The 51933-nt window shown below is 63.9% G+C and carries 53 protein-coding genes and 1 tRNA gene; 36 read left to right on the top strand and 18 right to left on the bottom strand.

Going from position 1 to position 51933, the window contains the following annotated elements; all coding sequences use genetic code 11:
* The first annotated feature begins 128 nt into the window (after positions 1–128).
* The 3 genes from AX703_RS01000 (at position 129) to AX703_RS00990 (ending at position 3048) form a co-directional block, all read left to right on the top strand.
* A complete protein-coding gene (locus tag AX703_RS01000) occupies positions 129–545 on the top strand; it encodes a secondary thiamine-phosphate synthase enzyme YjbQ (RefSeq protein ID WP_062341968.1) in 417 nt (138 codons plus the stop codon).
* A 193-nt stretch (positions 546–738) separates the two neighbouring features.
* Positions 739–2658, top strand: a complete 1920-nt coding sequence (locus AX703_RS00995; protein ID WP_062341966.1) for a methyl-accepting chemotaxis protein — start codon at positions 739–741, stop codon at positions 2656–2658.
* A 39-nt stretch (positions 2659–2697) separates the two neighbouring features.
* Entirely contained in the window at positions 2698–3048 is a 351-nt protein-coding gene (locus tag AX703_RS00990; RefSeq protein WP_039336097.1) for an energy transducer TonB, read from the top strand.
* 112 nt (positions 3049–3160) lie between these two features.
* Here the strand turns inward: AX703_RS00990 and AX703_RS00985 are convergent, their stop codons facing one another.
* The 4 genes from AX703_RS00985 to ligK all read right to left on the bottom strand — a co-directional run bounded on the left by AX703_RS00985 (position 3161) and on the right by ligK (position 7229).
* Positions 3161–4429, bottom strand: a complete 1269-nt coding sequence (locus AX703_RS00985; protein ID WP_062341965.1) for an amidohydrolase family protein — start codon at positions 4427–4429, stop codon at positions 3161–3163.
* A gap of 53 nt (positions 4430–4482) precedes the next feature.
* A complete protein-coding gene (locus tag AX703_RS00980; protein WP_062341963.1) occupies positions 4483–5373 on the bottom strand; it encodes an amidohydrolase family protein in 891 nt (296 codons plus the stop codon).
* 118 nt (positions 5374–5491) lie between these two features.
* The gene (locus AX703_RS00975; RefSeq protein WP_062341961.1) at positions 5492–6562 is read right to left on the bottom strand and encodes a 4-oxalomesaconate tautomerase; all 1071 of its coding nucleotides are present in this window, start codon (positions 6560–6562) and stop codon (positions 5492–5494) included.
* Positions 6555–7229 (bottom strand): 4-carboxy-4-hydroxy-2-oxoadipate aldolase/oxaloacetate decarboxylase, encoded by a 675-nt coding sequence (ligK, locus tag AX703_RS00970; RefSeq protein WP_039336089.1) that lies wholly within the window; start codon positions 7227–7229, stop codon positions 6555–6557. Before ligK ends, AX703_RS00975 begins: the two co-directional genes overlap by 8 nt.
* A gap of 105 nt (positions 7230–7334) precedes the next feature.
* Between ligK and AX703_RS00965 the strand changes: the two genes are divergently transcribed.
* From AX703_RS00965 to AX703_RS00920, 10 genes are all read left to right on the top strand, one after another.
* Positions 7335–8486, top strand: a complete 1152-nt coding sequence (locus AX703_RS00965; protein WP_062341959.1) for a LysR family transcriptional regulator — start codon at positions 7335–7337, stop codon at positions 8484–8486.
* Positions 8487–8548: 62 nt separating this feature from the next.
* On the top strand, positions 8549–9370 hold the full coding sequence (locus AX703_RS00960) for an NAD(P)-dependent oxidoreductase (protein WP_062341957.1): 822 nt from the start codon (positions 8549–8551) through the stop codon (positions 9368–9370).
* Positions 9367–10392: an amidohydrolase family protein gene (locus tag AX703_RS00955; protein WP_062341956.1), complete on the top strand. Its 1026-nt coding sequence runs from the start codon at positions 9367–9369 to the stop codon at positions 10390–10392. The genes AX703_RS00960 and AX703_RS00955 overlap by 4 nt, the downstream gene beginning before the upstream one ends.
* Positions 10389–10811 carry a protocatechuate 4,5-dioxygenase subunit alpha gene (gene ligA, locus AX703_RS00950; protein ID WP_039336081.1) on the top strand — a complete coding sequence of 141 codons (423 nt, stop codon included), beginning with the start codon at positions 10389–10391 and terminating at the stop codon, positions 10809–10811. The genes AX703_RS00955 and ligA overlap by 4 nt, the downstream gene beginning before the upstream one ends.
* A 1-nt stretch (position 10812) precedes the next feature.
* Positions 10813–11655 (top strand): class III extradiol dioxygenase subunit beta, encoded by an 843-nt coding sequence (locus AX703_RS00945; RefSeq protein WP_039336079.1) that lies wholly within the window; start codon positions 10813–10815, stop codon positions 11653–11655.
* Between the two features lie 71 nt (positions 11656–11726).
* A complete protein-coding gene (locus AX703_RS00940; RefSeq protein WP_039336078.1) occupies positions 11727–12671 on the top strand; it encodes a Gfo/Idh/MocA family oxidoreductase in 945 nt (314 codons plus the stop codon).
* A gap of 216 nt (positions 12672–12887) precedes the next feature.
* Positions 12888–13676 carry a CmcJ/NvfI family oxidoreductase gene (locus AX703_RS00935; RefSeq protein ID WP_156451861.1) on the top strand — a complete coding sequence of 263 codons (789 nt, stop codon included), beginning with the start codon at positions 12888–12890 and terminating at the stop codon, positions 13674–13676.
* Between the two features lie 56 nt (positions 13677–13732).
* Positions 13733–15214 (top strand): carotenoid oxygenase family protein, encoded by a 1482-nt coding sequence (locus tag AX703_RS00930; RefSeq protein ID WP_062341953.1) that lies wholly within the window; start codon positions 13733–13735, stop codon positions 15212–15214.
* The gene (locus AX703_RS00925; protein ID WP_062341987.1) at positions 15211–16128 is read left to right on the top strand and encodes an SDR family oxidoreductase; all 918 of its coding nucleotides are present in this window, start codon (positions 15211–15213) and stop codon (positions 16126–16128) included. The genes AX703_RS00930 and AX703_RS00925 overlap by 4 nt, the downstream gene beginning before the upstream one ends.
* A gap of 144 nt (positions 16129–16272) precedes the next feature.
* Positions 16273–17778: an MFS transporter gene (locus tag AX703_RS00920; protein WP_062341951.1), complete on the top strand. Its 1506-nt coding sequence runs from the start codon at positions 16273–16275 to the stop codon at positions 17776–17778.
* Positions 17779–17784: 6 nt separating this feature from the next.
* Here the strand turns inward: AX703_RS00920 and AX703_RS00915 are convergent, their stop codons facing one another.
* Positions 17785–18525: an SDR family oxidoreductase gene (locus AX703_RS00915; RefSeq protein WP_062341949.1), complete on the bottom strand. Its 741-nt coding sequence runs from the start codon at positions 18523–18525 to the stop codon at positions 17785–17787.
* 170 nt (positions 18526–18695) lie between these two features.
* Between AX703_RS00915 and AX703_RS00910 the strand changes: the two genes are divergently transcribed.
* The 3 genes from AX703_RS00910 to AX703_RS00900 all read left to right on the top strand — a co-directional run bounded on the left by AX703_RS00910 (position 18696) and on the right by AX703_RS00900 (position 22916).
* Positions 18696–20912: a hypothetical protein gene (locus AX703_RS00910; protein ID WP_062341948.1), complete on the top strand. Its 2217-nt coding sequence runs from the start codon at positions 18696–18698 to the stop codon at positions 20910–20912.
* Entirely contained in the window at positions 20909–21964 is a 1056-nt protein-coding gene (locus AX703_RS00905; protein ID WP_231735291.1) for a zinc-binding dehydrogenase, read from the top strand. Before AX703_RS00910 ends, AX703_RS00905 begins: the two co-directional genes overlap by 4 nt.
* A 304-nt stretch (positions 21965–22268) precedes the next feature.
* Positions 22269–22916: a Crp/Fnr family transcriptional regulator gene (locus AX703_RS00900; RefSeq protein ID WP_082734333.1), complete on the top strand. Its 648-nt coding sequence runs from the start codon at positions 22269–22271 to the stop codon at positions 22914–22916.
* Between the two features lie 22 nt (positions 22917–22938).
* Here AX703_RS00900 and AX703_RS00895 read toward each other — a convergent pair whose 3' ends face one another.
* Together AX703_RS00895 and AX703_RS27710 are read right to left on the bottom strand one after the other, a co-directional pair.
* Positions 22939–23556: a DUF4142 domain-containing protein gene (locus AX703_RS00895; RefSeq protein ID WP_062341941.1), complete on the bottom strand. Its 618-nt coding sequence runs from the start codon at positions 23554–23556 to the stop codon at positions 22939–22941.
* 104 nt (positions 23557–23660) lie between these two features.
* Positions 23661–25244 carry a hemerythrin domain-containing protein gene (locus tag AX703_RS27710; RefSeq protein WP_082734332.1) on the bottom strand — a complete coding sequence of 528 codons (1584 nt, stop codon included), beginning with the start codon at positions 25242–25244 and terminating at the stop codon, positions 23661–23663.
* A gap of 258 nt (positions 25245–25502) precedes the next feature.
* Here AX703_RS27710 and AX703_RS00885 point away from each other — a divergent pair, with 258 nt between their 5' ends.
* From AX703_RS00885 to AX703_RS00875, 3 genes are read left to right on the top strand one after another with little or no spacing between them, the layout of a single operon-like run.
* Positions 25503–26132: a Crp/Fnr family transcriptional regulator gene (locus tag AX703_RS00885; protein ID WP_082734331.1), complete on the top strand. Its 630-nt coding sequence runs from the start codon at positions 25503–25505 to the stop codon at positions 26130–26132.
* Complete coding sequence (locus AX703_RS00880) at positions 26129–26827, top strand: SRPBCC family protein (RefSeq protein ID WP_062341937.1); 699 nt, start codon at positions 26129–26131, stop codon at positions 26825–26827. The genes AX703_RS00885 and AX703_RS00880 overlap by 4 nt, the downstream gene beginning before the upstream one ends.
* A complete protein-coding gene (locus AX703_RS00875; RefSeq protein WP_062341985.1) occupies positions 26827–27996 on the top strand; it encodes a zinc-dependent alcohol dehydrogenase in 1170 nt (389 codons plus the stop codon). The genes AX703_RS00880 and AX703_RS00875 overlap by 1 nt, the downstream gene beginning before the upstream one ends.
* Before the next feature lie 3 nt (positions 27997–27999).
* Here AX703_RS00875 and AX703_RS00870 read toward each other — a convergent pair whose 3' ends face one another.
* The gene (locus AX703_RS00870; protein WP_052242722.1) at positions 28000–28455 is read right to left on the bottom strand and encodes a DUF6766 family protein; all 456 of its coding nucleotides are present in this window, start codon (positions 28453–28455) and stop codon (positions 28000–28002) included.
* A 233-nt stretch (positions 28456–28688) separates the two neighbouring features.
* Between AX703_RS00870 and AX703_RS00865 the strand changes: the two genes are divergently transcribed.
* Complete coding sequence (locus AX703_RS00865; RefSeq protein ID WP_082734330.1) at positions 28689–29222, top strand: CinA family protein; 534 nt, start codon at positions 28689–28691, stop codon at positions 29220–29222.
* A gap of 2 nt (positions 29223–29224) precedes the next feature.
* On the opposite strand, the gene AX703_RS00860 is transcribed toward AX703_RS00865, so the two are convergent.
* Positions 29225–29301, bottom strand: a tRNA-Pro gene (locus AX703_RS00860).
* A 109-nt stretch (positions 29302–29410) separates the two neighbouring features.
* Here AX703_RS00860 and AX703_RS00855 point away from each other — a divergent pair.
* Complete coding sequence (locus tag AX703_RS00855; RefSeq protein WP_062341934.1) at positions 29411–29677, top strand: hypothetical protein; 267 nt, start codon at positions 29411–29413, stop codon at positions 29675–29677.
* A gap of 13 nt (positions 29678–29690) precedes the next feature.
* Here the strand turns inward: AX703_RS00855 and AX703_RS00850 are convergent, their stop codons facing one another.
* Both AX703_RS00850 and AX703_RS00845 read right to left on the bottom strand, forming a co-directional pair.
* A complete protein-coding gene (locus AX703_RS00850) occupies positions 29691–30476 on the bottom strand; it encodes a sulfite exporter TauE/SafE family protein (protein ID WP_062341932.1) in 786 nt (261 codons plus the stop codon).
* The gene (locus AX703_RS00845) at positions 30473–31396 is read right to left on the bottom strand and encodes an MBL fold metallo-hydrolase (RefSeq protein WP_062341930.1); all 924 of its coding nucleotides are present in this window, start codon (positions 31394–31396) and stop codon (positions 30473–30475) included. Before AX703_RS00845 ends, AX703_RS00850 begins: the two co-directional genes overlap by 4 nt.
* A gap of 110 nt (positions 31397–31506) precedes the next feature.
* Here AX703_RS00845 and AX703_RS00840 point away from each other — a divergent pair, with 110 nt between their 5' ends.
* The 6 genes from AX703_RS00840 to AX703_RS00815 all read left to right on the top strand — a co-directional run bounded on the left by AX703_RS00840 (position 31507) and on the right by AX703_RS00815 (position 38046).
* Positions 31507–31812, top strand: coding sequence for a helix-turn-helix transcriptional regulator (locus tag AX703_RS00840; protein ID WP_062341928.1), 306 nt, complete (start codon positions 31507–31509; stop codon positions 31810–31812).
* Between the two features lie 124 nt (positions 31813–31936).
* Positions 31937–32563: a gluconate 2-dehydrogenase subunit 3 family protein gene (locus AX703_RS00835; RefSeq protein ID WP_062341926.1), complete on the top strand. Its 627-nt coding sequence runs from the start codon at positions 31937–31939 to the stop codon at positions 32561–32563.
* Positions 32564–32575: 12 nt separating this feature from the next.
* On the top strand, positions 32576–34255 hold the full coding sequence (locus AX703_RS00830; protein ID WP_062341924.1) for a GMC oxidoreductase: 1680 nt from the start codon (positions 32576–32578) through the stop codon (positions 34253–34255).
* A gap of 4 nt (positions 34256–34259) precedes the next feature.
* Positions 34260–35711, top strand: a complete 1452-nt coding sequence (locus AX703_RS00825) for an MFS transporter (RefSeq protein ID WP_062341922.1) — start codon at positions 34260–34262, stop codon at positions 35709–35711.
* A gap of 62 nt (positions 35712–35773) precedes the next feature.
* A complete protein-coding gene (locus AX703_RS00820) occupies positions 35774–36421 on the top strand; it encodes an HD domain-containing protein (RefSeq protein WP_062341982.1) in 648 nt (215 codons plus the stop codon).
* Between the two features lie 41 nt (positions 36422–36462).
* Entirely contained in the window at positions 36463–38046 is a 1584-nt protein-coding gene (locus AX703_RS00815) for a fatty acid--CoA ligase (RefSeq protein WP_082734329.1), read from the top strand.
* Positions 38047–38107: 61 nt separating this feature from the next.
* Here AX703_RS00815 and AX703_RS00810 read toward each other — a convergent pair whose 3' ends face one another.
* Entirely contained in the window at positions 38108–38764 is a 657-nt protein-coding gene (locus tag AX703_RS00810) for an alpha/beta hydrolase (RefSeq protein ID WP_039337923.1), read from the bottom strand.
* Between the two features lie 126 nt (positions 38765–38890).
* Between AX703_RS00810 and AX703_RS00805 the strand changes: the two genes are divergently transcribed.
* From AX703_RS00805 to AX703_RS00780, 6 genes are all read left to right on the top strand, one after another.
* Entirely contained in the window at positions 38891–39946 is a 1056-nt protein-coding gene (locus tag AX703_RS00805) for a cysteine desulfurase family protein (protein ID WP_062341920.1), read from the top strand.
* The gene (locus AX703_RS00800) at positions 39943–41025 is read left to right on the top strand and encodes a cysteine desulfurase family protein (RefSeq protein WP_062341918.1); all 1083 of its coding nucleotides are present in this window, start codon (positions 39943–39945) and stop codon (positions 41023–41025) included. Before AX703_RS00805 ends, AX703_RS00800 begins: the two co-directional genes overlap by 4 nt.
* Before the next feature lie 2 nt (positions 41026–41027).
* A complete protein-coding gene (locus AX703_RS00795) occupies positions 41028–41360 on the top strand; it encodes a 2Fe-2S iron-sulfur cluster-binding protein (protein WP_039337925.1) in 333 nt (110 codons plus the stop codon).
* A 34-nt stretch (positions 41361–41394) separates the two neighbouring features.
* Positions 41395–42570: a mechanosensitive ion channel family protein gene (locus tag AX703_RS00790; protein WP_062341916.1), complete on the top strand. Its 1176-nt coding sequence runs from the start codon at positions 41395–41397 to the stop codon at positions 42568–42570.
* 88 nt (positions 42571–42658) lie between these two features.
* Entirely contained in the window at positions 42659–43816 is a 1158-nt protein-coding gene (locus tag AX703_RS00785) for an iron-containing alcohol dehydrogenase (RefSeq protein ID WP_062341914.1), read from the top strand.
* A 136-nt stretch (positions 43817–43952) separates the two neighbouring features.
* Complete coding sequence (locus tag AX703_RS00780) at positions 43953–46082, top strand: malate synthase G (protein WP_062341978.1); 2130 nt, start codon at positions 43953–43955, stop codon at positions 46080–46082.
* 31 nt (positions 46083–46113) lie between these two features.
* On the opposite strand, the gene rsmA is transcribed toward AX703_RS00780, so the two are convergent.
* The 3 genes from rsmA to AX703_RS00765 are packed head-to-tail and all read right to left on the bottom strand — an operon-like array spanning position 46114 to position 48633.
* Positions 46114–46935 carry a 16S rRNA (adenine(1518)-N(6)/adenine(1519)-N(6))-dimethyltransferase RsmA gene (rsmA, locus tag AX703_RS00775; protein ID WP_062341976.1) on the bottom strand — a complete coding sequence of 274 codons (822 nt, stop codon included), beginning with the start codon at positions 46933–46935 and terminating at the stop codon, positions 46114–46116.
* Entirely contained in the window at positions 46932–47933 is a 1002-nt protein-coding gene (gene pdxA / locus AX703_RS00770) for a 4-hydroxythreonine-4-phosphate dehydrogenase PdxA (RefSeq protein ID WP_062341912.1), read from the bottom strand. The genes rsmA and pdxA overlap by 4 nt, the downstream gene beginning before the upstream one ends.
* Before the next feature lie 10 nt (positions 47934–47943).
* Positions 47944–48633, bottom strand: coding sequence for an HAD-IA family hydrolase (locus AX703_RS00765; protein WP_062341910.1), 690 nt, complete (start codon positions 48631–48633; stop codon positions 47944–47946).
* A 61-nt stretch (positions 48634–48694) separates the two neighbouring features.
* Here AX703_RS00765 and glmU point away from each other — a divergent pair, with 61 nt between their 5' ends.
* Complete coding sequence (gene glmU, locus AX703_RS00760; protein WP_062341974.1) at positions 48695–50056, top strand: bifunctional UDP-N-acetylglucosamine diphosphorylase/glucosamine-1-phosphate N-acetyltransferase GlmU; 1362 nt, start codon at positions 48695–48697, stop codon at positions 50054–50056.
* A gap of 28 nt (positions 50057–50084) precedes the next feature.
* Here the strand turns inward: glmU and AX703_RS00755 are convergent, their stop codons facing one another.
* The 3 genes from AX703_RS00755 to AX703_RS00745 form a co-directional block, all read right to left on the bottom strand.
* On the bottom strand, positions 50085–50396 hold the full coding sequence (locus tag AX703_RS00755) for a type II toxin-antitoxin system RelE/ParE family toxin (RefSeq protein ID WP_156451860.1): 312 nt from the start codon (positions 50394–50396) through the stop codon (positions 50085–50087).
* The gene (locus tag AX703_RS00750) at positions 50393–50644 is read right to left on the bottom strand and encodes an antitoxin (protein ID WP_062341908.1); all 252 of its coding nucleotides are present in this window, start codon (positions 50642–50644) and stop codon (positions 50393–50395) included. The genes AX703_RS00755 and AX703_RS00750 overlap by 4 nt, the downstream gene beginning before the upstream one ends.
* A gap of 67 nt (positions 50645–50711) precedes the next feature.
* The gene (locus AX703_RS00745) at positions 50712–51128 is read right to left on the bottom strand and encodes a DUF3597 domain-containing protein (protein ID WP_062341906.1); all 417 of its coding nucleotides are present in this window, start codon (positions 51126–51128) and stop codon (positions 50712–50714) included.
* A gap of 98 nt (positions 51129–51226) precedes the next feature.
* Here AX703_RS00745 and AX703_RS00740 point away from each other — a divergent pair, with 98 nt between their 5' ends.
* Both AX703_RS00740 and AX703_RS00735 read left to right on the top strand, forming a co-directional pair.
* Positions 51227–51475 (top strand): ribbon-helix-helix domain-containing protein, encoded by a 249-nt coding sequence (locus AX703_RS00740; RefSeq protein WP_062341970.1) that lies wholly within the window; start codon positions 51227–51229, stop codon positions 51473–51475.
* A 2-nt stretch (positions 51476–51477) separates the two neighbouring features.
* Positions 51478–51843, top strand: a complete 366-nt coding sequence (locus AX703_RS00735; protein WP_062341904.1) for a type II toxin-antitoxin system VapC family toxin — start codon at positions 51478–51480, stop codon at positions 51841–51843.
* Positions 51844–51933 lie beyond the last annotated feature (90 nt).

The following is a 51933-nucleotide window of genomic DNA, read 5'->3' as shown; positions in this document are numbered from 1 at the left end:
GGTTCACAGGAAGCGCAGAAGAAAAGCGGGGCCCCGGGTCAAGCCCGGGGCGACGGTGGTGTGTGGGGTGTGGGTCGGACGGCTGCGAGGTCTGGCGCGGCGAGGGCATATGCTGCCATAAGGCCGTCATGCGCCAGTCTGCCACCGAGATCACCATCGCTACCCCGGGCCAAGGCCTGCATGAGATAACCCGCGATGTGGTGCGCTGGACTGGCGAACAGGGCATGGCCACCGGCTTGCTGACCGTGTTCTGCCGCCATACCTCGGCTTCACTGACCATCCAGGAGAACGCCGCGCCTGAAGTGCGGGGCGATATCGTTCGCTGGCTTTCGCGTCTTGCGCCGGAGAACGGCGGCTATGCCCATGACGATGAAGGTCCCGACGACATGCCAGCGCATTTGAAGTCGATACTCACGGGCGTGTCGCTATCGATTCCGCTGGTCGGGGGGCGACTGGCACTGGGCACGTGGCAGGGCATATATTTGTGCGAGCACCGCCGGGCAGGCCATCGTCGGCGCGTGACGCTGCATCTTCTGGGCGCTTGACCCCCCGGCAACATTAACCATGAAGGTGGCCCGTATCGGGCCGAAAGCTGCGCAAACAGTAGCGTTGTGGCAATCTGGCTGGAGAAAACCTTTCTACGCCAGTGCGCGACTCTACGGGGCCGTCGCGATACGGAAAGTTCCCCCCTCCCGGCATAAGTGGGTGACATGCCGCAAGGCCTGTCGGGGAACATTGATGTTCAGCTTCAACATAACCAAAAAATTCATCGCTGCTTTTGCACTGCTGCTTGCAGCGATGGCAGGCATGGGCCTGTTCGCGATTTCGAAGATCGGCGAGGTCAATGCCATTGCCGCCGAACAGCGCGACATCTGGATACCCAGCGCGGAAAAGCTCGGCGATATCCACGCCTTTACCTCGCAATATCGCCTCAAGCAGGACGAGATGTTCAGTGGGGAGACGCCCGAGGCCGTGGCGCGCGGCCAGAAACTGCTCAGGAATGCGCGCAGCGCGATCGATGCGGAAATCGTCGAGTTCGAGAAACTTGCCATCACGCCGGATCAGAAGACCGGCACGGCCGCGCTGAAGCAGGCCTGGGCGACTTTCCTTGCCCAGGATGAAAGCATGCAGGCGATGGCGATCGGCGGTGACACCCAGGGCGCCCAGGCTATGCACGATGGCGAGGGCATCGATACCTTCTATGCCCTGGAAGACACGATCCTCGCCGTGATCGAGGCCAACAAGAAGGACGGCGCTGCGGTCGCCGCCAATGCCGAGAAGATCTATGCCTCGGCGCGCAAGTTCACCCTTGCGGCGCTTGGCCTTGCTCTGCTCAGCGCGGTTGTCCTGCTGATCTATCTCATTCGCAACATCGCCAAGCCGGTGGTATCGATGTCGGACGCCGTGTCGCGCCTGATCGATGGGGATCATAACGTCGCCGTCCCGGGCCTTTCCCGGTCCGACGAACTTGGCCAGCTTGCCCGCGCGCTCGACCGCTTCCGCGATGTCTTCGCATCCGACCATGCCCGCGCCGAAGCCGAGAAGCAGCGCGCCCGCGAAGTGCAGCTGACCATCGATGAGATCGGCGAGGGACTGACCGCGCTGGCCGAAGGAAACCTGACCTTCCGCGTCAAGGAGAACGGATCGGGCGCGCTGGCAAAGCTGCACGTCGACTACAATGCTGCCGTGACCGCGCTTGAGCGGGTGCTCGGCAAGATCGTCGAGGGTTGCCACACGATCAAGCTTGGTACGGACGAGATTTCGAGCGCGGCATCGGACCTGGCGCTGCGCACCGAGCAGCAGGCGACATCGCTGGCTGAAACATCGCGCACGATCACCGAGTTCAGCTCCTCGGTCAGGACCACGGCCGAGAACGTGAAGCAGACGAGCACCCGCCTGTCTGTGGCCCGCAACACCGCCGACGGTGTTGGCGATACCGCCAATCGTGCCGTGGCCGCCATGCGCAGCATCGAGGCCAGTTCGCGCGAGATGGCCGAGATCGTGGGCGTCATCGACGGCATTGCCTTCCAGACCAACCTGCTGGCGCTCAATGCCGGGGTCGAGGCCGCACGTGCCGGTGATGCCGGCAAGGGCTTTGCGGTGGTCGCCACCGAAGTGCGTGCCCTGGCGCAGCGCTCTGCCGATGCCGCCAAATCGATCCGCGACCTGATCGGCAAGAGCACCGAAGAGGTCAGCGGCGGGGTTGCCCTGGTCGAATCGAGCGGTGAGGCCCTGCGGCAGATCGTCAACGAAGTCAGTGCGGTCTCGGAGCTGGTAGACCAGATCGCCGAGGCTGCCGGACAGCAGGCGGCCGGCATTGCCGACATCTCGGCGATGGTCGGTTCGATGGACAGCTTTACCCAGCGCAATGCCGCGATGGTCGAGGAAAGCTCGGCCGGAACGCGCAATCTCTCGAACGAGACCATTGCGCTGGTCGAGCAGGTCGGGCGCTTCCGCCTTGGTACGAGCGGCCAGGCCCGCTCATCGGCACTGCTCTCCGCCAAGCCGCAAGCTTCTGCGCCCGCAGCGTCGAAGCCCGCTCCGCTGCCCGTGGCTACTGCGACGGCAGAGCCCGCCGCGCAGCCTGCAGCGCGCCCCGCTCCGGTCCTCGGCAATACTGCCCTGAAGGTCGACGAGGACGATTGGTCCGAATTCTGAAAGCCGCAACGTCATTCAAGAAGATCGAAGGAACGACCCATGAAGATTATCGACAGGATCGCACTTGGCATTGCCTCGCTTGCCTTTGCCGCAACCGCCATGCCTGCCTTTGCGCAGTCTGCCGAGTGGCAGAAGCAGGTGACGCGCATCATCGCGTCCAAGCAGACCTATCCACGCACGGCGCAGATGCGCGGCGAGGAAGGCACGGCCAAAGTCAAGGTGTTCGTCGGCGCTGGCGGCAACATCGAGCGAACCGAACTTGTCGCGCCCTCGGGCTCGAGCACGCTCGACAAGGAGGCGCTGGCCATGCCGACGCGCGCCGGTTCTGTGCCGCCGCCGCCGGGCGGTGCCACGGCCATCGTCGTGCCAGTGACCTGGAAGCTGCTCTGACCAAGCAGTGATTGCCATCTGGCGGGCCGTCCCCCTCCGGCCCTGCCGGCTCTTGCCGGTCCTCCCTTGCCGGCAGATCGGGGCGGCTCGATCCGAGCCGCCCCTTTTTCGCTCATTTCACCAATTCGCCACCCTTCATGACATGGCGCACGTCTTCGAGGACGGCGATATCGGCCAGGGGGTCCCCGGTGACTGCGATCATGTCGGCCCAATGGCCGGGCGAGAGTGCGCCGACGTCCTTGCTCCAGCCGAGCAGGTCGGCGGCGACAGTGGTGGCAGACTGGATTGCCTGCATCGGCGTCATTCCGTAGCGGACCATGTACTTGAACTGCCGCGCATTGGCGCCGTGGGGGAAGACCCCGGCGTCGGTGCCATAGCTGAGCCTGACCCCGGCCTTGACCGCCTTGCGGAAGCCTGCGCGCTGGGCTTGGGTGGTCTCGTCGTTCTTGCGCAGCATGTCGGCAGGCCAGCCATCGCGCTTGCCGACCTCGGCGATGAAATCCCCGTTGTAGATATCCATGTCGAGCCAGACGCTGCGCGCCTTGGCAAGGGCAATGCCTTCATCGTCGATCAGGCTGGCATGCTCGATCGCCTTGACGCCCGACTGGATGGCAAGTTTGATTCCGGCGGCGCCATGGGCATGGGCGGTGACCCATGATCCGCGCTGGCGGGCAACGTCGACCGCTGCCTTCATCATCTCGCCCGAAAGTTCGATCTGGCCAGGTTCGGTGCCTTGCGCCAGCACTGCACCGGTGGCGATCAGCTTGATCGAATCCGCGCCGTTCTGGAACAGCGCGTTGACCTTGCGGGTAACGTCCGCCGCATCGGTGACGACGCCGGCGCGCATGTCGGCAGGGACGGTGACATCGGGCGAGAAGCCGGTGACCTCGCCGCCGCCGCCGGGGATGGTGACATAGGCCCCCACCGCGCTGACGCGAGGGCCGGGCACGTCGCCACGGTTGATGGCGTTGCGCAGTTCGACATCGGCATAGGCGCGGAAGGAGCCGACATCGTGCACCGAGGTAAAGCCTGCGAGCAGGGTCTTCCTGGCATTGCGCGCGCCGATGAAGCCGATCTCCATGGCCGAATGGAGCAGCGGCTCGGCGACGTTGCTGGACTGTTCGACGTCGGCGAGGTGCACGTGGCAGTCGATCAGGCCGGGCAGGACGGTGAAGGCCGACCAATCCACGACGTTTGCGCCTGCGGGCAGGGGGGCATCGGGCTGGACCGATACAACGCGCCCATCCTCGACCTTGACCACCTGTGCGGTGAGCACCCGCCCCGCTTCCGGATCGACCAGTCGCCCGGCGCGGACGTAGAGCGTTTCGGCGCTTGCCGTGGCGGGGATCAGGGCGAGGAAGGGGAGAACGCGACGCAGCATGGTGCGCAGATTATCGCACCACGCTGCAAGCGCAATTGGCGAAGCTCTGGACCTCAGTCGGCCCAGTAGAGCTTCATCGGATTGTCGATCAGCAGCTTGCGCTGAAGTTCGTCAGTCGGCGCGATGCGCGGGATCATGTCGACGAGATGGCCGTCGTCGGGGATCTCAGTGTCCATGTTGGGATGGGGCCAGTCGGTGCCCCACAGCACGCGGTCCTGGTAATCGGCCACCAAAGGCGCGACGGCATCGGCAAAGGCATTCCACGGATCGCCCGCGCCGCCTTCCTTGATGGCATCGAGGCGGTCGGGGCAGGTGGCCTTGAACCAGATGTCATCGCGACTGTCGAGGAAGGCGCGGAAGGCCTTCATGTCGGCACCGTCCGGTCCCTGGCGCACGTCGGGACGGCCCATATGGTCGATCACGAGGGGGACGGGGATCGCGTCCATGAACGGGCGGAGTTCCTCGAGGATGTCGGCCTCGAAATAGATTACCACGTGCCAGCCCTTGGGCAGGCGCTGCGCGACTTCGAGGAACTTGTCCTTGGGCGCGTCGTCGACAAGGCGCTTCAGGAAGTTGAAGCGGATGCCGCGGATGCCGCCTTCGTGCAGGGCGTGGAGGTCTGCTTCGGAGATCGCGGGATCGACCACGGCGACGCCGCGGGCCTTTCCGTTCGACTTGGCGATGGCGTCGAGCGTGGCGGCATTGTCGGTGCCGTGGCAGCTGGCCTGAACGATGACGTTGCGTTCAAAGCCCAGGTGATCGCGCAGGGCGAAGAGCATGTCCGGGCCGGCATCCTGCGGCAGGTACTTGGCCTTGGCGCTGAACGGGAACTGCGCCATCGGGCCGAAGACATGGCAATGCGCATCGACCGCGCCGGGTGGCGGGGTGTAGCGCGGCTTCGATGGATTGGCGTGCCAGCTGATGATGCGGTTCTGGTCGGTCATCTAACTCTTCCGTTGCGTTGAGGTCCTTCGACAGGCTCAGGACGAGCGGACCTTTTGCTTCAACCTTCTACTGCCCCAACACGCTCATGCTGAGCTTGCCGAAGCATGCTGCACGGCGTCAGCCAAACACCACGCCATCCATCAGCTTGCGCGCAGTGCGCAGGAGGGCGGCGGTGCGGACTTCGCCGGCGTCGTCCACTTCCAGAACGCAGCTCATTTCGCCGGTGGGATGTTCGACCGAGAGCAGCTTGCGGCTGCCTTCGGGGATCGAGGCTACCTCGGCGGCGGGCGAGCCGGGGATCAGGCAGGCGGTGGCGACGCTGACCGCACCGAGGACGCCGATGGTGGCGTGGGCGCGGTGGGGGATAAAGCTGCGCACGGTTACCGCGCCGCCATTCTTCGGCGGGGCGACGAGCATCATCTTGGGGACGGACTTTTCCTTCACGTCACCCAGATTCATGCGTTCGCCGACGGCGAGGCGGATGGCTTCGATCTTCGCCTTGAGATCGCTCGCATTGTCTAGCCAGTCGCGGTCTTCGTAGCCGGTGATGCCGAGATCCTCGGCCTTCATCACCACGCAGGGCATGCCGTTGTCGATCAGGGTGACAGCCACGCCATTCACTTCGTCGACGGCGTTGCCGGTGGGCAGGAGCGCGCCGCACGAGGAACCGGCGGTATCGCGAAATTCGAGTGGCACCGGCGCGTGGGAGCCGGGGACCCCGTCGATCTTCGCGTCGCCCTTGTAGATGACCTTGCCATCGGGCGTGCTGACCGTGGCGACGGCGACCTGGCCGGTGTTCTCCATGAAGATGGCGACGCGGGTTTCATCGCCGGTGGCCGCCACCAGTCCGCGCTCGATCGCGAAGGGACCCACGCCGGCAAGGATATTGCCGCAGTTCTGCGCATCGGTGACGATCGCCTGATCGACGAAGACCTGCAGGAACAGGTAGTCGACGTCGATGCCCTCGCGGCTGGACTTGGAAACGACCGCGACCTTGCTGGTCAGGGGATCGGCGCCGCCCATTCCGTCGATCTGCACGGGATCGGGGCTGCCCATCATGGCCAGGAGGAAGGCATCGCGCTGGGCCGTGTCCTGCGGCAAGTCATCCTTGAGAAAGTAGCCGCCCTTGGACGTGCCGCCGCGCATCCACATGCAGCGAATGCCTTGGGGCATGCCTGCCTCAGACATACTTGAGGCCTTCCTTCTCCAGCCGTTCGCGCATCTTGTACATGTCGAGGCCGAGGACGCCGGCAGCGAGCTTCTCGCGCTTTTCGCCTTCGTTGGCTTCGCGCGCCTGCGCGGCCTTGAGCACTTCGGCGGCCTTTTCGCGGGGCACGACGCAGACGCCGTCATCGTCGGCCACGATCACGTCGCCGGGGTTCACCAGCGCGTTGGCGCAGACGACGGGGACGTTGACGCTGCCGAGCGTGTTCTTGACAGTGCCCTGTGCGTAGATCGCCTTGGACCAGACGGGGAAGTTCATTTCCGTGAGGTCGCGCACGTCGCGCACGCCAGCGTCGATCACCAGGCCACGGCAGCCGCGCGCCTGCGCGCTGGTGGCGAGAAGATCGCCGAAGTAGCCGTCTTCGCACGGTGAGGTGGGGGCGAGGAGCAGGATGTCTCCGGCCTGAAGCTGTTCGATGGCGACGTGGACCATCCAGTTATCACCCGGAGGCGCGCTGATGGTGACGGCGCTGCCGGCGATGCGCGCGCCGCGATAGATCGGGCGCATGTAGGAGGCGAGCAGGCCGGTGCGGCCTTGCGCTTCGTGGACGGTGGCGACGCCGCAGGCGGCAAGGCCATCGATCACGGCTGGATCGGCACGTTCGATGTTCTGGACGACGATTCCCGACATTTCCGGCTCCCATGAAAAATCTTCGCCGGTTCCATGCGACTGCGGGGCGCGAGGAACCAATGCAATGTTTGGCACTGCCCATAAGGAAATGCTAAGCGATGCACCATGCAACTCCATGCGATCAATGTCCGCCACATCGCGGCTTTTGCGGCGACCGTGCGCCACGGCAGCGTGACGCGGGCGGCGCGGGCGGTGAACCTGACGCAGCCTGCATTGACGCAGGCGATCGCCCGGCTGGAGGCGGACCTGGGATGTGCGCTGTTCGAACGTGGGCCGGCCGGCATGACGCCGACCGAACCGGCACTGCTGCTGGCCCCGCGAGCAGAGGCGGCGATTTCGCATGTCGGCTCTCCGCGCGTGACTGGCACGCAATTGCGGGCGTTCCTCGCGCTGGCAAGGGCCGGGTCCTATGCCGTGGCTGCAGAGGCGACGGGGCTTTCGTCGGCCTCGCTGCACCGGGCGGTGGCGGACCTTTCGGTGGCGCTGGGACAGCGGCTGGTGGACCGGCGCGGGCGTTCGGTGATGCTGACGCCTGCGGGCGAAAGGCGCGCACGCGGGTTCGGCCTGGCGATGGCGGAATTGCGTTCAGGCCTTGCCGAAGTGGCGGCCTGGCAGGGCAAGGCGGCGGGGCGGGTGGTGGTGGGCGCCATGCCGCTGAGCCGCGCGCGCTGGCTGCCCGAGACGATCCTGCGCTTTGCCGGAGCCCATCCGGGGGTGGATGTGGCAGTGGTGGAAGGAAGCCATGCCGAGCTTTCCGGACCTTTGCGCGACGGTGAAGTGGACCTGATGCTGGGCGCGCTTCGTGATGCGGCGTCTCTTGATGATCTGGCGCAGGAGGCGGTGTTCGAAGATCGTCCTGCACTGGTGATGCGCGCCGGGCATCCCTTGCTGGCAGGCACGGTGAATGGCGCGGCGTTGGCGGCGTTTCCGTGGATTCTGCCCGCCAGCGACACGCCGTTGCGCCACTACTGGGAAGGCATGATGCGCGGCGCCGGGGCGGAGCCGCCGCGGGTGGGGATCGAGTGCGGATCGGTGCTGACGGTGCGGCAATTGCTGCTGGGATCTGACGCGCTGACGCTGCTGTCCCCGGCGCAACTGGCGGTGGAACTGGACGCGGGCGTGCTGGCTACGCTGCCGCCGCCGGTGCCGGTGGCGCGGACCATTGGCATCACCACGCGAGAAGGCTGGCGGCCAACTGCTCCTCAGGCCGCCTTCGTCGCCCTGCTGCGCGAGGTTGCCGCAGAAGGGTTTGCATAAATTTATACCTGTGGCGATGTTTGCATTTGTTCCTTTGCGCCTTGCCGCGCAGGACCGGCGCCATGGAGAGCGTGATTGCCCTGATCGGCTTCGGTGAGGCCGGGTCCACTTTTGCCAAGGCGGCAGGCTGGGAGTCTGCGGCGCTGGCCTTCGACATCAACCCGGCACGACGGGCGGTGATGGAAGAGGCGGGCGTGGTGATCTGCGGCTCGGCCGAAGATGCGCTTGGCGATGCCGACGTGGTGCTGTCGCTGGTGACGGCGGATTCGGCGCTGCCTGCGGCTGAGGACTATGCCGGTCTGCTGAAGCCGGGCGCGCTCTGGTGCGACATGAATTCGGTGGCACCCGACACCAAGCGGGCCGCCGCCAAGGCGATCGAGGCATCAGGCGGGCGTTATGTCGACGTTGCGGTGCTGGCCCCGGTCAACCCCGCTCGGATGAATGTGCCGCTGCTGATTTCGGGTGCCCATGCTGCAGAGGCCGAGGCGCGGCTGCAGGCGGCAGGCTTTGCCAAGACGCGAGTGGTTGGGGACGAGATCGGCCGGGCCAGCGCAATCAAGATGATCCGCTCGATCATGGTAAAGGGCATCGAGGCGCTGACCGCCGAAATGATGCTGGCGGCGACGAAGGCCGGCGTGGTGGACGAGGTTTTGTCCTCCCTGGACGCCAGCGAGAAGACGCAGAGCTGGTTCGATCGCGCCGAGTACAATGTCGAGCGCATGACGACGCATGGGCTCCGTCGTGCGGCCGAGATGGAAGAGAGCTGCAAGACGCTGGAATCGCTGGGCATCGAGCCGGTGATGACCAGCGGGACCGTGAAGCGCCAGCGCGAGCAGGCGGGCAAGACAATCGCATTCAACGCTAAGAGGACTGAAGTCGCATGACCATGATCATCGACTGCCACGGCCACTACACCGTGCTGCCAAAGGCGCACGACGAATGGCGCGAGAAGCAGAAGGCCGCATTCAAGGCCGGGACCGAGTGCCCGCCCTATCCCGAAATCTCGGATGACGAGATCCGCGAGACGATCGAATCGAACCAGCTGCGCCTGCTGAAGGAGCGTGGCGCGGACATGACGATCTTCTCCCCCCGCGCTTCGGCCATGGCCCCGCACGTTGGCGATCAGTCGGTCGCGGTGAAGTGGGCGCAGGTCTGCAACGACCTGATCGCGCGCGTTGTCGGGCTTTACCCTGACACCTTCGCGGGCGTGTGCATGCTGCCGCAGTCTCCGGAAGCGGACATGTCGTCCTCGATCCGCGAGCTGGAGCGCTGCGTGAACGAGCTCGGCTTCATCGGCTGCAACCTCAACCCTGATCCGGGCGGTGGCCACTTCAAGCATCCGCCGCTGACCGATGAATACTGGTTCCCGTTCTACGAGAAGATGTGCGAGCTGGACGTTCCGGCGATGATCCACGTATCGGGATCGTGCAACCCGGCGATGCATGCGACGGGCGGGTACTACATCGCGGCTGACACCATCGCCTTCATGCAGCTGCTCGAAGGCGACCTCTTCAGCAAGTTCCCCACCCTGCGCTTCATCATTCCGCATGGCGGCGGCGCGGTGCCCTACCACTGGGGACGCTATCGCGGCCTTGCCGACATGCTCAAGAAGCCGTCGCTCGACACGCACCTGATGAACAACATCTTTTTCGACACCTGCGTCTATCACCAGCCGGGCATCGACCTGCTGGCCGACGTGATCGAGAACAAGAACATCCTGTTCGGGTCGGAAATGGTCGGCGCGGTGCGTGGGATCGACCCGACCACCGGGTTCTATTTCGACGATACCAAGCGCTATGTCGACGCACTCGACATCAGCGATGCCGAACGCCACGCGATCTTCGAGGGCAACGCGCGCCGCGTGTTCCCGCGCCTCGACGTCAAGCTGAAGGAGAGGGGCCTGTGACCGAAACAGCCAAGCCGACCCAGAACATCCACGAATACCTCGCCGAGTTCGAGGACATTCCGGGTACCCGCGTCTACACCGCTGCCCGCGCCCGCAAGGGCTACTGGATCAACCAGTTCGCGATGAGCCTGATGAAGCCGGAGAACCGCGAACGGTTCAAGGCCGACGAGCGCGCCTATCTCGACGAGTGGAAGATCAGCGAGGAAGCCAAGCAGGCGCTGCTTCGGCGCGACTACAACGCGTTGCTCGACCTTGGCGGGAACGTCTACTTCCTCTCGAAGCTTTTCTCTTCGGACGGGCTGCCGTTTGCCGAGGCGGTCAGCACGATGACCGACATGACCTGGCCTGAATATCGCCAGATGATGCTGGAGGGCGGCCGCAAGCCCGAAGGCAATCGCTCGATCAAGGGAGGCTACTGACATGGCCAAGATTACTGCTGGCGTCGGCTCCAGCCACGTTCCGCTGCTTGGCGTCGCTGTCGACCAGGGCAAGTGGCAGGACGACTACTTCGGCCCGATCTTCAAGGGCTACGAGTGGACCCGCGAATGGGAAGCCCGCGAAAAGCCCGACGTGGTGATCCTGGTCTACAACGACCACGCTTCGGCCTTCGACGCGAACATCATCCCCACTTTCGCGATCGGTTGCGGCGAGCACTACAAGTCGGCCGACGAAGGCTGGGGCCCGCGCCCGGTGCCGGACGTGGAGGGCCATGCCGACCTTGCCTGGCACATCGCGCAGAGCCTGATCCTCGAAGACTTCGACATGACCATCATCAACGAGATGGACGTCGACCACGGGTTGACCGTGCCGCTTTCGATGATGTTCGGCCAGCCGGAGAAATGGCCGGTCAAGGTCGTGCCATTGGCGGTGAACGTCGTCACCTACCCCGTCCCCTCGGGCAACCGGTGCTGGGCGCTGGGCGAGGCGATTGCCCGCGCCGTGGAAAGCTTCCCCGAGGACCTCAACGTGCAGATCTGGGGCACCGGCGGGATGAGCCACCAGCTTCAGGGCCCGCGCGCCGGGCTGCTGAACCGCGAATGGGACAACAAGTTCCTCGACATGCTGGAATCGGACAATGACGATGTCCGCCACATCCCGCACATCGAATATTTGCGCGAGACCGGTTCGGAAGGCATCGAGATGGTGATGTGGCTGATCATGCGCGGGGCGCTGGGGAAGAAGGTCAAGCGCCTCAACCGCCATTATCACATTCCGTGCAGCAACACCGCGATCGGGCACATCGTGCTCGAACCGGCGGACTGACAAACCCAATCCACCCTTGCCGGGCAACCTCACCGGTTGCCCGGTCCTTTTTTGCAAGAAAGGGAACAGACATGCGCATAGCCCTGGCCGGCGCCGGCGCGTTCGGCGAAAAGCACCTCGATGGCCTGAAGAACATCGACGGCGTCGAAATCACCTCGATCATCAGCCGCACCGGCGAACAGGCCGCTGCAGTTGCCGCCAAGTACGGCGCCAAGCACTCGTCGACCGAGCTGGAAGACGCACTGGCGCGCGACGATGTGGATGCGGTGATCCTGTGCACGCCGACGCAGATGCACGCCTCGCAGGCCATCGCCTGCATGAAGGCGGGCAAGCACGTGCAGGTGGAGATCCCGCTGGCCGACAGCTGGGCGGATTCGCAGGAAGTGCTGCGCGTTCAGGAAGAGACCGGCAAGGTCTGCATGGTCGGCCACACCCGTCGCTTCAACCCCAGCCACCAGTTCGTGCACAACCGGATCAAGGCAGGCGAGTTCAACGTCCAGCAGATGGACGTGCAGACCTACTTCTTCCGCCGCAAGAACATCAACGCCAAGGGCGAGCCGCGTTCGTGGACCGATCACCTGCTGTGGCACCACGCCGCGCACACGGTTGACCTGTTCGCTTATCAGGCGGGCAAGATCGTCAAGGCCAATGCCATCGAAGGGCCGATCCATCCCGAGCTGGGCATCGCGATGGACATGTCGATCCAGTTGAAGAGCGAAACCGGTGCGATCTGCACGCTGTCGCTTTCGTTCAACAACGACGGACCGCTCGGCACCTTCTTCCGCTACATTGGCGATACCGCGACCTACATCGCGCGTTACGACGATCTGGTGAATGGCAAGGAAGAGCCGATCGACGTTTCGAAGGTCGACGTCAGCATGAACGGCATCGAACTTCAGGACCGCGAGTTCATCGCCGCGATCCGCGAGGGGCGCGAGCCGAACAGCTCGGTGCAGAAGGTGTTCGACTGTTACCGCGTGCTGGGCGAGCTGGAACAGCAGCTGGCGGCCGGTTGATCTGGAAAGGCCCGCCCGAAACGGCGGGCCTTTTTCGTTGGGAGGTGGTGCAGGTGCCCACCCCGCTGCGACTAGGGCCTGCTGCGCAGACCCAAGTCTCGCGGCCCTCCCGCCTGCGGGAGGGCTGTATCAGCGCCCTCTTCCCCCCTCCCGCAGGCGGGAGGGGTGGGCATTGCGTGGACCCGCGCCAACAGCGGGCCGGCAGAGGAGAGCATGATGGAAGCGCTGATTGCCTACTCGGGCCGCAAGTTCGCGCGGCCGCGCTACTATGCCAACGCCCATGAGCGCGACGAGGTGGACATCGTCCCCGTGCCCATGACCATGACCGATGCGCGGGGGCTGGGCACCAGCATCGACCGCGAGGGCTTCGAGCTCGTCCCGCACAAGAGCGCCGTCACTGATTTCGCCGACCGCGACAAGGTGACGCGCGTGCATATGCGCGAAATCGAGGACCTGGTGCAGGCGCGCACCGGTGCGGACTTTGTCCACGTTGGCGCGCCGGGGCTGCTGCGCTTTTCCGAGAAGAGCGGCAAGGCGGGGAGCCTCGACAATTCGATGCCGGCACGTTTTGCCCATATCGATATCTCGGACCGCACGGCGCAGGCCTTCGGCGAACGAGGGGCGAACGGGCGGATCTTCGTGCGATGCGCGCACTACAACGTGTGGCGCGCCATCTCGCCGCCGCCGCAGGACGTGCCGCTGGCGTTCTGCGACGCGCGCACTATCTCTGCGCAGGACCTGATCGCAGCCGATGCCGTGTTCGATGCGCCGGGGCAGCCAGAGTGGTCGTTCGAGGGGGTGGTCGTCGCGCATAATCCGGCGCACCGCTGGCACTGGTTCTCGCAGATGACGATCGATGAAGCCGTCCTGTTCAAGACCAATGACAGCGATCCTGCGCTCGCACACCACGTTCCGCACGTGGCATTCGACCTGCCCGGCTGCCCTGCCGATGCGCCGCCGCGCGTGAGCATCGAAATGCGTGCGACCGCCTATTGGTGGGCTTGATTGACTTGCGCTTTGCGCTACACATACCGTAACAAATGATAGGGTGAGGTGTGGTGATGGGTGCGTATCCGCAGACGATCTACTTTACCGGCGCAAACGAGCCGGTGGGGCAGGAAGTGGACCTGCGCGGGCTGAAGGTGGAGGGCGACCTGCCAGCGGAAGTGCGTGGCAGCTTTTATCGCGCCGTGCCTGATCCCGCTTTTCCGCCCATGTTCGACAATGACCACACGCTTTCGGGCGATGGCATGGTCAGTCGCCTTTCGTTCAACGCTGATGGCACGGCGGACTTCCTGATGAAGTTCGTGGAAACCGCGCGCTACAAGGCCGAGCAGGCGGCGGGCAAGGCGCTGTTCGGCAAATACCGCAATCCGTTTACCGATGATCCTTCGGTGCAAGGCGTCGACCGCACCGTGGCCAACACCACTCCGGTGTGGCACGCTGGACGCCTGCTGATGGCCAAGGAGGACGGGCGGCCCTATGGCGTCGATCCCAGGACGCTGGCGACGCTTGGCTCCTACGATTTCGGCGGCGCGCTCAAATCTGAAACGATGACCGCGCACGTGCGGATCGATGCCGAGACAGGCGAACTGTTCTTCTATGGTTACGAGGCAGACGGGCAGGCCTCGACCAAGGTCGCCTATTGCATCGTTGCGCCCGATGGCACGCTGAAGTCGGAACAGTGGTTCGATGCGCCCTATTGCGCGATGATGCACGATTTCACGATCAGCAAGAACTACGCTCTGTTCCCGATCTACCCGACGACAGCGGACCTTGACCGGTTGAAGGCGGGCGGGGAGCACTGGCACCATCAGCCGGAGCTGGAATCCTGGCTGGGCGTGATGCCGCGTTATGGCGACGTGCGCGAGATCAAGTGGTTCAAGGGGCCGAAGGGTTGCCATTCGTACCACATGATGAACGCGTGGGAGGACGAGGGCGGCATGCTCCACTTCGACGCCTGCCTGAACAATACCAACGCCTTCGCCTTCATCCGTGAGCCTTCGGGTATCCAGATGGGTCCGCAGGACATGCAGGGCGCGCTGACCCGCTGGACGGTCGATCCGCGCAGCGAAGGCGGCGAGGTTACAGAGACGATCATCGGCCCTCCCGGGGATTTCCCGGTGATCCCGGCGAAGTTGCAGGGACGTCCCTACAAGACCGGCTGGATGCTCTCGATGAACCCCGAGTTGCAGGGGCCGCCGTTGTTTGCAGGGCCGGTGGGCGTGAGCTTCAACCTGCTGCTCCGTCTGGACGGGATGGATACAGCCAGCCCCCAGGTGACCAATGCACTCGCCCTGCCGCCGATGGCCGGATTCAACGAGCCGGTGCATGTGCCCGCTGCTGATCAGGCCAAGGATGGTTGGCTGGTGTTCATCATGGACCAGCAGACCGGTGACAACCAGTTCGTGCATGAAGCCTGGGTGGTCGATGCCGGGAACATCGGTGCAGGGCCGGTGGCGAAGGTCCACATTCCAACGCGGCTGCGTCCGCAAGTGCATGGCTGGTGGGTGCCGCAGGCGCAGTTGGACGCTCTGGCATGAGCCGTATCGTCATCACCGGAGCTTCGGGCAATTATGGCCGCGGCGTTACCGACCGGCTGATCGCGCTGGGGCGTGCAAGCGACCTCATCCTGATCACCCGCAAGCCTGAGAAGCTCAGCGACCGCGCCGCGCAAGGCTGCGTCGTGCGCTACGGCGATTTCGACAAGCCGGGAACGCTGGTCGAGGCGGTGCAGGGCGCTGACAGGATGCTGCTGATCTCGAGCACGCGGGTTGGGGCGCGCGTGGTGCAGCACAAGGCGGCGATCGACGCTGCGGCTGCGGCGGGCGTTGGGCATGTGGTCTATACCAGCTTCATCGGCATCGACGATCCCGCCAACCCCGCCGAAGTGCGGCACGATCATATCGAGACCGAACGCCTGATCCGCGCCTCGGGTTGCGGCTGGACGATGCTGCGCGATGCCCACTATGCCGATGCGATGATCCTGATGGCCGGCCCCGGCGTGATGCAGAGCGGCAAGTGGTTTTCCAACGCCGGAGAGGGCCGCGAGGCGATGGTCTGGCGCGACGACTGCATCGAGAGCGCGGTGGCGGTCCTGACCGGTGAAGGCCACGAGGGCCGAATCTACAACATTACCGGGCCGGAATTGCAGACCTTCGGCGAAGTTGCGGCGATCATGGCCGAAGTGACCGGGCGGCCTGTCGAATACGTCTCGCTGGATGACGAAGGCCAGTATGCGATGTTCGACGCCATGGGCATCCCGCGCCGCCCGGTCGATGATCTTGAAGTCGCCGGCATCCCGTGGAACAGCGACGACATGGTCAGCTTCGGCCGCGCCATCCGCGAGGGGTTCCTTGAGCTCTGCACCGACGACGTGGAGCGGCTGACCGGGCGCAAGGCGCGATCGGTGCGTCAGATGATCCAAGAGAACGTGGCATTGCTGCGCGGGGCCTGACGCCCAGGCATCCGAGCACCCGATGCGCATGACGTTCTAATTGCTGCCAAGCGCTCGCTCCCAGAGGGAGCGCGCTTCGGCGCACGGCGGGAAACTGCAAGTCCGCCCCGGTTTTCCTTCGTCAGTACTCGCGAAGGAAATGCAATGCTCGCTCCACAACCACTGATCAGTGAGGATGAGCGCGAGCGCGGATTGCAGACGATCGTCTATGAGGCGGCATTCTCCAACGCGACTGCTGCTCTGACGACTGGCGTCATTCTCACCACGTTTGCCCTGCATCTTGGTGCCGACAATTTCCTGATCGGCCTGCTGGCGTCGCTACCGTTTCTGACGCAGCTTGCCCAGCTACCTGCGATTGCGCTGGTGGAACGTCTGCGCGCGCGGAAGGCCATTGCAGTGTGGTCAAGCGTGTTCGGGCGAATGATGCTTGGGACCATGGCGCTGTTGCCCTTTGCCGGAGGCCCGGCTCCATTGCTGCTGGTGGCGATGACCCTTGTGCTCTGCCTGCTAGCGGCGGTCGGAGGATGCGCCTGGAATTCATGGATGCGCGATTTCGTGCCAGACGAGCGCATGGGACGCATCTTTGCGCGGCGGACGACCTGGGCGACGATCACCACTGTGGTCGCAGGAATTGGCGCCGCGCTTTGCCTTGAGTACACGCAGGAAGGATCACACCAGCGCGACCTTGCCTTCAGCGCGCTGTATCTGGCCGGATGCCTTGCCGGGATTGCAAGTGCCGCGATTGTCGCCCGGATTCCCGAACCGACCATGGCCCACGCCGGACCACGTACAACTCGGCTGTGGGAACTGATGCGCGAACCGGCATCGGATCCGAATTTCAGGAAGCTGCTCGGATTTCTGGCCAGTTGGCAATTTGCCGTCAATCTGGCGACGCCTTTCTTCACGGTCTATCTCGTTCGCCAGCTGGGATACAGCATGCCCGTCGTCATGGCGCTAGCGATCGCCAGCCAGTTGGCCAACGCGTTCGCCTTGCGGAGTTGGGGTGTCCTGTCGGACCGTTTCAGCAACAAGTCAGTCCTGCTCGTCGCTGCTCCAGCCTACATTGCCTGCATCGCCGCAATGGCGGTGGCCTCGCAGATCGACCATGACGGCGCGCAGCTTGTATTCCTGATCGGACTTCACTTGTTGATGGGCAGTTCCGTTGCCGGTGTCACGCTCGCCACCACGAATATCGGCCTGAAACTGTCCCCCCGCGGAATGGCATCATCCTACATTGCTTCGACGGCGGTGGTTACGGCGCTGGCCGCAGGTGCAGCGCCGGTCATTGGCGGTCTGTTCGCAGACTTCTTCGCCAATCGCCGTTTCGAGCTGGTGATACGCTGGACCAACCCGGAAGGCGTCTTCGCTTTCCTGCCCTTGAAGTTGGGCAACTGGGACTTCTATTTCCTGATTTCGGGCGTGCTGGGGCTCTATGCCTTGCACCGGCTCGGCCCGATCAGCGAAGCTGGCGAGATTGCGCAGCGCGACATGGTGCGCCACGTTCTGGTCCAGGCCCGCTCGTCGGTCCACGCCTTCTCGACCGTTACGGGCTTTCGGGCCCTTACGGAAATGCCGGGGAGCATTGTCAGGGAATTCAGGGTGAGGCGCAGATTTGCGCGGCGCCATGCCCTCCGCATGTTTGACGAATGAGCATCCTTACGCTGTTTTCTGCCTGATCGGCTCCATGCGCAGCAGCGAAACATCGCAGCGTGGCGAGCGCGTCAGCGCAAAGATGATGCCTTCGGCGATTTCCTCTGCGAAGAGCATCTCACCCTGCGCAATCGCCTCACGTTGTTCATCGAGGGAACACTCCTGCATGTCTGTGCCGACAGAGCCCGGCTCGACGACTGTCACGCGAATGCTCTTCTCGCCAATCTCCTTGCGCAAGGTCATCGCAAAGGCATTGATGCCGGCCTTGGTGGCAGCATAGACACTTTCGCCTCTCGCCTTGATATCCGGGCTGATCGAGCTGATCAGTACCAGATGGCCCTCCTGCCGGGGAAGCATGCGATCGAGCGCGCCCCGTGCATAGGCCAGAGTGCCGACGAGGTTGGTCTCCACGACATAGCGCCAGTCGTCATTCTCCATCTCGTGCAGGGGCTGCGCGCCGAGCGCGGCACAGCATATCAGCGCATCGATCTCTCCGAGGCGCGCATCGGCTGCTGCGAACACCTTTTCGACATCGGCATGACAGGCGACGTCGGCATTCATGCCGGCGCCCGCATCCAAGTTCGCCAACCGCAAGGTCTCCGCAAGCGGTTCGGCTTCGCGCCCGATGGTGAAGAGTCTTGCACCCTGGCGGGCGAGTGCAAGAAAGGTGGCCCGACCGATTCCGGTCGTTCCGCCGGTGATGAGAATGCGGCGTCCTGCCAGCGATCGCGTGAGCTCTCTGTCCATCCGGATCGAATGGCTTCGCGCGCCACTCGTTTCCGCGCCTTAACGCAGGATCAGCTTTGCGCTCGGTTCGTCGTTTTTCAAAATCGTTCCAGTAACTTGACCTGCCCAAAAGGGAAACATCGCAGTCTTTGCAACGTTCACTCTGCACAACCAGCAAGGGGACGAGCAGCATGGCAAGAGATGACGGCACCTCCCTTTCGACGCCGGAATTGATCGTGGCCGAAAAGGTCATTGCGCAGGATGGCGCACGATCGCTGGCCAAGGCCGAGCACGGTGGACTTTCTGTAGAGGTCAAGTTCACGTCCGACGCGCTTTGGGTGATCTTTTGCCGTGACGGGATTGTCGGCCTGGCACTGCGCTTTCCGGTATTCGGGAGCGACGCCGTGGCGCGCGTTCGTCCGGCCGATGGGGCGATAGCGTCGGTGGAATGGCATGGTCCTGCCGGGCATGCCACGTTGCGTGTGACAGCCGATGCCTTTGGGCTCGAACAATTCCGCGCACAGTACTGCTTCACGCCGACCGCCTCGTTGCGGATCAGCAAGTTGCCTCGAGACATCGTGGCATTTGGCGCCGAAGGTCGGGCCGATCCTTGCGGCGTGACCGTCGAGGCGCAACAGCGCAAGCTCAACACAGCCCTGCTGTATTTCACGCTTGGCGAGGAGCAGTTCGGCAAGGTCCTTTACCTTCAGAACCTCACCGCGTTGAACCCCTACTTCAACGCGACCGGATCGAAGCCCGAAAATGCGGTCCGGGCTGAAATGCCCGAGATGGGTTATTCTCCGCCGCTCAATGCAGACACCGGCCATGCCGACCTGCCGGCGGGCAAGCCCATCATGCTTTACGACACGATCCTTGCCATCCGCGCCTATCCGCAGGCTGAGGAGGCGGATTCCGCGTGGCAGTTCCTCGACATGATCGGCGGCATCTACCCGTTGCTGTCCCCGCCCAAGGCCGATTTCCGTCATTGGCCGTCCCGCGCAGAGGCGACCGTACAGGACCTGATGCACGCCCCCGAAGCGCGTATCGAACACTTCGGCCATGTCTATTTCCACCCATATACCGCCAGTGAATATCCCGACGTCATGGTCCAGCTGGCCATTGCTTCTGCACTTGACGACTGGGGCCGGTGGAAGGGCGTGAGCCACCCGCTGGTGCGCGAGATCATGGCGGGGATCGAGGGGTTCCACGACAAGGACCTGAAGACTTTGCGCCGCTACCTGCCCAATGTCGGCAAGGACAAGAACGCGAACGCCGTCGACAGCTGGTACCTCTACCACCCCATGCTCAATCTCGCCAACCTGGCCATCGCCGGCAACAAGCAGGCGCGCGAGCTTTTCCTCGACACCATCGACTACGGCATCAAGGCGGCGCGCCACTTCAGGTACAAGTGGCCGATTCTCTATGACATGCGCGACTTTTCGGTGATCCAGGATGTCGCCGAGGCCGACCAGCGCGGGCAGACCGATGTCGGCGGCATCTACGCCTGGGTCATGCTGCAGGCCTTCGAGCTGACGCTCGACCGTCGGTTCGTCGACGAGGCCATAGCCGCGATCGAGGCGGCCAGGGGCATGCGCTTCGACCTGAACTATCAGGCCAACCTCACCGCCTGGGGTGCGGCGGCCTGCGTGCGGCTGTGGCGCATCACTGACCGCAAGGACTTCCTCAAGCAGAGCTATGTCTATCTCGCCAGCTTCTTCCACACTGCGCAGATCTGGAACAGCGACATCGGCATGGCCCGGCACTGGCGAAACTTTCTCGGTGTCACGTGCCTGCAGGACGCGCCCTACATGGCCGCCTACGAGTGCTTCGACAGCTATTCGGCGTTCGAACGCTATCTCGATTATGGCGGGCCCGACCTGATACCGTCCGTGCGCCTGCTGCTTTCGGAATACTGCCGCCACGCGCTCGATCGGGCATGGTTCTACTACCCCGATGCACTGCCGGAAGAGAGTGTCGCCAAGGACGACATCCGCAACGGCTATATCCTGCGGCGCCTCAATTTTCCCTTGGAAGACCTTTATCCAGACAGCCAGCCTGCGGGTCAGGTTGGCCAGGAGATTTACGGCAGCGGCGCGGCGCTGATCTACACCACCCGCAGCTTCAGGCGGATCGAGGGCGTCCCTTTCCTGATCTGGTGCGACGTCTTTGTCCGCGCCGTCCACAAGATCGACGCGACCACCATCAGCATGCGCATCGATGGCCCGGCCGGAACCGAAGCGCGGCTCGCGCTGGTGATGGAAGATGGCAGCACGACTGACGGCATCGAACCGCGCCTGGCCACATCCGACGGCCGAGCCCTGCCCTTCGAACTGCAAGAAGGTCGCCTCGAAGCGCGCCTTCCCGCTGACGCTTCGCTCCTCTTCGCCTGGAAAGAGACCAAGAAATGATGAAGGCTGCGCTCAAGACCGACGAAGGCATTTTTACCATAGAGGAGGCGGAGCTTCCCGCGCTGCCGGGGCCGGACTGGGTCATGGTCCGCGTCCGCGTGGCCGGAATCTGCGGCACGGACCTGCGCCATTGGCAGAAGCACGAGCATGATCTGGCCGGCCACATCATGGGCCACGAACTTGCTGGCGACGTGGTCGAGATCGGCGGGGAAGTGACCAACGTTGCCGCCGGAGACCGCGTCGTCGTCGAGACGGTGCTTGGCTGTGGCCACTGCGAATGGTGCCGCGCCCGCCAGTACAATATCTGCCCGGACCTCTACGCCACCCGCAGCAAATACGTCTCGCGCGCCTATGGCCAGTTTCTCGTTGCCCCGGCGAGCCATGTCTATCGCTTGCCGGACCACGTGAGCTACGAACAGGCATCACTCATCGATACCTTCTCCGTCTGCCTGCATGCACAGCATCTTTCCGGGCTGACGATAAATGAGCGCGTGGCGATCGTCGGCGCGGGACCGATCGGTCTCGGCCAGCTCATGCTGGCCAAGGCATCCGGCGCCGACGTGCTGATCATCGACACGGTCGACCACTCGCTCGAGCTAACCCGCGAACTGGGAGCCGACGTCATCGTCAATTCCACGCGTGACGATCCGGTGGCAGCGATGAAGGCCATGACCCATGGCCGGGGCGCGGACATCGTGTTCGAATGTGCCGGAGGTGAATCCATGCCGCAGACCCTTCCTCTGGCCACGGAACTGGCGCGACGCGGAGGCAAGGTCGTCATCATCGGCGGCTTCGATCCGGGTGTGCAGGAAATGCCGCTCGAATGGCAGCGCATCCAGATGAGCGAGATCCAGCTTATCCCCAGCGCCAGCTTTGCCTGGTGGCACCTCGACAAGGAACAGGGGCAGGTGCTCGAACTGCTCGGCAAGGGCAAGCTCGACGCTGCGCGCCTGATTACCCACCGCTACCCGCTCGACCGCATCAACGAAGCCTTCCACTGCGCAAACGACAAGGCGAGGACCGGCGCAGTGTTCATCGCAGTCGAAATGTAGCGCCTCGGCCGATGGCTACTGCAAGGGGATGCCGGACGGCAGTGCGCCGCTGTCGGCCCAAACATGGATTAACTTGCGGGAACGCGTGCTTGGAGGACGATATCTAATGTTTCAGCCTGGAAGAAGACGAGGCGGGTTTGTGGCACATTTCCTGCTGGCCAGAATTCCATCGCCACCGCGAACTGCGGCAAGCAACAGGGCCAGCCTATGATCGCGGATGTACTGGCGCAATTGATGCCATTTTCTCTCGCAGGGACGGCGAAGGCCGACACCCTATTTCCGATCCCCGAGGAACTTGAAAAGCATGGCACAGGCACGGCAGTCCTCAGGACCCCGGATGTTCAACCGGTACTCACATCTCGCAAGGGCAGGCGATCATTGCGCAGACATCCATCGCATCAGGGAAGGTTGGGCTTGTCGGTATGACATTCTTGCAGACGGACGACGGCAGATAACGGACCTGTATCTTCCCGGCGACTACTGCGAGCCGCAATGGCTGATCACCCGAAAAGCCAGTGCGCCCATCATGGCCTTGACGCGCCTTTCCACCGATCCGGTCTCGATAGATTTTCTCTACCGACAGGATCAGGATGGAGTGAGACAGGTTCTCTCCGGGATCGTTCGCAACCTGGAGAGGCAAACCCAATGGCTCGTCCGCCTCGGGCGGAAGAATGCGACGGAACGCATTCTTGAGCTGCTTGCCGACCTACACGAAAGACTAGGCGCAAGCGATCAACCGACGTTGATCTCGTTGAGCCAGATCGAGATAGCCGATGTCGTCGGTCTGACCCCGGTTCACGTCAACCGGATCCTTCATCGCCTGGCCGAGAAAGGCCTTGTCGTTCAGCAGAGGCGGAGCCTGTTCGTCACGCCACTCATTGCGATAAGCGCAGAACAGGGCCCCGAAAAGTGCCCGGTCAGGAAGCCGGACGTGGTTCATGCCGGTAGCTGAAGCGCGCGTCCGTTAGCCGTCCTCAGGGCTGCATGTTGCGGACTTCGGCGAGGTGCTTCTGGACGACGGGCGCAGTCTTGGCGGCAAAGTCCATCAACGGCTTCGCGTCCCCGCTGCTCGCATATGTCGTCAGCATGGCATAGGCTTTCTCGTGCGCTTCCACCTGCTGCCGGATGTAAAGATCATGGGCGGATTTGCCATCGGCAGCCTGAAGCTGCTGGAGCTTGCCCTGCTGCGCATCGGTCAGGATGGGGGCTTGGCGCAACTGAACGCCCTCAACCTTGCTCGCCGCAGCCTGGAGCGCGTTCGCCGAAGTAGTGTGATCGCGGATCATCATCTGCGCAAAGTCTCGCAGATCGCCGGTGACTCCCTTTGACTGGACGATCCTGGCGCTTTCCAGTTCGAACTGGTCACTGCCGGAAGCCGCATCGACGAAGGCCTGACCGGTGAGGGGCAGGGCCTCTCCCGCAACAGCGCCGGTTCCGGGAGTTGCAGTGGCCGCAGCGCTATCGTCTGCAGCATCGGTGGCCGGGCCGGTTGCAGCGCCATCATCGCCCCGGGGAGCGTTGCACGCCCCAAGAGCGGCGGCCAGCGCCAAGATGACTGCGGTGCGGCTTGCGCCTTTCGGAAGTAGGGGCATGGAATGGTTCTCCTTTTCCTGCAGGTTCCGGGGTTGTGTCTCTCATGATGCAGAGTGAAGGGGCCGGACATTCACGCCCGACCCCGACACTTTCCGCTCAGAGTTCAGTTCCGATTGTCCCAACCCCTGCGGGCGGCTTCCGAATGCCCACGGGAATCCCCGAACCAGCCACCGTGGCCGCCGCTTCCACCGCGACCGCGACCGCGATCGTCGTCGTCATCGTCTCGCCCGCGATAGGAGCGGGAAGAACCACGATCATCGTCGTCGCGACCGCGCGACGAGCGCGTCGATCCGCGGTCTTCCCAGCCCCGGCGCGAAGCTTCGGAGTGTCCTTCGGAATCACCGAACCAGCCGCTGCGGCCATGATCGGGGTTGTCCCAGCCGCGACGCGCCGCTTCGGAATGGCCGCGCGAATCCCCGTACCAGCCGCTGTCGCCATGATCAGGGTTGTCCCAACCCCGGCGTGCGGCCTCGGAGTGCCCGCGGGAATCGCCATACCAGCCGCGCCCGTCGTTGCCGCCGCCATTTCCGCGGCCATTTCCACCCTGGCGGCGCCCGCCGCGATCGTCGTCGTCGTCGCGGCTGCTCCCGCGTGAGGAATAACCACGGTTGTCGTCGTCGTCATCGCGCGACGAGCGCGACGAGCCACGGTCCTCCCAGCCGCGACGGGCTGCTTCGGAATGGCCACGCGAATCTCCGTACCAGCCGCGTCCATCATCATCACCGCGGCCGCCCCCGCTACGCCCGTTACTGCGCCCGTAGTCGCGGTCGTCATCGTTGCGGCCCCGGTTCGATCCGCCGCCATTGCGAGAGCTGGTGAAGCGTCCATCCTCATCTCGTTCGCGCCCGGAGCCGCCGTCGCGGCGGGATCCGCGATCATCGTCCGAACCGTTGCGGCCTCCTGCACCGCCTCTGGCAAATCGACCCTGATCGTCGCGTTCCTGCCCGCGCTGTTGATAACTGGCCATTTCGTATTCCTCTCGTTGGTTGTTCGTGGATCGAATGTGGATCGCCACCGGCTCTCCGCCGGGGAGACGATCGCGCTGTTCAAGCTCGGCACGGCGCTGCTTCAGCCGTTGAGCCAGTTCCGGGGTGTCCACCCCATGCGCCTGGGCTTTGGCAAAGATGCCGTCCTTGCCGCTCTCTTCCTCCCCGACATGGTGCTTGACCTGTTCGGCCAGCACCTTGACCTTGGCATCCCGGAAGGGATCGTCATCGCGCAGGTTCATGAGATCGGCGATGAGCACCTTCGCGCTGTCATGTTCGACCTGCGCCTCGTTCAGCGGGTCGTCTTCCGGGATGCTGTCCCGACACGCCGGGTAGAAGATTTCCTCTTCCAGCATCGTGTGCAGGGTCAGCGCTTTGCAGACCTCCTCGATGAGCGTCTGCTTTTCCTCCTCGCCAGCCTTCTCGAAGCGGGCGAAAAGCTGTTCGGCCTTGCGATGATCGGCCTTCAGGCTCGCAATCGCGCTCCGATCCGGGTCAGTCGTTCTTGCTGCGCCCGTCTTTGCTGCACCTTGCTTGCCAGCGGTCTTGCGAGCCTGCTGCGCCTTGGCCCCGTTTGCGCCGCCGCTGCCGGATGAGCTCTGTGACTTGTTCTCGTCCCCGACAGCGGAACTGCCCGGTTTGGCGTTCGCCGTATTCTCGGCGGCCTCGTCGTTTGGCTTGGCGCCAGCCTGTGATGCCATGGGATTGCCTCCTCTCTCTGTGCCCGGCTGCAAGCGCCGGATCGCATCGGGAAAAGGCCGCACGCAGCGTGTTCGATCCTCTGCGCTAACCTGGTTGAAGCAATGTCCGCCGTGCGGGCCACACCTGCGGCGAACAGATCGGCGCGCTCTGTCCACGGCACGCCTCAAACGCGGAAAACCTTTCTACATTAATGGGTTAGTCCTGCATCAGTCGTTCATGACGCAGTGAGCGGGTGCAGCACGATTGGACGCCAGCCCATGCACAAGCGAATATCGGAAGTCCCCTGGAGACAATTCAGGCGGTACGAACATCTCGCCCGCGCAGGGGACCGCTCTGACTGCATATACTGCATCAAGGATGGCTGGGCGTGCCGCTACGAGTTGCTCCGCGACGGCCGCCGCCAGATCACGGCGCTTTATCTGCCCGGGGAGTACTGCGAACCGCACTGGCTCCTGTCCGGCCAGGCCCGTCTGCCAGTGATGGCCCTGACCCGCCTGACCGCGAGGCCGATTCCGCTTGGCCAGATCGATCACCCCGGCGAGGGCGGGGTCAGGAATGTCCTTCACGCCATGGTCCAAGCCATGGAGCGGCAGGCGCAATGGATTACCCGCCTTGGCCGCAAGAACGCCACCGAACGGATCGTGGAGCTTCTCGCCGATCTGCGCGCCAGGCTGGGCAGTGATGACGACAAGGTCGTGATACCGCTGACCCAGCGCGAGATTGCCGACATCGTGGGGCTGACGCCTGTCCACGTGAACCGCGTGCTGCACCGGCTGGCTGAACAGAACTGCGTTCACCTGTGCGGCAGAAGCCTGCTCGCATCCACGCAGATGGATCACAGCACCGAGCAGCACCCATGCGCTGAAAAGCAAGGAGAACAAGGATGAGCAGGCACGAACCACCCTCGGGCCGACAGGCATTGGCGGCTGTGGCCATGACGACGGCGATCGCTGCAGGCATCGGGCTGGTGCTCGGAGCAAGGCGTCGGCCCCGTGACGTGAGTGGGGACTCTGCTCCGGGCTATGCCGCGCGACGGTCATTCGGGAGCTATGCGGTAAGCGGCCGCAGCGTGACCATTGCCCGTCCGCGCGAGGAGTTGTTTGCGTTCTGGCGCGACTTTGCAAATCTCGCCCGGTTCATGGAGAACGTCGAGGACGTGCGGTCGGTCGGCGGGGACGGGCGCAATGTCTGGACGATCCGCGCGCCTGCGGGACGGACCGTCGCAATCGAAACGGTGATTGCGCGCGAGGAACCGGGCAAGCTGATTGCGTGGCGTTCAGTTGCCGGGTCGGACATCGATACCGAGGGGCGCGTGACGTTCGAGGATGCACCGGGCGAGCGGGGGACCCGGGTCAGCGTGCGCATCGCCTACAAGCCGCCAGCCGGTGAACTGGGGCGACTGTTTGCCAAGCTGCAGGGGCGGGAGCCTGAAATCCAGGCCCGCCGCGATCTGCGCCGGTTCAAGATGCTGATGGAGGCAGGGGAAATAGCGACATCGGCAAGACGCAAGGAGCAGACCCGCGCTGCAAGACAGGCGCGCGAGGAACAGGACCAGGCTTCCACTCCAGCGGAGAACGCATGATGCGCGCATTGACCTTTCACGGTACGCAGGACGTCCGTGTCGACACCGTCGACGATCCCGAGATCATCAACCCGCGCGACGCAATCATCCGCGTCACCTCGACGGCGATTTGTGGTTCCGATCTCCATCTTTATGATGGCGTGATCCCCGGGGTGATGCCCGGAGACATTCTTGGCCACGAGTTCATGGGCGAAGTGGTTGAAACCGGGCCGCTCAGCACGCTTGTCAGAGGACAGCGCGTGGTGGTGCCCTTTACCATCAGCTGCGGCCGCTGCTTCCATTGCAGTCGTGAGGAGTTTTCGGCCTGCGACAACTCGAACCCGGCCGAAAAGCAGGACCTGGCGGAAAAGGCCTATGGCCACGCGACGTCAGGGATCTTCGGCTATTCGCACATGACCGGGGGCTATTCGGGCGGCCAGGCGGAGTTTGTCCGGGTGCCATTCTCCGACGTCGGCCCCATCGTCGTGCCTGAGCGTCTGGATGACGAGCAGGTCCTGTTCCTGTCGGATATCCTGCCGACGGGGTGGATGGCAGCGGAGAACGCACAGATCGAACCCGACGATACCGTAGCCATCTGGGGATGTGGTCCCGTTGGCCTGTTTGCAGTTCAGTCCGCTCTCGCCATGGGGGCGGCCAAAGTCATTGCAATAGATCATTATCCCCACCGGCTCGAGCTGGCGCGTGGTCTCGGTGCAGATATCATCAACTTCCGCGAGACCAATGTTCTCGAGGCACTGATGGACATGTCAGGCGGCCTTGGTGTCGATGCGGTGATCGACGCGGTGGGCATGGAAGCGCACGGCTTTGCGATCGACAACATCTTCGATATCGCCAAGCAGAAGATCGGTATCGGCGCCGACCGGGCCGCTGCGCTGCGTCAGGCGCTGCTGGCTGTCCGCAAGGGCGGGCGCGTTTCGGTTCCCGGTGTCTATGGCGGACTGGCCGACAAGTTTCCGCTCGGCGCGCTCATGGAAAAGGGGCTGCAACTGCGCACCGGGCAGACTCACGTGCAGCGGTACGTGAAGGATCTGCTTGCGCGGATCGAGGACGGCACTCTCGACACCACGTTCCTCATCAGCCATCGCCTGCCGTTGGAAGAAGCGGCCACGGGATATCGGAACTTCAAGGAACAACAGGATACCTGGACCAAGGTCGTGCTCAAACCCTGACACTCATGATCCGTCGGCGCGCTCCTGCTCGTGTCCATGGGGGCGGGGGTGCCCATGGTGACGCAGGTATCTGTCGTCGATCCCCTGGAGCAGGGCATCCGCGCGTTCGCCGGCCTGCAACCGTATCAGGGCATCGATCTTCGCTTCCATGCGGTCATCGTTTTCCTTCGATGTGGGCGATCCGACATAAAGGAAGTAGGCGAGCCCGATCACCTGCCACATCAATTGCAGGAATTCCGACTGCCAGTTCTCGAAGGTATCGCGCAGCATCTCATCCAGATAGGCGCTCCATTCCGGCATCTGCCCGTGCGTCTGCGACTCATCCACGTAGGCTTTCCAGCCAAACCACCAGTGCAGGGCAAAGGAACCGAGGAAGAAGGCCAGCGTGATCCAGCCGTAGGCGTATTTGCCCCATATCCCGCGGCGGGATGCCTGATCCTCTGTGCGGCTTTCCGGCATCGCTTCGCTCCGTTGCAATCGCGTTGGTACTCACCCGGGCAAAACCGGTAGCCAGTCGGATAGGTTCCAAGCATATGAAAAGGCGTTGGAAACCGGAACCTAACGGCAAACCTCCGATTGACCTTCGTGAAAAGCAAACGCGTCGTGACAGACACGCCAAAGCCGGGGCGGCTGGCTGGGAGAGGCTGGTCGCTCTCAATGGCGCCAGTCCATGTTCGGCCAGGAGATGATGCATGCCAACGGACGACTTGCCTGACGGTATCGAGAGTGCCGAAAATCATGCCAGAAAGGTTCTGGCGCAGATCTCGGCAGCGGGCCTGACGGTGGCGACTGCTGAAAGCTGCACTGGCGGGCTGCTTGCATCGTTGCTGACCGACATCGAGGGTGGCAGCAGCGCATTTGATCGCGGCTTCGTCACCTATTCAGCCGCTTCAAAGACCGAAATGCTGGGAGTACAGGCCAACGTGATTGCCATGTTCGGTGTCGTCAGCCGCGAGGTGGCTCTGGCAATGTCGCAAGGTGCATTGGAAAACAGCAGCGCGGATATCGCCTTAGCCATCACCGGCTTTGCGGGCCCTGGCGGAGCGCGCGACGAGGCCGGACTGGTCCACCTTGCCGCCAGCGGCAAAGGCCATCTTGCGATCACGCGCGAATGCCATTTCGGCCTCGCGGACCGGGCGCTCGTCCGTCAGCGGTCCATCAACGCCGCGCTGGAAATGCTGGAGGAAGCCTGTGAGCGCCTGACCGACTGGCGCAAACGGACATGAAGTGGTCGGGGAGATAGGATTCGAACCTACGACCCTCTGGTCCCAAACCAGATGCGCTACCAGGCTGCGCTACTCCCCGACTGGTGACGGCCCCTAGTTTCTCCAGGCCCTGCGCGCAAGCGGAAACGTCCCGCCAGTTCGCTTTGGTGGATTGCTCCATGGACTGCAGCGCGGCACAGAGGGCGGCGATGAGCAAGCGCAAGCGCCGATACCTGACTGCGACGATGCCCGATGGTTACGTGAAGACCATCGGGCCGACGACCGACAGTTTCACGCACTACTGGCGGATCGTCGCCGAACTGGAGAACGGCAAGACCGAGGTGTTCTGGGGCCACGCCAGATCTTTGGCCGAAGCGCGCAAGAAGCGGGCTCCTGCGCAGGAGGCGGCGAAGATGCGGGGCTGGAAAAGCTTTGCCTTCGAGATTGCCGAACTGGTCGAGACGGCGGCGCCCTGATTGAGTTTGGACCTTAGCCAATCAGTGCAGCGCCGCTGCGCGCAAGCATGTAAAGCGCCACGACGACGATCAGTCCGGCAAAGAGGGTGTTGAGTGTGCCCTTGCTTGCGGCAAGCCGGGTCGAAGCCCTGGTGCCGATAATCGATCCGGCAATGCCGCCGGCAATGAACGCAATCGCCAGGGGCCAGTCGAGCGTTCCCGACGCGGCGTAGTTCAGGGCTGTGGCAAGGCCGAAGGCGCTGACTGCGACAAGCGAGGTGCCGATGGCGCGGCCGACGGGCATCGAGGTGCTGGCGACAAGGGCCGGGACGATCAGGAAGCCACCGCCGATTCCGAAGAAGCCCGAGAGCAGGCCGGTGCCGGCGCCGAAGGCGAGCACGCGCGGCAGGTTGTCGCGGTTGCAGACGACGCCCTCGATCCCTTCGCTGCCGCGGCCTCGCCACATGAGGAAGGCGACGATCAGCATGAGCAAGGCAAAGAGGGCAAGCAGGCTCTGGCCGTCGAAGGCCTTGCCAATCGTTGATCCGCCGAGTGCGCCGAGCACGCCCGCCGCGGCGAACATGCCCCCGCAGCGCCAGTTGACGTTGCGCGCCCGGGCGTGGCTGGCGAGGCCCGACAGCGCGTTTGCCGCCACGGCCAGCGCGCTCGTGCCGATGGCAAGGTGCGGGCTGGCAACGCCGACGACATAGACCATGAGCGGCACGGCAAGGATCGACCCACCACCGCCGACAAGGCCGAGGACGAAACCGACGATCACGCCCGACAGGCTCGCCAGGAGATGTTGCAGATCGAAGATCACAACAGGTCTACCGGCAGGCGCAGGTAGCGCACGCCATTGCTGTCAGGTTCTGGCAGGTGGCCTGCGCGCATGTTGACCTGAATCGAGGGCAGGATGAGCTTGGGCATGCCGAGCGTGGCATCGCGCGCTTCCCGCATCGCGACGAACTCGTCCTCGCTGACGCCTTCGTGGACGTGGACGTTGGCAGTGCGTTCGGCGCCGATGGTTGTCTCCCAGACGAACTGGTCGCGGCCCGTGGCCTTGTAATCGTGGCACAGGAACACGCGCGTCTCGTCGGGCAAGGCCATGAGGCGGCGGATCGAGCGGTAGAGCGTGCGCGCGTCGCCGCCGGGAAAATCGGCGCGGGCAGTACCGTAGTCAGGCATGAACAGCGTATCGCCGACGAACACGGCATCGCCGATGACGTAGGCGAGACACGCGGGGGTGTGGCCGGGAACGTGCAGCGCCACGGCTTCAATCTCGCCTACGCGGAAGGCGTGGCCGTCGTCCATGAGCAGGTCGAACTGGCTGCCGTCACGGGCGAAGGCCGGGCCTTCGTTGAAGACCTTGCCGAAAACGTTCTGCACGGTGCGGATCGCTGCGCCGATGACGATCTGCCCGCCGAGCCTTTGCTTGAGATAGGGGGCGGCCGACAGGTGATCGGCATGGGCATGGGTTTCGAGCAGCCAGTCGACCGTGAGGCCGTGCGCTTCGACATGGGCAATGACGCGGTCGGCAGAAGCATGGCTGGTGCGGCCCGAGGCCTGGTCGAAATCGAGCACCGGGTCGATCACGGCTGCGCGCAAGGTGGCGGGATCGTGGACGACATGGGTCGCCGTGAAGGTTGCCTCGTCGAAGAATGTGGTCACGACGGGCACTACGGCCGAGGCACGAGTGGCGCTGATCTGGGCGGCGGCGGTAGCAATGGCATTGTCGGACATCGGAAGACTCCTTTGTCCTTTTATATAACTTATACCTAATATAAGACAAGTGTAATTTAATTGGCCTTGCAGTCTTGTACGTGGCGCAATCGGCGTTATCTGCTGAGCTTATGAAGCCCGCCAGCCTTGCCGACCTGAAGCAGAATGCCGCCGCGATGGCCGGGCGGATGCGCACGATGAGCCACCCCGAGCGCCTGCTCATGCTTTGCCGCATGGACGAGGGCGAGGTTTCGGTAACCGAGCTGGTCGAGCTGACCGGCCTGTCGCAGTCGGCGGTATCGCAGCACCTTGCGCGCCTGCGCGACGAAGGCGTGGTCGACAGTCGCGTGGCAGCGCAGGTGCGCTTCTACAGCCTGAAGGACGAGATCGTCCGCGCGATCATTCACGCCCTTTGCGAGATCTGCGAAAAGCGCTAGATTAATCACTGATCAATAAGCTGGATCGGATGCAGGAAGAGTCTTGCGTCATCGATCAAAATTAGAGTATTCATTCTATATTGAATGCGCGCGGTCATCCGTGCGCCGGGAGAGTCATCGGTTGATGCAGAATGATCCGCAGCGCGGCTGGAATCGCCGCGAATTCGTCAGCGCCTCTGCGCTGATCGCCTTGGCGCTTGGCGTGCCCGCCGCCGCCGTGAGCCTGACCCGACTCGAATCGGAAGAAGCGCCGAGCAACGGGCAGCGCCTCATGATGAAGGAGGTCAGCCAGTTGGTGATCCCGCGTTCCGCAACCCCCGGTGCGGGTGACGTTGGCGCAGGCGATTTTGCGATCCTTGCGCTCGCCCACGGGCTTGATGGCTCGCGTTCGCCGCTCAAGGACCCTACCGCTTATGCCCGGTTTGCGCGCAACGACGGCTCGATACGGCACGTTGCCTGGCTCGAGAAGGAGCTCGACGGACGGACTGGCGGCAGTTTCCTGAAGGCGCCGGCAGCGCAACGCCTTGCCGCAGTGAAGGCGGTGGATGCCGAAGCCTTCGCCAGCCGCGAGAGCGAGAGCCCGTGGAAGGCCATCAAGGGCCTGATCCTGACGGGGTATTACACCAGCGAAGTCGGTGGCGCGCAGGAGCTGCGCTACGAGCCGGTCCCTGGCCGTTTCGATCCCGACCTGCCGCTGACGCCCGATTTCAGGGCGATTTCCAACGACTGGACCGCGGTCGACTTCGGATAAGGACTGACTGACATGCAATTCGACGCGATCGTGGTCGGCTCCGGTATCACCGGCGGCTGGGCGGCCAAGGAACTGACGCAGGCCGGCCTCAAGGTCCTGATGATCGAGCGTGGGCGCGAAATCGTCCACGGCGAGTACGAGACCGAGAACAAGGCCCCTTGGGAAATGCCGTTCCGTGGCCTCGGCGATGCGGCGCTCTATGCCCGCGAATACCAGGTCCAGATGAAGAACCGGCACTTCAACGAGTTCACCCAGGGGCACTTCGTCAACGACAAGGAAAACCCGTACTCGACCGGTTCGGATACCGATTTCACGTGGTTCCGCTCCTATCAGTTGGGCGGTCGCTCGCTGACCTGGGGGCGGCAGTCGTATCGCTGGTCCGATTACGATTTCGGCGCCAACAAGCGCGATGGCCACGGCACCGACTGGCCGATCCGCTATGCCGATCTGGCGCCATGGTATGACAAGGTCGAGGAATTCATCGGCGTTTCGGGCAGCCCGGAAGGCCTGCCTCAGTTGCCCGATGGCAAGTTCCAGCCGGGCATGAAGCTCAACGTGGTCGAGGAGCACGTGCGCAAGGTCGTGGCTGACAAGTTCGGCCGCTGCCTGACTATCGGTCGCACCGCGAACATGACCGTCGCCAAGCCCGAAGAGGGCCGCTCGGAATGTCAGAACCGCTCGATCTGTACGCGCGGTTGCTCGTTCGGGGCCTACTTCTCGACGCAGTCGAGCACGCTTCCGGCAGCGAAGGCCACCGGCAACCTGACCGTGGTGACCGATGCCATCGTTGAAGGCGTGGACTACGATCCGAAGACGAAGCGCGTGACTGGCGTGCGCTATGTCAACACGAAGGACGGGACGCGGGGGGCTGCCACGGCGCGACTGGTGTTCCTCAATGCAGGCGCCTTCAACTCGGTCCACCTCCTGCTCAATTCGCGCAGCGAGGCGATGCCGACTGGCCTTGGCAATTCCAGCGGCGTGCTCGGCACCCAGATCATGGATCACGCCAACACGCTTTCGACGATCGCGCTTTTCCCGCAGTTCAACGATCGCACCACGTTCGGCAACCGGCCGACCGGGGCGATCATCGCGCGCTATCGCAACATGGATGCGATGGATGGCGAGGGCCATACCCGCGGCTTCTCGTTCCAGGGCGGCGCGCTGCAGAGCAACTGGGGTGCGGGCAAGCGCGAGGCCGGAATCGGGGCGGAACTGAAGGACAAGCTGCACCAGCCCGGCATGTGGCGCATGGTGCTGGTCGCTTTTGCCGACTGCGTGCCGCGCGACAGCAACCGCCTTACTCTGGACCGGACCAGGACCGACCGCTTCGGCATTCCGCAGCTTCACGTCGATTTCGCCTTCGGCAAGGAAGAGCAGGCCGCATTGGCGCAGGCCAAGGCCGATGCCGCCGAAATGATGACCGCGGCGGGCGGCACCGTGATCATGGGCCTCGACAAGCCGGGGCCGGGCGGCACGGCGATCCACGAAATGGGCGGGGCGCGCATGGGCCTCGATCCGAAGACCTCGGTGCTCAACAAGTGGAGCCAGGCGCACGACATCCCGAACCTGTTCGTGACCGACGGCGCGCAGATGGCATCTTCGGCCTGCCAGAACCCATCGCTGACCTACATGGCGCTGACAGCGCGGGCCTGCGACGCGGCGGTGAAGATGCTCCGCGAAGGCGTGATCTGAGGAGATGGCCCAGACTATCGCCGGCATGACCGAGAGGCAGAAGAGCCTCGCATTCTTCACGCTGATCACCGCGCTGGTGCTCGAGATCGTCGACGTCACGATCATCAACACCGCGCTCCCGGCCATGCAGGCTGACTTCGCTGCTCGCGGGCAGGACCTTGGCGGCAGCGCGGCGCAGTGGATCGCGGCGGGCTATTCGCTGGCGTTCGGCTTGCTGCTGATCCTCGGCGGGCGGCTGGGTGACCTGTTCGGCGGGCGGGCGATGTTCCTGACCGGCGTTGCAGGCTTCACGCTGGCCTCGCTGCTGTGTGGCGCGGCGGCCGATCCGCATTTCCTGATTGCTGCGCGTGTTCTGCAGGGCGCGGCGGGCGCGATCATGGCGCCGCAGGTCATGGCGGTGATCCAGATCCTCTACGATCCGGTCGAGCGCATCGGGCGGCTGGCGTGGTTCGGGGTGATCGGCGGGCTTGCCGGCATTGCCGGGCCAATCATCGGCGGGCTGCTGATTTCGGCGGACATCGCCGGACTTGGCTGGCGCACGGTGTTCCTGATCAACCTGCCCATCGGCATCGCAGCGTTCACGGCCGGGTGGCGCTATCTGCCCCGCGAGATCGCGCACAAGGGCGCCAAGATCGACGTCATCGGCACGCTGGCGTTCGGAGCAGCGCTGGCGGCCATGCTGTTCCCGCTGGTGCGGGGCGAGCATGCCGGGCTGGATGCGGCAAGCCTCGCGCTGCTGGCGGCATCGCCGCTGCTGATGTGGGCGGCGTGGGCCGGGCTCAACCGCCGCGCCAGGGCTGGCAGACCGGTGATCTTCGATCCGGAACTGCTGCACAACGGCCTGTTCCGGACAGGCGCGCTGATCGGCCTGATCTTCTCGGCCGCGAACACCGGCTTCCTGTTCGTGTTCGCCCATGCGTTGCAATCGCGGCTCGGCTATTCGCCCCTGCAGACGGGCCTCGTCCACATCCCGTTCAGTGCTGGCGTCATGCTCGGCATGGGTTTCCTCGGGCGGCGCTACCTCGCGAGAATGGGCAAGTGGGTGCTGGTTTCTGCGGCGCTGGCTCTGGTTGTGGCTGATACAGCCACCCTTTCCTGGATCGCCTGGGGTGGCCCCGGTCTGCCGCTGTTGCTCCCGGCGCTTCTGCTGGCGGGCGTGGGGATGGGTTGCCTTTCCGGCCCGGTCTCGCCGGTGGCTCTGGCGCGGGTCGACCGACTCCACGCCGGGGCTGCAAGCGGCATTCTCAAGACCGTGCTGCAGATGGGCAGCGCGTTCGGCATTGCGCTGGTCGGCAGTGCCTATTTCGCGCTGGGCGGACCGGAACTGGCGATGGGCAGCAGCGGCATCTACGCAGCGCTTGCCGTCATCCTCGTGCTGTTGGTCGGTTGCCTTGTGCTGGCGCTTTCCCTGCCAGGGCAGATATTTGCGCCTGAGGCCTCTTCCCAAGCAGCATAAACGCGATAATCTCATCCGAAACGAGATGCGCCGCCAAGGCGCACCGTGAGAGGATGATCGCCATGGACGACCTGCCTACCGCCAAGTTCCACACCATGACCGAAGGCACCCAGGAAGACTGGGACGCGATCATGACCCACATGCGGCCCTTTGCGCAGAGCGGCGGCGCGCGCGTGCTCGATCACTTGCGCCTGCTGGAGGGCGATTGCGGGGGCTTTGCGGTCGATCGGCTGACCCATTGCCTGCAGACCGCGACCCGTGCCCACCGCGACGGGCGGGACGAGGCTTACGTGGTGATGGCCCTGCTGCACGACATTGGCGACACGCTTGGTGCCTTCAACCACCCGGACGTTGCCGCTGCGATCCTCAAGCCGTTCGTTTCGGAAGAGCTGCTGTGGATCGTCCAGCACCACGGCATTTTCCAGGGCTACAACTTCTTCCACTTCATCGGCCTCGATCGCAACATGCGCGACAAGTTCGCCGATCACCCTTATGCTGCGGCGACGGCCGAGTTCATCGAGAAGTACGATTGCCCGGCGTTCGACCCGAACTATGACACCTTGCCGCTCGAGTTTTTCGAGCCGATGGTCATGCGCCTCTTCGAACGGCCTTTGAACAGCGTGTACAAGAAAGCCATGGCGGAAGCCAGAGGCGGCCAGAAGCAAGGCGATACACTCTGTCACGATTGGTGGGCTTGCACCTTGCCTTAATTGCGTGATTAACTGCGCAAAATTGCTTGGGAGAGCAACACATGGCCGACGCCGCCGTGAAGCGGACGACAGCAGAGCGCACTGCCGACCTGTTCACCTTCGACGAATTCATTCGGTTCTGGGCAGCCGATCGACCTCGAGGCCTCGCCCTCGACGGACCGGACCGGACGCTGACCTATGGCAGCCTCGAGTCCACAACGGCACAGGTGGTCGCGGGCCTTGTCGACCTTGGTATCGGCAAGGGAGACCGGATTGCCTGGTTCGGCAAGAACAGCACGCTCTATTTCACGTTGTTCTTCGCTGCTGCCCGCCTCGGCGCGGTCATGGTTCCGATCGGCTGGCGTCTGGCCCCGGCAGAAGCGACGTGGATTGCCAGCGATGCGCAGGCGAAAGCCGTATTCCTCGGGGCCGGGTTCGAAGGACTGGCTGCGACATTTTCCGCGCTCCCTACCGTGCGTATGGCGCTGACGCAGGACGAGGCGTGGCGCTGGATCGATGCGCAGCAGCCAATCGCCCATGAGGCCGCCGGGCCGGATGATGCGGTGCTGCAGCTCTATACCTCTGGCACGACCGGCAACCCCAAGGGAGCGGTGCTTTCAAATCGCAACCTGTTCGGCTTGCGCAAGCAATCGCTGGGGCAGGATCAGCCCTATACCCAGATGACGGACGACGAAGCGATCCTCGTTGCCATGCCGTGCGCCCATATCGGCGGCACCGGCCTTGGCGTCATGGCCATGGGGGCGGGATTGCCGGGCATTATCCTTGCCGAGTTCGAGCCGCGCGCGGTGTTCGATGCGGTGGAGCAAAAGGGCGTCACGCGCTTCTTCATCGTGCCCGCTGCACTTCAGATGCTGCTCAATCACCCCGACTGCGCCAGCGTGGACTTTGCCCGCGTGAAGTACATCATCTATGGCGCATCGCCGATCCCGCTGGTCTTGCTCCGGGAATGCATCGCCATGTTCAAGGCCGAGTTCATCCAGGCCTATGGCATGACCGAGACGACCGGCACGATCTGCATGCTCCCGCCCGAGGACCACTGCGTCGAGGGAAATCAGCGCATGCGGTCTGCCGGTAAGCCGCTGCCGGGTGTCGAAGTCCGGGTGGTCGGCGAAAACGGCGAGGCGTTGGGGCCGAACGAGATTGGCGAGATCCAGACGCGCTCGTCAAACAACATGCTGGGGTACTGGAACCTGCCCGAGGCCACCGCGAAGACGATGACCCCCGAGGGCTGGATTGCCACCGGCGACGCCGGTTACCTTGACGAGGACGGCTACGTCTACATGCACGACCGGATCAAGGACATGATCATTTCGGGCGGCGAGAATGTCTATCCGGCGCAGGTCGAAAGCGCGATCTATGGCCATCCCGATGTGCTGGAAGTGGCGGTGATCGGCGTGCCCGATGCGACATGGGGCGAAGCCGTGAAGGCGGTGTGCGTGCCAAAGCCTGGCCACGTGATCGATCCGCAATCGATCATCGACTGGACGCGGGAGCGCCTGGCCGGGTTCAAGGTGCCCAAGTCGGTCGATGTGATCGAGGCGCTGCCGCGCAATCCTTCAGGCAAGATCCTGCGTCGCACCTTGCGTGAGCCCTACTGGGCTGGCTTCGAACGCCAGGTGAATTGACAGGGCACTGGCCGATCAGGGGGCCGGCTGGGCGGCATTCCTACCAGCCGGCTCCAATGCATCAGCGGATCGGGCAATCCGGCGAGAGGCGCATGTCGAGGTAGTTGTCGACCGCGCGCATCATGTCATCCATCTCGTTCTCGAAGAAGTGGTTGGCACGCGGGATTTCGTCGTGATGGATGGTGATGTGCTTCTGCGTGCGCAGCTTGTCGACCAGCTTCTGCACCGCGTTGGGCGTGACGACCGTATCCGCCGTGCCCTGCACGATGATGCCCGAGGCGGGGCATGGGGCAAGGAAGCTGAAATCGTACATGTTGGCGGGCGGCGCCACCGAGATGAAGCCGCGGATCTCAGGGCGGCGCATCAGCAACTGCATGCCGATCAGCGCGCCGAACGAATAGCCTGCGATCCAGGTGGTGCTGGCTTCGGGGTGGATCGACTGGACCCAATCGAGCGCGGCTGCGGCGTCACTGAGTTCACCGATGCCGTTGTCAAAACTGCCCTGGCTGCGGCCGACGCCACGGAAGTTGAAGCGCAGCGTGGCAAAGCCGCGGGCCACGAAGGTCTTGTAGAGCGCCTGCGTGATGCGATCGTTCATCGTGCCGCCCGCCTGCGGGTGCGGGTGGAGGATCATCGCAACCGGTGCGCGGGGGCGGCTGGCGGGCTGGAAACGGCCTTCGAGGCGGCCTTCGGGGCCGGGAAAAATGACTGCGGGCATTGCCTGTCCGGTAATCCTGTGGTCTGGCCCCATGCGGCACGGAATGCCGGGGCTGGGAATTAAGCTGATGGCTATATAGAAACCGAGCCTTCGAAAGCAATCTTTCCACGCATTCCGGGGCGAATCTTGCCGCTAAATTCGATCTACCTCGATCACGCCGCCACAACCCCGCTGCTGCCTGAGGCACTGGCGGCGATGGAGGAGGGCTGGCGCATCTGGGCCAACCCTTCGAGCCCCCATGCAGCGGGACGCGCGGCAAGGGCGGCGCTGGAGGATGCGCGGGCGCGGGTGAAGAAGGCGCTTGCCTGGGACGGCGAGGTGATCTTCACCAGCGGAGCAAGTGAGGCGCTGGAGATTGCCACGAAAAAAGTTTCCCCGGGGAAACATAACAGGAACATCACGAGCGCGGTAGAGCATGAGGCGGTGCTGCGGCTGACGCCAGGCGCTGTTCGCTTGGCCGTCGATGCGAATGGCCTGGTCAGCATTTCCGGCCTTGAGCAGGCGCTAAAGGAGGAAGGGCCGGCGCTTCTGGCAATCCAGCAGGTCAATAGCGAAACCGGCGTGATGCAGGATCTCGCGTCGCTGGGCGCGTTGGCAAAGTCCAGCAATGCGCTGATGCTGGTCGACGCGGCGCAGGGCACAGGCAAGCTTCCGCTGCCCGAGGCCGACATGATCGCGGTTTCGGCGCACAAGTTTGGCGGACCGGTGGGCATCGGCGCGTTGCTGGTGCGCAGTTATGGCCTGCTGCACCCCGGCGGCGGCCAGGAGCGCGGCTATCGTGCCGGGACCGAGCCGATGCCGCTGGTGCTGGGCATGGCGGCAGCGCTGGAGGCTGGAAATGCATGGCTCAAGCGCGCTTCAGGTTTGCGGGAATCGCTTGAGAATCAACTGCTTGAAATCGGGGCGGAAATTGTAGCGCCGGGTTCCCCGCGCAGCCCGACGATTGCCGCCTATCGCATGCCGGGCAAATCCAGCGCGGCGCAATTGATCCGGTTCGATGGCGCAGGGATCGCCGTTTCCGCCGGGAGCGCATGTTCGTCCGGCTCGTTGAAGGCGAGCCACGTGCTGACCGCGATGGGCTATGCCCATCCGGGCGAGGTCATCCGCGTGTCCATCGGGCGCGAGACGACCGAGGCCGAGATCGCCCGCTTCGTCGAGGTGTGGAAGGAGATCCGGGGGTGATCTACCTCGATTATCAGGCGACCACGCCGCTCTCTCCTCAGGCGCGCGAGGCAATGATGCCGTGGCTGGCGGGGCCAGAGGCCATGGGATTCGCCAATCCCCACAGCCCCCATCGCGCCGGACGTGCGGCGGCAGCCGCGGTCGAAGTTGCGCGCGAGCAGGTGGCGGCGCTGCTCCCGCCCGACGGGCGCGTGGTCTTCACCTCGGGCGCGACCGAGGCGATCAACCTTGCTCTGGCTGGATGTGGCCGAAAGCGGCTTTCGGTCAGCGCAATTGAACACGCGGCGGTCCTGGATACGGCGCGGGTTCTTGATCCCGCTGTGGCGGTGCTGCCGGTCGATGGTGCGGGTCTGGTCGATCCTGAGGTGGCGATTCCGGCGGGAACCGGTCTTGTCGCGGTGATGCAGGTCAACAACGAGATCGGCACGATCCAGCCGATCGAAGCGCTGGCCCGGCGGGCACGCGACATGGGGGCGCTGTTCCTGTGCGATGCCGTGCAGGGGGCCGGAAAGATCGCCGCTCCGCACGGAGCGGACCTGATCGCGGTGTCCTCGCACAAGCTCTATGGCCCGAAAGGCATCGGCGCGCTGTGGGTGCGTGACGGGGTGGAACTTGCGCCCCTGATCCATGGCGGGGGGCAGGAGGGCGGTTTGCGTTCGGGTACGCTCTCGCCAGCGCTCTGCGCGGGCTTCGGAGCGGCGGCGGCGCTGTGCACAAGTCTGTCGGAAACCGACCGGCTTCATGTGGATAAGCTGTGGGCGAAGGCTTTGTCTCTGTTCGAGGGATGGATTCTGAACGGGAGCGCCACCGAGCGCTGGCATGGCAATCTCAACCTGCGATTGCCGGGACTGGACGTGGCGAGACTGTTGTCGGAATGCCGCACGATCGCAATTTCAGCGGGATCGGCCTGCGCCAGCGGGTCGGGCAGGCCAAGCCATGTCTTGCGCGCGCTCGGACTTTCGGACAGGGATAGCAGAACCGCGATCCGCATCGGTTTCGGACGCTATACGGGGGATGATGAACTGGAACAGGCTGCCGAGGCGATCAACGCCGCGGCGCGCGCGCAGGGAGTCTTGTAACCATGGTCAGCGTCACCTTCGTCACCGCAAAGGGTGAAAAGATCGCCGCAGAGGGCGAAGCGGGGACGCGACTTCTGGAACTGGGGCAAGCCAAGGGCATGCCGCTTGAGGGCACCTGCGAAGGCCAGATGGCCTGCTCCACCTGCCATGTGGTCATCGATGCCGACTGGTTTGCGAAACTGCCGCCAGCGATCGACGATGAGGAGGACATGCTCGACCTGGCTGCCGGGGTGACGCGGACGAGTCGCCTGTCATGCCAGATCGAACTTACCGAGGCGCTCGACGGGCTGGTGGTGCACATACCGGCCGAAGCGCGGGACATGCAGGGGCGCTAGGGAACGGATCGGCGGACCATCGCTTGAACAAGGCATGATCGTTACTCCGAAGGCCGCCGCGCTCGCTCTTCCATCCAGCCCCGACGTTCTGATTGCCGATACGACCGGCTGGATTACCGACAACTGGTTGCGCATCTCGATCGCCATCGGCATCGCGGCTGTCGTCGTTCTGGTCCTTGTCACCATCCGCAACCTCGGGCGCCGGTTCTGCCCCGAAGGCGAGGCGCTGGTCGGCTGGAAGACAATCATCGGCCGAATGGCAAGCCGCACGCGATTCTGGTTCATCGTGCTGGTCGCAGCGGAGGCGGTAGCCAGCTACGCGCAGACACCGGTCTGGCTGGACAAGACCATTCGCTTCCTCTTCACCGTCGGCTTCACCTTCCAGGCAGCGCTGTGGGTTCGGGAACTGACGATAGGCCTGATCGAACATCGCGCAGGTGAAGCACAACACGCCAATGGTGCGCTGAGTTCGGCACTCAACATCCTGAGGGCGCTGGTGACATTCCTCGTCTTCGCCATTGCCTTCGTCCTCATCCTCGGAAACCTTGGCGTCAATGTCGCCGGGCTCGTTGCGGGCCTTGGCATAGGCGGCATTGCGATCGGTCTTGCGGCTCAAGGCATCTTCTCCGACCTGTTTGCCGGCATTTCGATCCTGTTCGACCGGCCTTTCAAGGTGGGGGAAGTGATCAGCTGGGGCGGAAATACCGGAACTGTCGAGATCATCGGCATGCGCACCACCCGCATCAGGCTGGTAAGCGGAGAACTGCTGGTGGTTTCGAACAAGAACCTGCTCGACAAGGAGATCAGCAATCTTACCGTGCGCGATCACATCCGCCTGACTTTCGCGATTGGCGTTGCCTATGAAACCCCGCCTGAAACCCTGGCGCGGATTCCGGCAATGCTGAAGGCGCTGGGCGAGGCGGAAGGCGCGAAAGTGGCCCGCTCAGGCTTCGAGGCGTTCGGAGCCAGTTCGCTTGATTTCACCCTGATCCTCGACGTGCCGGGTGCTGACTGGAACGTAGCGCATCCTTTGCGCGATCGCTTGCTGGTGGCGATCATGGAGCGCTTTGCCGCCGAAGGAATCAGCATACCCTATCCCACGCAGACGACCTTTACCGCCGCGCCCGACGGTACGTTGATCATGCCCTATCCCGATGGAGCGGTGATTCCCTTCACGGCAGAGCCGCTTGGTGATGCCCGACGGAATTGAGCGGTGACGGCCCGAACGGGTGCTTTTGCCAGCTTGCCGTCCGCCGCGATTTGCGGTCGGATAGGCAGGCTTTGGCAAGAGGACAGGTATGGCGGCGATCAATCTTCCACGGATCATCAGGGTAGGGGGCGGCACACTGGCCGAATTGCCGGAAGCGCTTGCCCAGTGCGGGGTGTCCCGACCATTCATCGTGACCGACGCATTCCTGGTGAGCAGCGGGATGGTGGCGACGTTGCTCGCCGTGCTCGACAAAGCCGGCATCGATGCGATCGTGTTCGCCGATACGGTGCCCGATCCGACCGTGGCGGTGGTTGAAGCTGCGCTGGAGGCTCTGCGTGCTGCCGATTGCGATTGCGTTATCGGCTTCGGCGGCGGCAGCCCGATCGATACGGCAAAGGCCATTGCCGCACTGGCGGTGGAGCCGAGGCCGGTCCAGTCGATGAAGACTCCGGCAACGACGGACGTGCCCGGCCTGCCGATCATCGCCGTGCCTACCACGGCTGGGACCGGATCGGAGGCAACGAAGTTCACCATCGTCACCGATGAGGCCAGCAGCGAGAAAATGCTTTGCGCTGGCCTTGCTTTTCTGCCGACCGTGGCGATCGTCGATTTCGAACTGACCATGGGCAAGCCCGCGCGGCTGACAGCCGATACCGGCATCGATTCGCTTACCCATGCGATCGAGGCTTACGTCTCGAAAAAGGCCAATGCCTTCAGCGATGCCATGGCGCTTTCGGCGATGAAGCTGATCGCGCCCGCTATTCGCACTGCCTGTAACGAGCCGGGCAACCGGGCAGCGCGCGAGGCGATGATGGTGGGGGCGCATCATGCGGGGATCGCATTCTCCAACGCCAGCGTGGCGCTGGTTCATGGCATGAGCCGACCGGTGGGCGCGTTCTTTCATGTGCCGCACGGGCTTTCCAACGCCATGCTGCTGCCTGCGGTGACGGCCTTCTCCGCGCCAGCCGCGCTTGCGCGCTATGCCGATTGCGCGCGGGCGATGGGCGTCGCCAGTGCGGACGAGGGCGATCAGGCGGCGGTGGCGCGGCTGCTGGAGGAACTGGCAGCATTGAACGCTGACCTGTCCGTGCCATCCCCGCGTTCTCACGGTATCAGCGAGGCGCGGTGGTTCGAGGTGGTGCCGGAAATGGCGCGGCAGGCGCTGGCTTCGGGATCACCCGGCAACAACCCGCGCGTGCCCGATGCGGCGGAGATCGAGCGGCTCTATGCAGAGGCATTCGGCTGAGGCACGACTTTCGCATGATTGCAATGCAATGTCGGATCATGCATAGGCTTTAGCCGTTCCTCCCCAGGTTCATCGGATTCGGCTTTTCGCAAGATTTGCGGGGCGCCGCTTATGTGAGCGTATGGACATGGGTGAAATGAACGGACGTATCGAACGCAGCGGCCTGAAGGTCGACGCTAACCTCGCCAGCTTCATCGACAATGACGTGCTCGGGCCACTTGGGCTTGACGCGGGCGCATTCTGGCAGGGCTTTGCCGCGCTGGTCGGCCATTTCGCCCCGGTAAACCGTATGTTGCTGGACAAGCGCGAGGCGCTGCAGGCGCTGATCGATTCGTGGCACTGCGAGCGCAAGGGCAAGCCGATCGATCCGGCCGAGTATCGCGCATTCCTGACCGAGATCGGCTATCTTGTGGCAGAGCCTGAGGATTTCGTGATCGGCACGCAGAACGTCGACCGCGAGATTGCCTGCATGGCAGGGCCGCAGCTGGTCGTGCCGGTTCTGAATGACCGGTTCGTGCTCAATGCGGCGAATGCGCGCTGGTGTAGTCTCTACGATGCCTGGTACGGCACCGACGCGCTCGATGCGGCCCCGGCCCGGCCGGGCGGCTACGACAAGGAACGCGGCGCGGCGGTGGTCCGCGCGGGCCGCGCGTTCCTTGACCTGACATTCCCGCTGGACGGCATGAGCTGGACCGAATGGGACGGGGCGACCAGCCTGCCGTTGTGCGATGAGATGCAGTTTGCCGGCACGAAACCCGGTGGCATTCTGCTGTGCAACAACGGTTTGCATGTCGAAATCGTGCTGGACCGGACGCACCCGGTGGGCATGGATGACAAGGCGGGCATTGCGGATATCGTCATGGAAGCGGCGCTGACCAGCATTGTCGACCTCGAGGATTCGGTCGCTGCAGTCGACGCCGAAGACAAGCTGCTGGCCTATCGCAACTGGCTCGGTCTGATGCGCGGCGATCTCGAGGCGAGATTCAGCAAGGGCGGCAAGACCATGACCCGCGCGCTTGAGCCGGACCGCGAGTGGACTTCGGCCAAGGGTGAGGCGATCACGCTGCCGGGGCGCAGCCTGCTGTTCGTGCGCAATGTCGGCCACCTGATGACCAATCCGGCGATCCTGCTCCAGGACGGCAGCGAGATACCGGAAGGCATCATGGACGCTGTGATCACGTCGGCGATTGGCATGCACGACCTCAAGGGCCTGGGCCGCCACCGCAACAGCCGCACCGGCAGCATCTATATCGTCAAGCCCAAGATGCACGGTCCCGAAGAGGTCGCCTTCACCAATGACCTGTTCAACGCGGTCGAGGACCTGCTCGGGCTGGAACGCCACACCGTGAAGGTTGGCGTGATGGACGAGGAGCGGCGCACGTCTGCCAATCTCGCCGCCTGCATCGAGAAGGTTCGCGACCGCATCGTGTTCATCAATACCGGCTTCCTCGACCGCACCGGCGACGAGATCCACACCTCGATGCAGGCGGGGGCGATGATCCGGAAAGGGGCCATCAAGGGATCTGGCTGGATCGCGGCTTACGAAAAGCGCAACGTCTGCATCGGTCTGGCCCACGGGCTTTCGGGCAAGGCGCAGATCGGCAAGGGCATGTGGGCCGCGCCCGACATGATGCACGACATGATGCAACAGAAGATCGCGCATCCCCGCACCGGGGCGAACACTGCCTGGGTGCCTTCGCCGACGGCGGCAACGCTGCACGCGATGCACTATCATCAGGTGGATGTGTTCGGGGTTCAGCGCGACGTTGCGCAGGAAGCGACACCGGGTCTGGACGCGCTTCTCGCCATTCCGCTGGCCGATGGTGCCAACTGGTCGGAAGAGGAAGTGCGCGAGGAACTGGACAACAACGCGCAAGGCCTGCTGGGCTATGTCGTGCGCTGGATCGATCAGGGCGTCGGCTGCTCCAAGGTGCCTGACATCAATGACATCGGGCTGATGGAGGACCGCGCGACCTTGCGGATTTCCAGCCAGCACATGGCCAACTGGCTGCTGCACGGCGTGGCCACCAACGAACAAGTCATGGACAGCCTCAAGCGCATGGCAGCCAAGGTCGATGCGCAGAACGCGGGCGATCCGCTCTACGAGCCGATGGCCGGAAATTGGGAAGAAAGCTTTGCCTTCCGTGCGGCCTGCGATCTGGTGTTCAACGGGGTGGAGCAGCCCAACGGCTATACCGAGCCGTTGTTGCATGCATGGCGCCTGAAGAAGAAGGCCGCTTTGGCGAAGGTCGCCGAGCCGGCCTGAACTTGAAGGGGGCGGGCCTGCGGGTCCGCCCTTACTTCGTCAGCACGCGAGCGATGGAGACGAATTCCTCCACGCTCAACGTCTCGGCCCGGCGCTGTGCGTCGATGCCGAGCGCTTCGAGCGCGTTCAGCGCGCCGGGCAGGCCCTTCAGGGACTGGCGCAACATCTTGCGGCGCTGGCCGAAGGCGGCTTCCGTCACGCGCTCCAGCATGCGGGCGGAAACGCCTTCGGGCATGGTGCCGGGTTCGACATGGATGATCGCCGACATGACCTTGGGCGGCGGAGTGAAGGCACTGCGGTGAACCTTCATCGCTATGCGCGGGGACGCGCGCCACTGTGCCAGCACGGCAAGGCGGCCATAGGCATCCGTGCCGGGCGCGGCGACGATGCGCTCCGCCACTTCCAGCTGGAACATCAGCGTCAACGACTTCCACTGCGGCGGCCAGTCTTGCCCTGATAGCCAGCCGGTGAACAGCTGCGTGCCGACGTTGTAGGGCAGGTTCGCCGCGACGTGCCACGGACCTTCAAACAGCGTTGCCGGATCGATCCTTGTGGCATCGCCCTGAATCACGGTCAGCTGGCCGGGGAAGGCATCGGACAGTTCGGCAAGCGCAGGCATGCAGCGCTTGTCCATTTCGATCGCGGTGACGTTTGCGCCTGCACGCAGCAGGGCGCGGGTCAGGCCGCCGGGGCCGGGACCGACTTCAAGAACATTCTCGCCCTTGAGCTTGCCGGGGACGCGCGCGATGCGATCGAGCAACTGCTCGTCGAACAGGAAGTTCTGGCCGAGCGCCTTGGTGGCGAAAAGGCCGTGGCGATTGATGACGTCGCGTAGAGGGGGGAGGTCGGTCATGCCGAAGCCCTCCTCGCGGCACATTCGCCCGCCATGCGCAGCGCTGCGATAGTGGGGCCGACGCGCGCCTTGCCGGTGCCGGCGATGACGAAGGCGGTGCCATGATCGGGCGAGGTGCGGATGATCGGCAGGCCGAGCGTCACGTTCACGCCAGCATCGAAATCCAGCGCCTTCATCGGGATCAGCGCCTGATCGTGGTACATGCAGATGGCCACGTCATAGCCCTCACGCGCTTCTGCGTGGAACATGGTATCCGGCGGGAGCGGTCCGAAGGCGTTGATCCCGGCGTCACGGAGCATGGCCACGGCGGGAGCGACGACCTGCGTGTCCTCATGGCCCATGCGCCCGTCCTCGCCCGCGTGGGGGTTTAGCCCGGCGACCGCGAGGCGCGGATCGGCGATGCCGTAATCGCGCACTAACGCCGCAGCGGTGATCGCGGCGCGGGTGCGGATCAGTTCGGCGGTGAGCATGTCCGGCACCAGCCGCAGCGCCACATGGACGGTGATCGGCACGACCTTGAGGCTTGGCCCGGCGAGCATCATCACCGCGTTCTCGGCCGTCACGCCGCATGCTTGCGCCACGAATTCGGTCTGCCCCGGGTGATCGAAACCGACTCTTGCCAAGCGGCTCTTGGCGATGGGGCCAGTGACCAGCGCCGATGCCGCGCCCGAGCGGACGAGGCCGGTGGCAGTGGCAAGCGCATTCAGGGCAAGGCTGGCGCCCGCATCGTCAGGCTCGCCCGGAGTGTAGCGCAGATCGGCAAGGTCCAGCACCGGCAGCGCGCCGCCAAAGCATTCCGCCACTTCATCGGGTGCCTTGACCGTGCAGACCGGCACCAAGATGCCACGCCGTCGCGCCGCTTCCTCGATAACTCGGGCCGAGCCGACGACGAAGAACGGGGGCAAGCCTTCGCTATCGCGCAACGCCCACGCGGCGGCGGCAAGTTCCGGGCCGACGCCTGCCGGATCGCCGATGGTAAGGGCTAGGGGAGCGGTCATCCGGGAAAGCCTAGACGCACTGCGCAACGCTGGCGAGACGCTCCAGCGTCGGCACCAGCTCATCGTAATGATCGATTACGGCATCGGCGCCAAGCTCGTCAGCCGGAAGGTCGTTAAAGCCGAAGCGGACGGCGACGACCGGCATTTGCGCGGCCTTGGCGGCGCCCACGTCGAAGGTGGTATCGCCGACGAAAGCTGCAGGGCCTCCGCCACAGCGCGCGACCATTTCGTGCAGCATGTCGGGCTTGGGCTTCGACCGATGGCGACCCAGCGTATCGCCGCCGATCACGCAGGCGAAGCGGTGGAGCAGGCCCAGTTCCTCGAACAGCCTGACCGCCAGGCCTTCAGCCTTGTTGGTGGCGATGGCGATCTTCACGCCGCGCGCGTCGAGTTCGTCCATCATCGCTGCGCCACCGGGAAAAAGTTCGGTGTGGTGGGCGATGTTGTGGCCGTAGAATTCAATCAGGCTCGCCTGCAGGCCGGGGAAGGCGTCCTCGTCCACCCCGCCCGATTCCGTCAGCGCCGAACGCAGCATCTGCGCCGCGCCGCCGCCGATGTGGCGCTTCGTCTCCTCCAGCGGCACAGGTGGCCTGCCTGCGAGAGCCAGCGCGTGATTGAGCGCGACGCCGAGATCGCGGCTGGTATCGAGCAGCGTGCCGTCGAGATCGAATCCGACGATTGCATAAGGAAAATCCGCCATGGTGCGCCCAAGTGGCGCGCAGTTCTGGAAAGCGCAAGATTTGTCTGGCAAGGGTGCGGCCATGACTGAACAGACCCCCCTCGCCATTATCGTCCTCGCCGCCGGAAAAGGCACCCGCATGAAGAGCGACCTGCACAAGGTGCTGCATCCGATCGCGGGCAGGCCGATGGTGGGGCACCTGATGGCGAGCGCTGCGGAGCTCTCGCCGCAGCGTCAGGTGGTGGTGGCAGGGCACGGGCGCGAGCAGCTGGAAAAGGCGCTCGGCGGATCTGCGACGATTGCCGTGCAGGACCCGCAACTGGGCACAGCGCACGCCGTGCAGCAGGCCGAGGGCGCGCTCGCCGGTTTTGAGGGCGATGTGCTGATTCTCTATGGCGACGTGCCGTTTGTGCGCGCCGAGACGATGCGGGCGATGATCGCGCGATTGCATGAAAATGATGCGCCAGCCGCGGTCGTGCTGGGCTTCGCGCCCGCCGATACCCTGCAATACGGACGCGTGATTGCTGAAGATGGGCGGATCGTGAAGATGGTCGAGCACAAGGACGCGACCGACGAGGAGCGTGCCTGCCGCGTGTGCAATTCGGGCCTCATGGCGGTGCGCAGCGCGGACCTGTTCGGCCTGCTCGCCCGCGTCGGCAACGACAATGCCCAAGGCGAATACTACCTGCCCGACGTGGTCAACATCGCGATTGCCGATGGCCGGACTTGTGCCGTGGTCGTCACCGACGATGCCGATGAAGTGGCCGGGATCAACAGCCGCGCGGAGCTTGCCGAAGCCGAAGGCCGCTGGCAGCAGCGCCGCCGGTCGCAGGCCATGGCCGATGGCGCAACGCTGATCGCGCCCGAAACCGTGTGGTTTTCGTGGGACACCGTGCTTGGCCGCGATGTGACGGTAGAGCCCAACGTGTTCTTCGGCCCCGGCGTGACCGTGGCCGATGGCGTGACGATCCACGCCTTTTGCCATCTCGAAGGCGCGACGCTGTCGCCCGGCGTCCACATCGGTCCCTATGCCCGCCTGCGGCCTGGTGCGAAGCTGGAGGAGGACGTCAAGGTCGGCAACTTCGTCGAGGTCAAGAACACCGTGATGCACCGCGGTGCCAAGGCCAGCCACCTGACCTACCTCGGCGACGCCGAAGTGGGTGCCGAAGCCAACATCGGCGCAGGCACGATCACCTGCAACTATGATGGCTACTTCAAGTACAAGACCACGATCGGCGAACGCGCCTTCATCGGCTCGAACTCGGCCCTGATCGCCCCCGTGAAGATCGGCGCGGACGCCATTGTCGCGGCAGGCAGCGCCGTGTCACGCGACGTGGCCGACGGCGAGCTGCGCATGGTGCGGGCAGAACAGCTGGTAAAGCCCGGCTGGGCGGACCGGTTCCATGATGCGATGAAGAAGAAGAAGGCCGAGAAGCGGGGGTAATCGCCAACTAACCTGAGCAAACGCTGTGCTACATGAGCCTGTCCGACAACTGAGCGATCAGGTCCATCCGCTCATGCAAAATGGCAATGACGAGTGCGGGGGCGTCGCTGCGATCTAGGCAAAAGATGAAGTGATGTTCGCATCGGGCAACCCGCAATAGGGGATGGATTTCGGGGAGCGAGCGAAAGTTGCCTTGGGCCCCTGCTAGGCGCGCCATGCCCTGTTCAAGTGCCTGCGAATATTTGCGGGCCTGTGATGCGCTCCATTGGTTGCGCGTGTAGCGAATGATGCTCCTCAGGTCCGCTTCAGCAGCACCGCTTAGCTGAAACCGTGCGATCAAGCCGATTTGCCCGGCGAGAGTTCTTCGTCAACAATCTCGTTAACGCTCTTTTGTGAGACGTCCCCCGCCAAGCCTTTGGCGATACGATCACGCAACAGTTCCGTCAGTTCGCTCCACGCATCATCTGGGTCAGCAGCTGGAAACAGTCGCTCAAGCGCATATTGCTTGATGGTTTTGCCCTGCAAGGCAGCGACAGCCTTGAGGTGCTGGTGTTGCTTGTCAGTGATGTCGATACTCAGGCGACTCATTTCAGCTATCCAAGGTCTTGTTCAAACCCACAATACCACATCTGTGGGTTTGAACAATCGGAGGCGCTCAATCCAGCATTGCTGCAGGCACCTTGCCGCCGTTCTCCGCCAGCTTGCGCATCGTCGCCTTGTGCAGCCAGATGTTCATCTCCGCCGAACCGTCGAGCGCGCCGGTGTAGCCAAGCTCCTGAGCTAGCTCCTTGCGATTGGCGAGGCTGGAATCGATGCCGAGCAGCTTCATCAGGTCGACGATCGAGCTGCGCCAGTTGAGGTCCTTGCCCTGCGCCATTTCAACAAGGTTGGCTTCGACGTCGAACTGCGAAACGGGGGCTGCGGTTGCTGTTGGTGCGGGCGCTGGCGCCGGAGTCGATGGCGAAGGGGCAGCAGGGGTTGCGGTGGGCGCGGGTTTTGGCGTCTGGCCGGTCTGGGTCGGGCGCGTGCCCTTCCACGAGATGGCGTCCATGATCTTGCTGAAAATGCTCATCGGGTGCTCCTGCGATGGGTTTCCACAGGCAACCGGCGAGGGCAGGGATGCGTTCCTCAGGGCTTGACGATAGCACGATATCATATCATGATATCGTCATGACTCGTATCCTCGCCGATATCCCGGATGAAGACATTGCCGCGCTCGATGCGCGCGCCAGCGAACAGGGCAAATCGCGGGCTGCGCTCGTGCGCGAGGCGGTGAAGCTTTATCTCGTGCAGAGCGATACGAGCAACGACTGGATTGACCGCTATGCCGGGTTGTGGGCCCATCGCACCGATATCGGCGACAGCGTCGAATATCAGCGCGCCATGCGCGAGGATCGCCGACCTTACGAAGACATCTGACCGTGTCGGCACCGTTTTTCGACACCAACATCGTGATCGACTGGCTGCGGCGGATGCCCCATGCCACGCAGGAGATCGCGCGATATCGCAGCCACCGCATCAGCAGGATCGTGTGGACCGAAGTGATGGCCGGTGAAGCACTGGAAAGGCGCGATCTGGTGCGTGAAGCCTTGAGCCATTTCGATTGCGTGGAAATCGATGCGCGGATCGCCACTGCAGCAGCCGATATCCGCTATCGCAGCCGGATGACGCTGATGGATGCCTATATCCTGGCTACTGCACAGGTTAACGGGGCCATTCTGATTACACGAAATACCAAGGATTTTCCGGCAACCATGCCCGGCATCCGCGTGCCCTATACGCTCTAAGCGCCACAACACTCTAAACGAAAGCCCATCCCCAAATGTGCGGAATCATCGGAATCGTCGGCAAGGAACAGGTGGCAGACCGGCTGGTCG

The sequence above is a fragment of the Novosphingobium sp. CCH12-A3 genome (genome assembly GCF_001556015.1).
In the GTDB taxonomy this organism is placed as follows: Bacteria; Pseudomonadota; Alphaproteobacteria; order Sphingomonadales; family Sphingomonadaceae; genus Novosphingobium; species Novosphingobium subterraneum.
This window is presented reverse-complemented; position numbering and strand designations above follow the sequence as displayed.

Coding starts and splice junctions, on each gene's coding strand:
- AX703_RS01000 (WP_062341968.1), top strand. CDS start 129: ATGCGCCAGTCTGCCACCGAGATCACCATCGCTACCCCGGGCCAAGGC.
- AX703_RS00995 (WP_062341966.1), top strand. CDS start 739: ATGTTCAGCTTCAACATAACCAAAAAATTCATCGCTGCTTTTGCACTG.
- AX703_RS00990 (WP_039336097.1), top strand. CDS start 2,698: ATGAAGATTATCGACAGGATCGCACTTGGCATTGCCTCGCTTGCCTTT.
- AX703_RS00985 (WP_062341965.1), bottom strand. CDS start 4,429: ATGCTGCGTCGCGTTCTCCCCTTCCTCGCCCTGATCCCCGCCACGGCA.
- AX703_RS00980 (WP_062341963.1), bottom strand. CDS start 5,373: ATGACCGACCAGAACCGCATCATCAGCTGGCACGCCAATCCATCGAAG.
- AX703_RS00975 (WP_062341961.1), bottom strand. CDS start 6,562: ATGTCTGAGGCAGGCATGCCCCAAGGCATTCGCTGCATGTGGATGCGC.
- ligK (WP_039336089.1), bottom strand. CDS start 7,229: ATGTCGGGAATCGTCGTCCAGAACATCGAACGTGCCGATCCAGCCGTG.
- AX703_RS00965 (WP_062341959.1), top strand. CDS start 7,335: ATGCAACTCCATGCGATCAATGTCCGCCACATCGCGGCTTTTGCGGCG.
- AX703_RS00960 (WP_062341957.1), top strand. CDS start 8,549: ATGGAGAGCGTGATTGCCCTGATCGGCTTCGGTGAGGCCGGGTCCACT.
- AX703_RS00955 (WP_062341956.1), top strand. CDS start 9,367: ATGACCATGATCATCGACTGCCACGGCCACTACACCGTGCTGCCAAAG.
- AX703_RS00945 (WP_039336079.1), top strand. CDS start 10,813: ATGGCCAAGATTACTGCTGGCGTCGGCTCCAGCCACGTTCCGCTGCTT.
- AX703_RS00940 (WP_039336078.1), top strand. CDS start 11,727: ATGCGCATAGCCCTGGCCGGCGCCGGCGCGTTCGGCGAAAAGCACCTC.
- AX703_RS00935 (WP_156451861.1), top strand. CDS start 12,888: ATGGAAGCGCTGATTGCCTACTCGGGCCGCAAGTTCGCGCGGCCGCGC.
- AX703_RS00930 (WP_062341953.1), top strand. CDS start 13,733: ATGGGTGCGTATCCGCAGACGATCTACTTTACCGGCGCAAACGAGCCG.
- AX703_RS00925 (WP_062341987.1), top strand. CDS start 15,211: ATGAGCCGTATCGTCATCACCGGAGCTTCGGGCAATTATGGCCGCGGC.
- AX703_RS00920 (WP_062341951.1), top strand. CDS start 16,273: ATGCTCGCTCCACAACCACTGATCAGTGAGGATGAGCGCGAGCGCGGA.
- AX703_RS00915 (WP_062341949.1), bottom strand. CDS start 18,525: ATGGACAGAGAGCTCACGCGATCGCTGGCAGGACGCCGCATTCTCATC.
- AX703_RS00910 (WP_062341948.1), top strand. CDS start 18,696: ATGGCAAGAGATGACGGCACCTCCCTTTCGACGCCGGAATTGATCGTG.
- AX703_RS00905 (WP_231735291.1), top strand. CDS start 20,909: ATGATGAAGGCTGCGCTCAAGACCGACGAAGGCATTTTTACCATAGAG.
- AX703_RS00900 (WP_082734333.1), top strand. CDS start 22,269: ATGGCACAGGCACGGCAGTCCTCAGGACCCCGGATGTTCAACCGGTAC.
- AX703_RS00895 (WP_062341941.1), bottom strand. CDS start 23,556: ATGCCCCTACTTCCGAAAGGCGCAAGCCGCACCGCAGTCATCTTGGCG.
- AX703_RS27710 (WP_082734332.1), bottom strand. CDS start 25,244: ATGGCATCACAGGCTGGCGCCAAGCCAAACGACGAGGCCGCCGAGAAT.
- AX703_RS00885 (WP_082734331.1), top strand. CDS start 25,503: ATGCACAAGCGAATATCGGAAGTCCCCTGGAGACAATTCAGGCGGTAC.
- AX703_RS00880 (WP_062341937.1), top strand. CDS start 26,129: ATGAGCAGGCACGAACCACCCTCGGGCCGACAGGCATTGGCGGCTGTG.
- AX703_RS00875 (WP_062341985.1), top strand. CDS start 26,827: ATGCGCGCATTGACCTTTCACGGTACGCAGGACGTCCGTGTCGACACC.
- AX703_RS00870 (WP_052242722.1), bottom strand. CDS start 28,455: ATGCCGGAAAGCCGCACAGAGGATCAGGCATCCCGCCGCGGGATATGG.
- AX703_RS00865 (WP_082734330.1), top strand. CDS start 28,689: ATGCCAACGGACGACTTGCCTGACGGTATCGAGAGTGCCGAAAATCAT.
- AX703_RS00855 (WP_062341934.1), top strand. CDS start 29,411: ATGAGCAAGCGCAAGCGCCGATACCTGACTGCGACGATGCCCGATGGT.
- AX703_RS00845 (WP_062341930.1), bottom strand. CDS start 31,396: ATGTCCGACAATGCCATTGCTACCGCCGCCGCCCAGATCAGCGCCACT.
- AX703_RS00840 (WP_062341928.1), top strand. CDS start 31,507: ATGAAGCCCGCCAGCCTTGCCGACCTGAAGCAGAATGCCGCCGCGATG.
- AX703_RS00835 (WP_062341926.1), top strand. CDS start 31,937: ATGCAGAATGATCCGCAGCGCGGCTGGAATCGCCGCGAATTCGTCAGC.
- AX703_RS00830 (WP_062341924.1), top strand. CDS start 32,576: ATGCAATTCGACGCGATCGTGGTCGGCTCCGGTATCACCGGCGGCTGG.
- AX703_RS00825 (WP_062341922.1), top strand. CDS start 34,260: ATGGCCCAGACTATCGCCGGCATGACCGAGAGGCAGAAGAGCCTCGCA.
- AX703_RS00820 (WP_062341982.1), top strand. CDS start 35,774: ATGGACGACCTGCCTACCGCCAAGTTCCACACCATGACCGAAGGCACC.
- AX703_RS00815 (WP_082734329.1), top strand. CDS start 36,463: ATGGCCGACGCCGCCGTGAAGCGGACGACAGCAGAGCGCACTGCCGAC.
- AX703_RS00810 (WP_039337923.1), bottom strand. CDS start 38,764: ATGCCCGCAGTCATTTTTCCCGGCCCCGAAGGCCGCCTCGAAGGCCGT.
- AX703_RS00795 (WP_039337925.1), top strand. CDS start 41,028: ATGGTCAGCGTCACCTTCGTCACCGCAAAGGGTGAAAAGATCGCCGCA.
- AX703_RS00790 (WP_062341916.1), top strand. CDS start 41,395: ATGATCGTTACTCCGAAGGCCGCCGCGCTCGCTCTTCCATCCAGCCCC.
- AX703_RS00785 (WP_062341914.1), top strand. CDS start 42,659: ATGGCGGCGATCAATCTTCCACGGATCATCAGGGTAGGGGGCGGCACA.
- AX703_RS00780 (WP_062341978.1), top strand. CDS start 43,953: ATGAACGGACGTATCGAACGCAGCGGCCTGAAGGTCGACGCTAACCTC.
- rsmA (WP_062341976.1), bottom strand. CDS start 46,935: ATGACCGACCTCCCCCCTCTACGCGACGTCATCAATCGCCACGGCCTT.
- pdxA (WP_062341912.1), bottom strand. CDS start 47,933: ATGACCGCTCCCCTAGCCCTTACCATCGGCGATCCGGCAGGCGTCGGC.
- AX703_RS00765 (WP_062341910.1), bottom strand. CDS start 48,633: ATGGCGGATTTTCCTTATGCAATCGTCGGATTCGATCTCGACGGCACG.
- glmU (WP_062341974.1), top strand. CDS start 48,695: ATGACTGAACAGACCCCCCTCGCCATTATCGTCCTCGCCGCCGGAAAA.
- AX703_RS00750 (WP_062341908.1), bottom strand. CDS start 50,644: ATGAGTCGCCTGAGTATCGACATCACTGACAAGCAACACCAGCACCTC.
- AX703_RS00745 (WP_062341906.1), bottom strand. CDS start 51,128: ATGAGCATTTTCAGCAAGATCATGGACGCCATCTCGTGGAAGGGCACG.
- AX703_RS00740 (WP_062341970.1), top strand. CDS start 51,227: ATGACTCGTATCCTCGCCGATATCCCGGATGAAGACATTGCCGCGCTC.